Here is a 55111-nt window from a genome sequence, read left to right as displayed (position 1 = left end):
CGGTTTTGGTGGTATCCTTGGGCATATCATTTCCTTTCGGGTGCATCTGGCGGCGTCAGGCGCGGCAACTGTAGAAGCCGCGATAGCCAGCGGTCAGACCAGCTTGCAGTTCCAGCACCAGGGTCGCCTCGACCGGCTCACTGCCGACATCCGCGAGGCTATCGGAGTCATCCGCCGCGCTCAGTTTCATCGTGATGCCCTCCGCGCTCAGCGTCTGGCCGCTGGCATCGGCCTCAAGGCGCACCAGATCGCCGCTTAGTTTGACAAGGCCAGCGACCGCGCCGTCCACCTCGCCGATGGCCAGCGATGCGGGGCTTTCGGTGGTGTAGTAGAAGGTGCAGGCCGCCCCGCCGGGGAAAAGCCGCGCGATCTCCTCCTCCTTGAGGAATTCCGCATCGACCCCCGCCACTTTCGCGGTAGAGAGCGCTTCTTCCAGACTGACAATCTGAGCCGGGGCATCGCCACCTTCCTGAGTGGTCACGCCCGCAGTCTCTATCTCATTGATGAGATAACGCATCTCGGCGATTTCCTTGTCCTGCGCAAAGATGATGCCGTCGGCCAGCTTGCGCACCCGGGCATCCTCGATATTGGCACGGCCCGAGGTCATGATGGCGATGGAGTGGTGCGGGATCATGGCGCGCATGTAGCTGGTATCGCCCACCGTTGCCTGACTGCGCACCAACCAGAGCGCGCCCACGACCGCGATGGCGGCCCCGACGAAAAACGCGGCATTGATCGCCTTGCTGGAATACATCGACAGCATGAAGGACAGCATGATGATCGCCATCACGCCGCCCATCAGGATCGCCATGTAAGCGCGCGTTTCGGACCAGAAGACGTGGGTCCAGAGGAACGTGTTGAGATACATGAGGATGAACATCACGACCGTCGAGGTCGCGATCATGGCGGCAAATCTCCAATAGGACATGATGTTTCTCCCTCTCAATCTGGTGCTGGAACCCTGCGGACCGGCGCCTTTGACAATGATAAAACCACGCTCCAGCGCTGGAGGGTTCCATTTTTGCCGGGATAAAGTCGCGTTTTTGAGGGCGATTTGACAGGCGACGCGCCGGGCCGGGCTACGTGCCGGCGTCTTCCGACGCCAAATCTGCCAAGATGGGGCAATCGGGGCGGTGATCGCCAGCGCAGGCATCGACAAGAGACGCAAGGGTGGCGCGCATCTGCGACAACTCGGCGATCTTCTCGTCGATATGCGCCAGATGCTCCTGCGCGATCTGCTTGACCTCGGCGCTCTCGCGGCCCCGGTCCTCGTAGAGCTTCATCAGGCTGCGGCAATCCTCGATGCTGAACCCCAGCGCGCGGGCGCGGCCCAGGAAGGCCAGCTTGTGCACATCCGTCTCGCGGAAGCTGCGATAGCCATTGGCGCTGCGCTGCGGTTTGACGAGGCCGATATCCTCGTAATAGCGGATCGTCTTGGCGGGCAGGCCCGAGCGGGCGGCGACATCTCCGATATTCATCACCTACCCTCCTTATTCCGCCGGGGCCGGTGCGAAATTGGTGGCTGGGCGCGGCGGCGCGACCTCCCGCAATGCGGGCCGCAGACGGCGCAAGCGCAGCGCGTTCGACAAAACAAAGACCGAGCTGAGCGCCATCGCACCCGCTGCCAGAACTGGCGAGAGTTGCAGGCCAAAAGCCGGGTAGAGCGCGCCGGCCGCCACCGGGATCAGCGCCACGTTGTAACCGAAGGCCCAGAAGAGGTTTTGCCGGATGTTGCGCATCGTGCGGGTGGATACCGTGATCGCGTTGACCACGCCGCGCAGATCGCCGGACATCAGCACGACATCGGCGGATTCGATGGCCACATCCGTGCCGGTGCCAATGGCAATGCCGATATCCGCATGGGCCAGCGCGGGCGCATCATTGATGCCATCGCCGACAAAGGCGATCTGCCCGCCTGTGCGCAATTCGTCCAGCGCGGCGACCTTGCCCTCGGGCAGAACGCCCGCGATGACATGGTCGATGCCGGTCTCACGCGCGATGGCCTCCGCCGTCTCGCGCTTGTCGCCGGTGATCATCGCCACCTTCAGCCCCAGATCATGCAGGGCGCGGATCGCCGCCGCGCTGGCGGGCTTGACCGGATCGGCCACGGCGACGACCGCCGCGACTTGCCCGTCGATCGCAGCATAAAGCGCCGTGCGACCCTGCCGGGCCAGATCCGTCTCAGCCTCGGTCAGCGCGCCCGGCTGCAGCCCTTCGCGGGCCATCAGGCGCTCGGCCCCGATCAGGATGTCGCGGCCCGCGACCTGTGCGCGCACGCCATGGCCGGTGATCGACTCGAACCCCTCTGCCCGGTGGCGGGGCGCCCCTTCGGCCTCGGCGGCAGCGACAATCGCCTCGGCGATGGGATGCTCGGACTGCGCCTCGACAGCGCCGGTGAGGCCTAGGACCTCGGCCCGGTCGAACCCGTCCGCCAGCACCAGATCGGTCAGCGCCGGGCGCCCCTCAGTCACCGTTCCGGTCTTGTCCAGCGCCACGATACGCACGCCGGACAGCTGCTGCAAAGCATCGCCTTTGCGAAAAAGCACGCCCATTTCCGCCGCGCGGCCCGTGCCCACCATGATCGAGGTCGGCGTTGCCAGCCCCATCGCGCAGGGGCAGGCGATGATCAGCACCGACACGCCCGCGACCAGCGCATAGGACAGCGCCGGGGAGGGGCCGAAGACCAGCCAGACCAGCACGGTCAGCACGGCCAGCGCCATGACGGCGGGCACGAACCAAAGGGTGATGCGGTCAACCATGCCCTGCACGGGCAGCTTGGCGCCCTGCGCCTCTTCGACCATGCGGATAATCTGCGCCAGCGTGGTATCCGCGCCAACGCGCGTCGCGCGAAACTGAAAGCTGCCCGAGCCATTGACCGTCCCGCCGGTGACCGGATCGCCCTCGGTTTTCGCCACGGGAAGAGGCTCGCCGGTGATCATACTCTCGTCGATGCGGGCGCTGCCTTGGGTGATTTCGCCATCCACCGCGATGCGCTCGCCCGGGCGGACCAGCAGAGTCGCGCCTGCGCTGATCTGCTCTATCGGCAGGTCCTGCGGTTCGCCATCTACCAGAACGCGCGCGGTGCGGGCCTGGAGCCCGATCAGCTTCTGGATCGCGGCCCCGGTGCGGCCCTTGGCCCGCGCTTCCATCCAGCGACCCAGCAGGATCAGCACGACGATGACCGCCGCCGCCTCGAAATAGACGGCGCGCGATGCCTCGGGCAGAAGCGCCGGGGCGAAAAGCGCGACGAGCGAATAGAGATAGGCCGCAGAGGTGCCGACCGCGACAAGGCTGTTCATGTCGGGCGCGCCTTTCAGCAGAGCCGGGAACCCCTTGGTGTAGAAACTGTGTCCCGGCCCGGCCAGAACTGCGGTCGTCAGCACGAACTGGATCAGCCAGCTGGTGTGATGCCCGATGGTCTGCCCGATCAGCGCGTGCATGCCGGGGATCACATGCGCGCCCATCTCCAGCAGGAAGACGGGCAGCGCCAATGCGGCCGCCAGCATCGTCTTGCGCGCCATCGTGCGGGCCTCTTCAACCTTGCGAGCGCCGGGCTCCCCCTCCGCGGCGGCGGCCACCGCCAGTTTTGCCGGATACCCTGCCTCCTCAGCGGCGCGCAGCAGGTCCTCGAGTTGCACCGCGCCTTCGGCATAGGTCACCGTCGCGGTCTCGGAGGCGAGATTTACCGCGACGTCTAGGACTCCCGGAACAGCGGCCAACGCCTTGTCGACGCGCCCGACGCAGGAGGCGCAGGACATCGACGCCACGTTCAGCCGGACCGTCAGCTCGCGAGGAGGATAGCCGGCCTCTTGCAGGGCCGCCACGATATCGCCCGCGCGCTCCGGCGCGTCAATTTGCGCCTGAACCGTTTCGGCCGCGAGGTTCACGGTGACCTCGGATACGCCCGGCAGGCCCGTCAACGCGCGCTCGACACGGCCTACGCAGGAGCCGCAGGACATATTCTGAACGGTAAACCGGAGAGGGTGCGCGTGTGGCATGGGGGTGCTCCTGCAAGTATTCGAGCTTCACATAAGGGTTCCATTGGCTGGAAGGTCAAGGGACAGTTGCGAACTTACTCGACGTGCCCCGCCGGCCCAGATGCCGGACAGCGCGTTGCCGCCCCAGATCAGGATCAAAACGCCGCTTTCCGCATGTCCTAAAGAGCTGTCCACCCCGCTCCGACCTGGCGAAGGGCTCTTGCCCTCGACGCTGATCAATCGCCGGAGCAAAGGGCCAGACTGGCCCGCAGGACCCTACTTGCCCGCGCCGCCATCCCCATTTCTTTTTGCCAAAAATATCCACGGGTCCGGGGCAGAGCCCCGGCGACCTCTCAGGCCGAGCAACTCGCTCCGCCCAAAACGCAGAACTTCGCGCAATGGGGATGGTTGAGCGATACGTCCCGCTCGGCCTCGGCCAGAGTCTCGCCCAGCTCGAACTCGGACGCGTAGGGCAGGAGGGTGCAGGCCAGCACGGCGGGGCGCGCCGCGCCCTTGCGCTTGACCACCATGCGAGACGAGGCGCACATCACGGTCTCCGGCGATTTGCCCAGGATATCCCAGCAGCCGGTGGTGATCTCGGGCACCTCGACCGCTTCGTCCATCTCGGGAAAGAGGACAGTGGCGCCCGGATCGACGGCGTCGATGTCATAGCCGCGCGCCGCATAGAGGCGGGCATAGCCGGCGCGGCCTTCGGCCTCGCTCTCGCCCCAGACGGTGCGGCCAGCGACGGCCATCGGCACGCCTGCGCCCTTCAGCCAGTCCATGCCCTCCAATGTGCGGGCAAATGCGCCTGCACCGCGCTCCTTGTCGTGCAATTCTTCGGACCAGTGATCGACCGAGATGCGGAAGGTCATCTTGCCGGGCCAGGCGGCGTTCAACTCTTCGATGCCCGCGCGCATTTTCTTGCGCATCATGGGGCGCATGGCATTGGTCAGGATCAGCACCTCATAGCCGCGCTCAAGGGCCGCGCGCGCCATCCCGATCATCTCGGGGTTCATGAAAGGCTCGCCGCCGGTGAAGGCGATTTCGCGCACGGGCCAGCCGCGCGCCTCGATCTGGTCCAGATACTCGGCCACCTCGGCCTCGGTGATATAGACCAGCGCGTCATTGGTAGGCGAGCTGAGGATATAGCAATTCTCGCACTCGATATTGCAGAGCGTTCCGGTGTTGAACCACAGCGTATCGGGCCGGGTCAGCGCGACATGGGCGCGCGGCTCGCCCTTGGCGGTCACCTTTGGGTCGCGAAACTTGCCTGCATTGGGGGTCTCGATTGCGTCTTTCATGCGGTCCTTCCCGAAGTGCCTGACTCGCTTGCCTGACTTGCGTGCCCGTCATCCGTGCCTATCCCGGCTGCCCGCTGCTGGAAAGCGGCGCGCCGGGATCTGACAGAGTTGTGAACGCGGCGCAGAGTGCTAAGGTGCGCGGCGAAGAGGAGCCCTGTTCATGGTATCGCGCGTCATTCCAGTCCAGCCATTCGATCTGGTGATTTTCGGTGGCACCGGCGACCTGGCCCGGCGCAAGATCCTGCCGGCCCTTTTTCGCCGCTATTGCGCGGGCCAGATGGGCGAGGAGGCGCGCGTGATCGGTGCGGCCCGCGCTGAGATGGACGATGCAGGTTACCGCGATTTCGCCCGTGCGGCGATCACGGAATTTGGCGCCGATACCGCCTGCGGCTCGGACCGTCTGGACGCGTTCCTAGCCCAGCTTGGCTATGTCACGCTGGACGCGCGCGGCGAGGATGGCTGGGGCGCTCTGAAAGAGCGTTTGACCGGTGAGGGGCGCATACGGGCCTTCTACTTCTCGGTCGGGCCAGGCCTTTTCGGCGATCTCGCCGAGCGGATCGAGGCGCATGGGCTGATCTGCGCGGATACGCGCGTGGTGGTCGAAAAACCCTTCGGCCGCGATTTGGCGTCGGCGCGCAAGCTGAACGCGGCGCTGGCGCAGCATTTCGACGAGACGCAGATCTACCGGATAGACCACTACCTGGGCAAGGAGACGGTGCAGAACCTGATGGCCATCCGCTTTGGCAACACCCTGTTCGAGCCGCTTTGGAACAGCCAGTATGTCGATCATATCCAGATCACGGTGGCCGAATCCGGTGGGGTCGGCAGCCGGGGCGAGTATTACGACAAGTCGGGCGCGATGCGGGACATGATGCAGAACCATATCATGCAGCTGCTGTGCCTGACCGCGATGGAGCCGCCCGCGAAGTACGATCCGCACGCCGTGCGCGACGAAAAGCTCAAGGTGATCCGCGCGCTTGAGGACGTTCAGCCCGCTGACGTGGTGCGCGGCCAGTATGAAAGCACCGATACCCTGCCCAGCTATGCCGAGGAGGTCGGCAACCCCGACACCCAGACCGAAAGCTTTGTCGCGCTGAAGGCGCGGATCGGCAACTGGCGATGGGCGGGCACGCCTTTCTACTTGCGCACGGGCAAGCGGCTGCGCGCCCGCGCCAGCGAAATCGCCGTGGTCTTCAAGGACGCGCCCCATTCCATCTTTGGCGCCGATGCGGGGCGACACCGCAATATCCTGACGATCCGGCTGCAACCCAATGAAGGGATCGAGATGGGTGTGACCATCAAGGAGCCGGGACCGGGCGGGATGAGACTGGTCGACGTGCCGCTGGACATGACGTTTTCCGATGCACTCGGCCCCGAGGCCGATGATATCCCCGACGCCTACGAGCGGCTGATCATGGACGTGATCCGCGGCGATCAGACCCTCTTCATGCGCGGGGACGAGGTGGAGGCGGCCTGGGAATGGACTGACCCCATCATCGATGAGTGGGAGGCGTCCAGCCGCCCGCCCTGCACATACGCGACAGGAAGCTCGGGGCCGGACGACGCGCTGGCCCTCATGCACCGCGACGGACGCCGCTGGCGGGAGATACGCACATGAATCTGATCGAATACCCGGATGCCGAATTCATGGCGATGGGCCTTGCCGATGTGATGGCCGCTCAGCTGAACGCCGCGCTGCGCCAGCGCGATCGCGCCCTGCTGGTTGTGCCGGGTGGGACAACGCCGGGCCCGGTCTTTGACACGCTGTGCGGCGCGCGCGTCGACTGGGGCCATATCGACATCATGCCCAGCGACGAGCGTTGGCGCCCGCAGGCGCATCTGCGCTCGAACGCGGGCCAGATCGCGCAGCGCCTCATCTGCGAGCGGGCGGCGGCGGCCACCCTCCTGCCGCTCTATGTCGAAGATGCCTCGCCGGAAGAGGCCGCGCCGGGGCTGGCCGAAGGCCTGACGCCGCGCCTGCCGATCGACGTGGCGCTGGTCGGCATGGGCGGTGACATGCACACCGCCTCGATGTTTCCGCGCGCCCCCGGCCTCGAGGCGGCACTGGCGCATGATGCACCCGCCGTGCTGCCCGTGCGGATCGAGGGCGAGCCGGAGCCGCGTGTCACGATGACGGCGCGGGTGCTGCGCGGCGCCATGCACCTGCATGTGGTCATCACCGGCGACGGTAAGCGCAACGCGCTGGAGCGGGCGCGCACGATGGATGCCGCCGATGCGCCGATCACCGCGCTTCTGGACGATGCCACGGTTCACTGGGCCCCCTGACATGTGGCGCGACATCAAATCCATGGCGGGCAACGCGCGCAGTCGCGGCATTGCGCCGCTCTTCGGGGCAGGGCGGGCCGCCGAATTCTCGGCCCGGTTCGACGGGATGCTGCTGGACTATTCCAAGACCTCGATGGACGAGGCGGCGCGCGCCGCGCTGCTGGCGCTGGCGAGCGCGCAGGGCCTGCCCGAGCGGCGCGAGGCCATGTTCACCGGCCAGCCCATCAATGAAACCGAGGGCCGCGCGGTGCTGCATACGGCGCTGCGCAATTTCTCGGGCGGGTCCATCATGGTGGATGGCAATGATGTGATGCCCGGCGTGCGCGATACGCTGGCGCGGATGCGCAGCTTTGCCGGGGCCGTGCGCAGCGGCGCCTTCAAAGGGCCAGGCGGCCCGATCACCGATGTGGTCAATATCGGGATCGGCGGCTCGCATCTGGGCCCTGAGATGGCAGTGCGCGCGCTGGCGCCCTACCATGACGGGCCGCGCTGTCACTTCGTCTCAAACGTGGATGGCGCGGACATTACCACCGCCTTGGGCAGATTGGACCCGGCGACGACGCTGATCCTTGTGGCGTCCAAGACCTTCACCACGACCGAGACGATGACCAATGCCGCCACCGCCCGCGCCTGGATGGCCGGGGGCGTTGACGATCCCGGCGCGCAATTTGCCGCGCTCTCTTCGGCAACGGAGGAGGCGGCGGAATGGGGCATCCCGGCCGAACGCGTCTTCGGCTTTGAAGATTGGGTCGGCGGGCGCTATTCGATCTGGGGACCGATCGGTCTTTCGCTGATGATTGCCATCGGGACTGAGAATTTCACCGATTTCCTGCGCGGCGCCGAGGCGATGGATGGCCATTTCCGGGACGCCCCGCCGCAGCAGAACATGCCTCTCATGCTCGCGCTGACCGGGCTCTGGCATCATCAGGCCTGCGGATATCAGACGCGCGCCGTGCTGCCTTATGACCAACGTCTGGCGCGGCTGCCGGCCTATCTGCAGCAGCTCGAGATGGAATCGAACGGCAAGGGCGTCGGCATGGATGGCCGCCCCCTGGCGCATGGCGGCGGCCCTGTTGTCTGGGGCGAACCCGGCACGAATGGCCAGCACGCCTTCTACCAGTTGATCCACCAAGGCACGCAGGTGGTGCCGTGTGAATTCCTGCTGGCCGCCGAGGGACACGAGCCGGAACTTGCCCACCAGCACCGGCTGCTGGTGGCAAATTGCCTCGCTCAATCCGAGGCGCTCATGCTGGGCCGGAGCCTCGACGAGGCGCGCGCGCTGATGAAAGAGCGTGGCTTTACCGGGGCGGAGCTGGATCGGCAGGCGCGGCACCGCGTCTTTCCCGGCAACCGTCCCTCGACCACGCTGATCTATGATCGTCTGACGCCGCGCCGCCTGGGCCAGATCATCGCGCTCTACGAGCACCGCGTCTTCGCTGAGGGGGTGGTCCTCGGGCTCAACTCATTCGATCAGTGGGGGGTCGAACTGGGCAAGAAGCTGGCCCAAGAACTTGGCCCGGTCCTGACGGGCGAGGCGTCTGGAGAGGGCAAGGACGGATCAACCCGGCAACTGATACACTACGTTCACTCTATAACAGGCTGATCCGCCCTCTGGCCACGCGCCCTCCAGGGGAGATCACGCAGCGTCCTTTTGGCGCCGCACGGCGTGCGGCGCGATTCTGGCAGGAATCCGCCGGCGCTTCGCAATCGGAAATTCGCCATACCGTTCCGCCCAATCGCCTAGATTCACGCGGAAACCCGCAAATAGTTTCATCGGATAAGCATTTTTTCGCTGAATTCTTGAAAACGGCAGTTCGCGTTGGAACCTTCCGGCGCGACATGTGTTGATGCGTCAGCGCCGGGTGCTTTGCGTATTGCATGGCCCGGGTGACGGACACGAGAGACATATTAAGGAGAAGTAAATGAAACCTTGGATTTCCGCAGTCGCCCTTACCGCGGTTCTGGGCCTTGGAGCCTGTGAGAACCTCACGTCCAACCAGCGCACCGTGGCCGGTGTTGCCGGCGGCGCAGCCGCAGGCCTGCTGACAGCCGAAGCGCTGGGGGCCGACGACGACTGGAAGCTGATTTCCGCCCTGGGCGGCGCAGCAGCCGGTACGGTCGTGGCGCAGAACCAGAACCAGCGGGTCTGTGCATATTCGCGCGGCGACGGCACCTATTACGAGGCGCCTTGCCCGTAAGTATTGCGGCATAGCACATGAGAAAGGCGCGGCAATTTTGCCGCGCCTTTTTTATTCCACGATGATCCCGCTCAGCCGCGCAGGATGCTGCGCCCCGCATATTCCGCCGTCTCGCCCAGCAGCTCCTCGATGCGGATCAACTGGTTGTACTTCGCCAGCCGGTCCGAGCGTGCGAGGCTGCCGGTCTTGATCTGCCCGCAATTCGTGGCAACGGCGAGGTCTGCGATGGTCGCATCCTCCGTCTCGCCCGAGCGGTGGGACATGACGTTGGTATAGCCCGCGCGATGCGCCATATCGACGGCGCGCAGCGTTTCCGTGAGGGTGCCAATCTGGTTGACCTTCACCAGCATCGAATTGGCGCAACCGCGCGCGATGCCATCGGCCAGACGCTCGGGATTGGTGACAAACAGGTCATCGCCCACCAGCTGCACCTTGCCGCCCAGCGTGTCGGTCAGCGCCTTCCAGCCGTCCCAGTCATCCTCGGCCATGCCATCCTCGATCGAGATGATGGGGTAATCGGCGACAAGCGCGGCGAGGTAGTCCGCATTCTCCTGGGAGGTCAGCGATTTACCCTCGCCCGTCATCTCATATTTGCCGTCTTTGTAATACTCCGTCGCGGCGCAATCGAGGGCAAGATGGATATCCACGCCCGGCTTGTAACCGGCCTTTTCGATGCTTTTCAGGATGAAATCGAGCGCCTCGCGGGCGCTGGCGATATTGGGGGCAAAGCCACCCTCATCGCCGATCCCGGTGGAAAGGCCCGCTGCCGACAGCTCTTTCTTCAGCGTATGGAACACTTCAGCGCCCATGCGCACGGCCTCGCGGATGTTGTCCGCAGCAACCGGCATGATCATGAATTCCTGAATGTCGATCGGATTGTCCGCATGCTCTCCGCCATTGATGATATTCATCATCGGCACCGGCAGAACATGGGCCGAGGTGCCGCCGACATAGCGATAGAGCGGCTGGCCGGTGTAATCCGCCGCCGCCTTGGCCACGGCCAGCGAAACGCCGAGGATGGCATTGGCGCCGAGGCGCGACTTGTTGTCGGTGCCGTCCATCTCGATCATCGCCATGTCGATGGCCACCTGCTCGGTCGCGTCGAATCCGTCGAGCGCATCGGCGATCTCGCCGTTGACGGCCTCTACCGCCTCCAGCACGCCCTTACCCATGTAGCGAGCCTTGTCGCCATCGCGCCGCTCGACCGCCTCATGCGCGCCGGTGGAGGCGCCCGAGGGCACGGCGGCGCGGCCCATCGTGCCATCCTCGAGGGTGACGTCCACCTCGATCGTGGGGTTGCCCCGGCTGTCGAGGATCTCGCGGGCGTGGATGTCGATGATGCTGCTCATGGGGCGGGTGTCCTGATCATTGAAATTGGCTTTGACGCCGCCTTTAGCAAAGGCGCGCGGCAAAGGGAATTCTGGTAGCGCTAGAGGGGACCTTTGGGTTTGGCTTGCCGAAACGCCCGGCGCGCAATCCGCTGCTCGCGGATGAGGGTGTAAAGGCCCGAGGCGATGATGATCGCGGCACCCAGCAGGGTCCAAAGGTCCGGCCGCTCGCCCAAGAGGGACATGCCGAGGATCAGTGCAAAGAGCAGGCGGGCATAGCGGAATGACGTGACAGCGGCGATTTCCCCGATGCGCATCGCGCCGACGATGAAGTAGTAGCCCAGCACGCCAAAGATGAGCGCGCCCAGAAGGTACGCCCAGGCGGTGGGGTTTGGCATCGCGGCGCCGCCACTGAACGCCAGCAGGACCGCGCCGGTGGGCACCATCGTGCCGAAAGCATAACAGCTAAGCTGCATGGACGAGATGTTGGACGGGATCGTGCGCGTCGCCAGATCGCGGATCGCGAGGCCGAAGACCGACACGACCGCGAAAACCGACGAGATGTCGAACCCCTCCAGCCCCGGCCGCACGATCATCAGCACGCCGCCAAAGCCCACGAGGATCGCGGACCAGCGCCGCCACCCCACCTGCGCCCCCATGAAGAGCGCGGCACCCAGCGTGACCGCCAGCGGCGTGGCCTGAAGGATGGCCGATACGGTTGAAAGATCTGCCATGGCCAGCGCGGTGACATAGCTGACCGCCGCGATGATCTCACCCAGATTGCGCAGCATGACGGGCCGCGTCAGCAGGATAGGGCTGATCAGGCGCGCGCCCTGAGCGCGGGCGGCGATGGCAAAGACGGCGCAACCCCCTGCGCCCAGCATCATCAACATCTGCCCTACCGGCAGATCCTCGGACAGGAGTTTGACGAAGAGATCCTCAGCGGCAAAGCCCGCCATTGCCACCACCATCAGGAGGCTGCCACGCAGATTGTCCATTGCAGGTCCTTTCAGGGACGGATCAGGCGCTGAGGCGCACCCAGACAGGCACATGATCCGACGGTTTTTCCCGCGCGCGGACCTCGCGATCGATCTGGCAGTCTTCCAGCAGATCGGCGCAGGCCGGGCTGAGCAGGAAATGGTCGATGCGGATGCCGTCATCGCGGTTCCAGGCGCCGGCCTGATAATCCCAGAAACTGTAATGACCGGGGCCGAATGTGCGGGCGCGGAACGCCTCGGTGAAGCCGAGGTTCATCAGGCGGCGGAAGGCGGCCCGCGTCTCATAGCGGGCCAGCGCGTCATCCTTCCACGCCTCGGGGCGCTTGGCATCCTCGTCCTGCGGGATGACGTTATAGTCCCCGGCCATCAGAAACGGCTCTTCCAGCGCCAGCAACTCGGTTGCCCGGGTCTGCATCCGCTCCATCCAGGCCAGCTTGTAGTCGTATTTCGGACCCGGCGCGGGGTTGCCGTTGGGCAGGTAGAGCCCGCAGACGCGGATGGCGGTGTCGCCCATCACCGTGGCCTCGATCCAGCGGGCCTGCTCGTCGCTATCATCGCCGGGCAGGCCGCGCGTGACATCCTCCAAGGGAAGTTTCGACAGGATCGCAACCCCGTTAAAGCCCTTTTGCCCATGCGTTTCGACGGTATAGCCGCGATCCTCGAAAATCTCGCGCGGAAAGGCCTCATCGACCGATTTGATCTCTTGCAGCAGCACGACGTCGGCCTCCGCCTCGTCCAGCCAATCCGGCAGTGCGGTGATGCGGGCCTTGATGCCGTTGATGTTGAATGTCGCCACTTTCATCGGTCGGTCCTCGCGCGGTCTGGATGCTGATCCCACCTATTACGCAGCGGGGCGGCAGGGGCAAGGGAGGGCCGGAGGCCCAAGGGCGAATCGCGGTGCTGATTCCGGTCACGATAGGCATGGTCTGAAAACGTAAAACACGCTTGGGTTGTATCTTGACTTGGAAATTTTCTGCTGAAACAGGCTCTAAAACGCCTCGCAAACTCCCCTGTGGATAAGTTTTTTTGCCATTCGGATTCTTTCAAGAGTCCGTGAAACTTAGGCGATGTTCTTGAGATCGCGCGACAGTGATGGCTCGCCTTTAGGTTGAAATTTTCCTTGGCAGCTTTGCGTCAAGCTGCAAGCCTTTGAGTGTCTGCAACTTCAATCTGGGGATTATGAAAATGACAGCACAACGCAAAGTTGAAACCACCTTCGGCGCAACCAACACCGTTCGCACGGCCAGCCTGCATGACGGTATCGGGGCCGAGATGTTCACCTCGTCCATGGGCCCGATCATGTCGGCAGATGCCGGTCTGGGCGAAGGCCTCGAGATGTTCACCTCCTCAATGGCGCCCAGCGTGACCGCCGATGCCGCCGCCGGTGACGCGGTGCAAATGTTCACCTCGTCCATGGCACCTTCGGCCCGCACCGACACGGCCGCCGGCGACAATGTCGAGATGTTCACCTCCTCGATGTGCCCCTCGGCCCGTTCGGATGCCAGCCTTGGCGACAACGTTCAGATGTTCACCTCCTCGATGGCACCGTCCGCACGCGCAGACGCGTCCGCCGGTGACAACGTCGAAATGTTCACGTCGTCGATGAGCCCCTCGGTCACCGCCGACGCCGCCGCAGGTGACAACGTTCAGATGTTCACATCGTCCATGGCACCGGTTGCCGCAGGCGAGGCCGTTGGCGCCTTCACCTCCTCGATGGCCCCGGTGACCGCCGCACGCGAAGGCGACGCGGTCGAGATGTTCACCTCGAGCATGTAAGCGCACACCCGAACGGGGCGACCGGCCCGGACCAATCTAGAAAATGGAGTTCACCAAAATGACCACCATCGTCCAGCTCGACGTCCCGTTCCGGCAGCACAGCAAGGCCGCACGCCAGGCGGCCTTGCTCAAAACCTTCGCCCAGACGCGCCGCACGCAAGAGGATGTTTTCTGGCTCAAGGAAAACGCCGAGATGCTGAACATCCTTGAATGCACCGGGGCGGATATCGCGCCGGGCGCCTTGGCGCCTTATGAAAAATTCTACGATGACATCGAAGAGCGGATGGAATTCTTTCCGCAATATTACCGCTTCCTGCTATCGCTTTGCCTGGATCTGGAGGATCTTGGCATGACGGGTGACAAGGGCGCTGCACTGGCCGCCTGGGTCGCCGATCAAGGGCTGGCCGATGCTGAGCTGTCGGATCTGCAACGCGCCGAGGCCCGCCGCCTCTGCGCACGGCGGGGCATCGATCCGCTGCCCGCGGATGACGGCCTCGACACGCGCCTGCGCGGTTTCGCGGGGCGCTCGCACACATTCGCCATGCCGAACAAGAAAGCGGCCTACGAGCTGACACATATTGTCTTCTACCTGTCCGAATACGGGCGCAAGGATCCGCAGCTGGACGCTCAGGCGCAGCGCAGCTTGATGTTTGCGGGCACGCTTGCCTTCCTCGATTTCAACGCCGACCTTCTGGCCGAGATCTGCCTTGCCATGCGGTTTGCCGGGATGGAGGCTCCCGAAGTGTGGGCGATCTGGCTGACCCAGCAGATCCGCACCTTCTCGCTCGAGGATAGCGACGGGCTGCAGGACGATTACCACGAATACCTGATGCTCAATTGGTTCATGACGCGCGCTGGCCAAGGCGGCTTTGGCGATCATGTGCCGGAGGGACGCGTCACCTTTGCCCGCACGCGGCCCTCCTCGGCGCCGCTGCGTGAGTTGTCGCATTGCATCTATTCCATGGGTCGCGCCCGCTCCTCCGACTGGGAGGTGATGCGCGACGAGGTCGCGGCGCAGGTATCGGACGAGGCGCAGGCCGCGCTGATCGCAGCCGAGGCGTCGACCGACCAGTTTGGAGCGTTCTTCGAAGATTTCGCGAGGGTGGGTCTGAGGGGCGGCATGGCGCGGGGGGCAGCGCTGTGATCGCCGCGCGCACCGCAGGGGCGGCAATTGCGGCGGGCGTTGGCCTGACGGTCATCTATACGGCTTTGATCTCCAGCGCGGACGCGATCACCAAGATGTTCGCCGCGAGCTATGCGGCGCCGCAGCTTTTTGCCCTGTCGGGCGGTATCGTGGCCCTTCTGGCGGTGCTGGTCAACCGCGCCGGGCCCAGCCCGCGCGGCGTTGGCACGCGCTGCCCGCGCGCCATGGCGGTGCGCAGCGTTGCCACCGTCCTAGGCGCGGGGGCGTTTTTCTACGCGTTCCGCCTGCTGCCCTTTGCCGAGGTGTTTCTCTTCATCGCGATGATCCCGCTCTTTACCGCGCTTCTCTCTGGCCCCGTGTTGGGGGAGGCCGTGCGACCGCAAGCCTGGGGCGCGCTGACGCTGGGTATGATCGGTCTGCTCTGCCTCGCGCCGGGCGGCTTTGAAAGTTTTGGGGCTGGGCATGCGGTGGCGCTGGCCGCGGTATTGCTGGGAACGGTGTCGATGATGGCCTCGCGCTATATTGGGATGCGGGACGGCAACCTCTTGGCGCAGGTCTTTTGGCCCAATCTTGCGCTGGCGGCTGTCAGTGCCTGTGCGCTGCCTTTCGTCTGGGCGCCCATGGGGACGGCCGATCTGGGCTGGGCCGTGCTCTATGCCGGGCTTCTCTTCGGGGCGCGCTGGGTGCTTGTGGCGGCGTTCAAGATGTTGCCGGCGTATGTGATCACGCCCCTGATGAACCTGCAGTTCCTGTGGATGGTCGTCATCGGTGCGGCAGTGTTCGGGGAGGTGCCCGGCGCCGCGATCTACCTCGGGGCGGCGCTTGTGATCACGGCGGGCGCATGGCTGATCTACGATCAGGCCTATCCCGGCGCCGCTGCGCGCAAGGTGGTCCCGGCGGAGTAAAGGTGATGCGCGAGCTGCGTCGCGCAATCATCTAATTTACATGGAAAAAGACGTGCCGCAGCCACAGCTGCTGCTGGCATTCGGGTTCTCGATCACAAAGCGCGCGCCGATCAGCTCTTCGCTGAAATCGATTACCGCGCCGGTCAGAAACGGCAGCGAGACGGAATCGACGACCACCTTCTGTCCTTGGCCTTCCAGTACCAGATCATCCTCGGCGGGGGTGTCCAGTTTGATGTCATACTGAAAGCCCGAGCACCCGCCGCCTTCGACCGCGATGCGCAGGGCCTGCCCCTGATCTCCAGCGCCGATTTCGCTCAGGCGCTCGAACGCGCGGGGGGTGACTTTGGGCGGCAGGTTCATAAGGGCCTCCACTGGGGGACGTGCGATGGGTTTGGACAGTTTCACTGTCGATACGTTTGCAATATATGGGGCGCAGCATCACCCGGCAAGGAGGCCGCCCATATGACCGCTCCTACTAGGCCCGATATCGCCGCGCATCCCGGCCAGTCCCGCGGGCGCCTGGTGGCCGAGGAGGAAAGCGCGTTCCGCTCCTGCTTTCAACGTGACCGCGACAGGATCATCCATTCCAGCGCCTTTCGCAGGCTTAAGCACAAGACGCAGGTCTTTGTCGCGCATGAGGGAGATTATTTTCGCACCCGCCTGTCCCATTCGATTGAGGTGGCGCAGGTAGCGCGGACGATTTCCGGCGCGCTTGGTCTCAATGCCGAACTGACCGAGGCGGTGGCCCTGGCGCATGATCTGGGTCACACGCCCTTTGGCCACACCGGCGAGGATGCGCTGCACGCGCTGATGGCGCCCTATGGCGGGTTCGATCACAACGCGCAGGCCATCCGCATCGTCACCCGGCTGGAGCGGCATTATGCCGAATTCGATGGGCTGAACCTGACATGGGAGACGCTGGAGGGGCTGGCCAAGCATAACGGCCCCGTCACGCCCAGCGGGGGACAGGGCACCGGCAATCTGCCCTACGCGCTGGCCGAGTATAACGCGCGTCACGATCTGGAACTGCACACCCATGCCAGCGCCGAGGCGCAGGTGGCCGCGCTGGCCGATGACATCGCCTATAACAATCACGACCTGCATGACGGCCTGCGCGCAGGGCTGTTCACCGAGGACGAGGTTTCCGAGCTGCCGATCCTCAAGGACTGCTATGGCGGGGTTGATCGCCTCTATCCCGGCCTCGACTCCTATCGCCGCCGCCACGAGGCGCTCAGGCGTGTCTTCGGCGTCATGGTCGGGGACGTGATAGAAGCGTCCCGCGCGATCATTGCCGAGGCCAGACCGGCCGGCAGCGAGGCGGTGCGCCATCTGGGGCGCCCCGTGATCCGGTTTTCGGACGCGCTCTGGCGCGATCTGCAGGGGGTGCGCAAATTCCTCTTTACCCGCATGTACCGCGCCCCGATGGTGATGGTGCAACGAGCCCAGGCAACCAATGTGGTCGAAGGGTTGTTTCCATTCTACATGGAGAAGCCCGAGCACCTCCCGCGCCGCTGGCAAAGCGATGTGAAGGCGGCGAAGGATACGACCGAACTGGCCCGGCTGGTCAGCGACTATATTGCCGGAATGACCGACCGATACGCGCTGGCGCAGCACGCCACGCATCTGGGCGGCCCCGGCGGCGCAGGGTCCTGGCCCAGCACAGCAGGAGAGATGATGAATGGCAGTTGAAAGCGCGGGCGCGATGAGCCCGGTCATGGCCTTTGCGCTGGTAGGGGCCATCGGCGTCGGCTCGCAATGGATCGCGTGGAAGCTGCGCCTGCCGGCCATCGTGCTGATGCTGATGGCGGGCCTCGCCATCGGGCCGGGTCTGGGCATCTTCAATCCCGAGCGGGATATCGGCCCCTTGATGACCCCGATGATCTCAATCGCGGTGGCGATCATCCTCTTCGAGGGGGGGATGACGCTTAATTTGCATGGGTTGCGTGAGGCCGCAAGCGGCGTCAAACGCCTTGTTTTCATTGGCGCGCCCGTGGGCTGGGCCGGATCGGCAGCGGCGCTGCACTACATTGCAGGGCTCAGCTGGCCCAGCGCGGCGGTCTTCGGCGGTATCATGATCGTCACCGGCCCTACGGTCATCGCGCCCCTCCTACGGACCGCGCGGCTCAGCAAGCGTCCCGCGCAACTCCTGCAATGGGAGGCGATCGTCAACGATCCCATCGGCGCGCTGGCGGCGGTTCTGGCCTTCGAGGTGGTTCTGGTTCTCTTTGCCAGCGAAACATTCGGCGCCGCGATCTGGGATATGGGCATCGGCATCGTGGTGGCGACCGCGATGGGCGTTGCCGCCGGTTGGGCCTTGTCCGAAGGGTTCCGGCGGGGCCGGGTGCCCGAATACATGAAGGTTCCGGTGCTTTTCGCGTCGCTCTTGCTTGTCTTTGCGCTGTCCGACGGGCTGCTGCATGAAAGCGGCCTTCTGGCCGTGACGATCATGGGGTTTTACATCGCGAATGCGGGCCTGCCCAGCTATACCGAGCTGCGCCGCTTCAAGGAGCATGCGACGGTCTTGCTGGTTTCGGGCGTGTTTATCCTGCTGGCGGCCTCGATGAATATCGAGCGGCTCAGCCTTCTGGGCTGGCCTTCGGTGATCTTTGTCCTCGCCGTGATCCTGATCGTGCGCCCGGTTACGGTGATGACCTCGCTCGCCTTCAGCAACGTGCCCATGCGCGAGCGGATCCTCGTCGCCTTCACCGGCCCGCGCGGCGTGGTTCTGGTGGCGGTTGCGGGGCTCTTTTCGGACAGGCTGGTCGATGCGGGCATCGAGGATGCGGCGCTGCTGACGCCTCTGGCCTTCGCGCTGGTGGCGGCCACGGTGGTCCTGCACGGCTTTACCTTGCGCCCGCTGGGCCGGGCGCTGGGTCTGGCCGGCGCGCATGTGCCGGGCGTGATCTTCGTTGGCGGATCGCGTTTCTCGTCCGCCTTTGCCGAGGCGCTGAAGGACGAGGAAATCCCGGTCCTGATCGCCGATGCCAACCGCGCCCGCCTGCGCAGCGCGCGCGAATTGGGCCTGCCGATCTACGTGGGCGACATCCTGTCGGATGGGGCCGAGCATGGGGTCGAGTTCATCAGCTTTGGCCGGGTTGTCGCCACCTCCGACAACGACGCTTACAACACGCTTGTGGCCACGGACCTCGCCCCCGAATTCGGGCGCGAGCATGTCTACCAGCTCAAGCGCGCCAAGCAGGAGCAGACGCGCCACGCGCTGCCTGCCACGCTGGGCGGGCGCAGTATCGCGGGTGGGTTGCGCTATCTGGAACTGGCGCAATACATGCAGCAGGGCTGGGAGGTGCGCGCCACCAACCTGACCGAGGAATACGGGCTGGACGCGTGGCGCAACGACAACCCCGAGTCGATCCCGCTGGCCGAGGTGACGCCGGGGCGCGCCCTGCGGATCCTTGCCGCCGATGCCGAGCTCAAGGCCGGGGCGGGCATGCGCATGTTGGCCCTGTCGCCCGGGCGCGACCGCACCGGTGAGGCCGCCGAGCGCAATGGCGAGAACGACGCACAAGAGGCCGCCAAGGATGAAGCTGTGGAGAAGGGCAGCGCGAAGGTGAGCGATCAGCGCAGCGATTGACGCGGCCCGCATCGGTGCTAAGACGGGCGGCGATAATTGGGGCGGAAGTCAAGGAATGATGCGATGAACCTCTTTACCGATATCCGCGCCGCCGTTCTGGAGGCGCTCGGCGCTCTGGAGACCGCGGGAACTCTGCCTGCCGGCCTCGACATGGGCAATGTCACGGTCGAGCCGCCGCGCGATCCCCTGCATGGCGACATGGCGACCAATGCCGCGATGGTGCTGGCCAAGCCTGCAGGTCTCAAGCCGCGTGATATCGCGGATGCGCTGGCCGCCGAGCTGGCCAAGGATGCGCGCATCGACAGCGCAGAGGTGGCCGGCCCCGGCTTTCTCAACCTGCGGCTTTCGCCCGATTGCTGGCGCGGCGTCCTGCGCGCGGTGTTGACCGAGGGCGATGATTTCGGCCGCTCCGCGATGGGGCGGGGCGTGCGCGTCAATGTCGAATATGTCAGCGCCAACCCCACCGGCCCCTTGCATGTGGGCCACACCCGCGGCGCGGTCTTTGGCGATGCGCTGGCGAGCCTGCTGGATTTCTGCGGCTACGACGTTACGCGCGAGTATTACATCAACGACGGCGGCGGGCAGGTCGATACACTCGCGCGGTCCGTCTACCTGCGCTATCTTGAGGCGCATGGCCGCGCCGTCGATTTCCCCGATGGCACCTATCCCGGCGACTACCTGATCGAGACGGGTGAACAGCTTAAGGCCAAGGTCGGCGATGCCTGGGTCGATCAGCCCGAAGAGGTCTGGCTGGCCGAGCTGCGCGAATTTGCGACAGACGCGATGATGGATCTGATCCGCGCCGATCTGAAATCGCTCGGTGTCGAGATGGACAAGTTCAGCTCCGAAAAATCCTTCTACGGTACTGGCCTGATCGAGAAGGCAATTGCGTCGCTCGACGAAAAGGGCCTGATCTATGAGGGCGTTCTGGAGCCGCCCAAGGGCAAGATGCCCGAGGATTGGGAGCCGCGCGAACAAACGCTCTTCCGCTCGACCGCGCATGGCGACGATGTGGACCGGCCCGTCAAGAAGTCTGACGGCGCCTGGACCTATTTTGCGCCCGATATCGCCTATCACTACGACAAGGTCACGCGCGGCTTTGACATGCTGATCGACGTCTTCGGCGCCGATCATGGGGGCTATGTCAAACGCATGAAGGCGGCCGTCTCGGCGCTTTCGGATGGCCGCGTGCCGCTCGACATCAAGCTGACGCAGCTGGTCAAGCTCTACAAGAACGGCGAGCCTTTCAAGATGTCCAAGCGGGCAGGGACGTTCGTCACCCTGCGCGACGTGGTCGAACTGGTCGGCGCGGACGTGACCCGCTTTGTCATGCTGACGCGCAAGAACGATGCGCCGCTCGATTTCGATTTTGACAAGGTGCTCGAGCAGTCCAAGGACAATCCGGTCTTTTACGTGCAATACGCCCATGCGCGCGTTTGCTCGGTTCTGCGCAAGGCCGAGGCGGCGGGCATCGACGTGTCGGATGCGGCCCTGAACGGCGCGGATCTGAACCTGATCGCCCACGAGGCCGAACTGGCGCTGGCGCGCAAGATCGCCGAGTGGCCGCGCCTGGTCGAGATCGCAGGTCGCACCGGCGAGCCGCACCGCGTGGCCTTCTACCTCTATGATCTGGCGTCCGATCTGCATGCGCTCTGGAACCGGGGCCATGACGTGCCTGAGCTGCGATTCATCCAGGAGGGCGATCCAGCCACAAGTCAGGCGAAAATCGCGCTGGCCAAGGCCGCAAGCGTTGTCATTTCCGCAGGTTTGGGTATCTTGGGCGTCACTCCGGCAGAAGAGATGCGATAAAAATCGCGCGCCGCCGGGGGCAATGAGGCAGAATTCATTCCCTCGGCTGGCCATGTCCCGCCGGGCGGGCAAGAGGCGGAACATGGCAGATCATAATGCACACGAGACCCCGCGCGGCCATAATGGCAATGCGTCTGACGGCGCGTATCACAATGCGCAGACCGCGCCCCGCTGGGAGGATGAGCCGCAAGCGCCCGGCGCGCTGACACGCGCGACCTACGCGGTTGGGTCCATAGTCTCGGTCGCGCTGGTCATCGGCCTTGGGGTCTGGGGCTACAAGCTGCTCGTGCGCGACGTCAGCGGCGTGCCGGTCATCCGCGCCGCCGAAGGGCCGATCCGCGTGCAGCCCGAGGATCCGGGCGGACGCCAGGCGCAGAACCAAGGGCTTTCCGTCAACGACGTTGCTGCCGTGGGCACGGCGGGCAAGGCCCCGGACGAGCTGATCCTCGCCCCCGCGCCGCTGGACCTGACCGAGGATGACGCGCCCGCACGGGTGCAGCAAGCCGAGGTCCAGACACCCGAGCCGAAGGCCGAAGAAGCACCCGAGGCGACAGCGGAACCGGCTGAGTCCACACCCGAGGCGACGGACGAGGGCGGCACGGATGAAATGCTGGCGCTGGCCGAAGCGATCAGCGAGGGCATCACCCCGATGGAGCCGCTGAGCGAGGCCGAGCCCGCCGAAGCCGAAGTGGCCGAAGAGGCTGGCGAAGAGCAGAATACTGGCGCCACGACCGCATCGCTGCGCCCGAAGGCCCGCCCGGCCGATCTGAGCAATATCCGCCAGGTCGTCGCCGCATCGGCCCCCGATGCCGAGGCCCGCGATATCGACCCCGAGAGCATCACCATCGGCACAAGGCTGGCGCAACTCGGCGCATTTTCCAGCGAAGAGATCGCCCGCGAAGAGTGGCAGAGGCTCGATGCGCGCTTCGAGGAATATCTTGAGGGCAAGGACCGCGTCATTCAGCGCGCGACAAGCGGCGGGCGGACCTTCTACCGCCTGCGCGCCATGGGCTTCGAGGATCTGGCCGATGCGCGCCGGTTTTGCTCGGCTCTGGTTGCGGAAAAGGCCGAGTGTATCCCGGTGGTTACCCGCTAAACTTAAATTCAGGCAATTCGCATGACCCATTTTGGCGCCACCATCCTTGATGCGACGGGCACACGTCTCAGCGCAGAGGAAAAACGCTTCTTCGCAAAGGCGGACCCGTTCGGCTTCATCCTTTTCCGCCGCAATATAGAGAGCGCGGATCAGGTGCGCGCCCTTTGCGCCGAGATGCGCGATGCGGTGGGACGGGACGCGCCGATCACCATCGATCAGGAGGGCGGGCGTGTGCAGCGTCTGCGCGCGCCGCTCTGGCGTGACTGGCCCGCACCGCTGCCTCAGGTTGAGGCGGCGGGCGAAGACGCGCGTGAGGTCATGTATCTGCGCTATCGCCTGATCGCGCACGAGTTGCATGCGCTTGGCATTGACAGCAATTGCGCACCCCTCGTCGATGTGGCCGGCCCGCAAACCCATGATTTCTTGCGCGATCGCTGCTATGGCACTGATCCCGCGCGCGTGGCTGAGCTGGGCCGCGCGGTGGCCGACGGCCTTTTGGATGGCGGCGTGCTGCCGGTGCTCAAGCACATCCCCGGTCATGGCCGCGCACAGGCCGACAGCCATCTGGACCTGCCTGTTGTCGAGGCGGGTCTCGACGCGCTAAAGGCCTCCGATTTCGCTCCTTTCAAGGCGCTGAACGACTTGCCGATGGGTATGACCGCGCATCTGGTCTACGCGGCCATTGACGACCTGCCCGCCACCATTTCGCCCCGCATGATGCACCTCATCCGCGAGGAGATCGGCTTTGATGGGCTGATCATGACCGACGATATCTCGATGAAGGCGCTCAGCGGCAGCCTGACCGAGATCACCCGCGCCTCGCTCAACGCAGGCTGCGATGTCGTGCTTTTGTGCAATGCCTCGCTGGAGGACCGCCGCGCCGTGGCGGAGGCCGCGGGGCGCCTTGATGACGCCGGACAGGCCCGTGCCGAGGCGGCGCTAACCGCGCGCCGTACGCCCACGGAGGTTGACATTTCCGCGCTGGAGGCAAAGCTGTCCGCCATGAGCGGCGGCGTTGCATATGGCGGATGACGATTGGGAGGCGCAGCGCGACAGCGTTGCCGAACGGCAGGCTGCCGAGGCACTGATCGTCGATGTCGACGGCTTCGAAGGGCCGCTCGACCTGCTGCTGACGCTCAGCCGTACGCAGAAGGTGGACTTGCGCAAGATTTCAGTTCTCCAACTCGCGCGCCAATATCTTGAATTTGTCGAGAAGGCCCGCCAGCTGCGGTTGGAGCTGGCCGCCGATTACCTTGTCATGGCCGCATGGCTCGCCTTTCTGAAGTCCCGGCTGCTGCTGCCGCCAGATCCCGAAGAAGATGGCCCCTCGGGCGAGGATCTGGCCGCTCATCTGGCATTCCAACTGGAGCGTTTGCAGGCGATGCGCGATGTCGCTGCCCGGCTTATGGCGCGAGGCCAGTTGGGACGCGATTTCTTTGCGCGCGGCCGGCCCGAAGAGGTCACGCGCAGACGTAGCGTGCGCTACACAGCGACGCTTTTGGACCTGATGCAGGGCTATGCCCGCACTCGCACCCGCGATGAATTCCGCCCCTATGCGATGGACCGGGAGGCGATCTTTTCGCTTGAACAGGCGCTGGACCGCATGCGCGGGCTGATCGGGTTTGGGGGTGACTGGACTGACATCTCGACCTATCTGCCCGAAGGGTTCGGCACCGATCCCGCTCGGCGCCGCTCGGCCATGGCCTCTACCTTTGCGGCGTCGCTGGAGCTGGCCAAGGAGGGCCGTGTCGAGCTGCGGCAGGGCGAGGTCTTCGGGCCTATCGAGTTGCGAAAACGGGATGAGAAGCGTGGCTGAAGATATTGATGACACCGGCGAAAGCCTTTTTGCCGCCCCGCCCATGGGTGAGCAGGAGCGCATGGTCGAGGCGATCCTCTTTGCCGCGTCCGACCCTGTCGGCGTTCGCGAGCTGGAGGCGCGTCTGCCCCATGGCAGCGATCCCGCCGAGGCGCTGGTGCATCTGCGCAAGCGCTACGAGGGGCGCGGGGTTCAGCTGATGCGGGTGGGCGACGGCTATGTCATGCGTACGGCGCCCGATCTGGGCTTCCTGATGGAACGCGAGACGGTGGAGACCCGCAAGCTGAGCCGCGCCGCGATCGAGACGCTGGCGATCATCGCCTACCAGCAGCCCGTCACCCGTGCCGAGATCGAGGAAATTCGCGGCGTCTCGGTCAGTCGCGGGACCGTCGATCAACTGCTCGAGCTGGAGTGGATCCGGTTTGGCCGGCGCCGCATGACGCCGGGCCGGCCGGTGACTTTCGTGGTGACAGATACCTTTCTGGGCCATTTCGGGTTGGAAAGCGCCCGCGATCTGCCCGGCCTCAAGGAGTTGCGGGCCGCAGGCCTATTGGATAGCCGCCTGCCACCCATGTCGATGCCGGGCGCATCCGCCGGTGAGGGCGAGGACGAGGATGAAGGCCCGCTGGACGAGGGCGATCAGAGCGAGCTTTTTGAAGAATAAGCGCCCGGTGCCCTGAAATCTGCACTATTCGATGCTATGTTGCTATCACGAGGAAAAGCAGGAGGGCGCCATGAACGCCAATCAACTGATCTCCATGGCGATGCGCATGATCATGCGCCGCCTGATGCGGTCCGGCATGGACGCCGGTATCGGCGCGATGGGCAAACGGATGTCCAAGGGCAAGGATGCCGGGCGATCACCCAATGCGTCAGAGACGCAGAAACGTGCCCGCAGCACGATGAAGATTGCGCGCCGCATGGGGCGGATGTAGTTCATTCACTGCATTTAGTAGGATCTATACGGCCTTGAAATGTTTGGATAGCTTAAGGCCTTGGCCTTGGTAATTGGACTTGAGTCCGGCGCCGTAGAGTGTGGCAGGCCTTTGGCTCATCCGCTCATAGATCAGGCGGCCAACGATCTGGCCATGCTCCAGAACAAACGGCGCCTCGTGGCAGCGTACCTCAAGCACTCCGCGTGAGCCTGTGCCGCCCGCCGCATCGTGGCCAAAGCCGGGGTCGAAGAACCCGGCATAATGCACGCGAAACTCCCCAACCATGGCAAGGTAGGGCGCCATCTCGGCGGCGTAGTCGGGCGGGATGTGCACCGCCTCGCGGCTGACGAGGATATAGAACGCGCCGGGATCGAGAATGATCTGGCCGTGACCCGAATGGATTTCCTCCCAGAACTCGTCGGGCGGGTAATGGCCGATATTGTCGAGGTCGATCACACCCGTATGCGGCTTGGCCCGGTAGCCGACCAGCGTGCCGGCGGCAGGCCGCAAGTCGACCGAAAACCCGAGGCCGTCATCAATGACCGGATCGCTATCGACCAGCTTGTCCGACGCATGGAGCGCCGTCAGCTCTGCATCCGTCAGCGCGGCGCCGCCATCGCTGAAGCGGATCTGGTTGAGGCGCATCCCAGGCCGCACCAGCACGGAAAAAGAGCGTGGGCAGATCTCGGCATAAAGAGGCCCGGTATAGCCCGCCGGGATCCGATCGAATTCTGCGCCGCCATCCGTGATGGCCCGCGTTAGCAGGTCCAGCCGGCCCGTTGAGGATTTGGCATTGGCGGTGGCCTGAACGCCCTCGGGCAGAGCCAGCGATTCCATCAGCGGCACCACGTAGACGCAGCCCTTTTCCAGCACGGCGCCGGCAGTCAGATCGATGCGGTGCATTTCAAACTCGGCAAGCCGATCCGCGACGCGGCGGCCGTGACCGGCCAGAAACGAGGCCCTGACGCGATAGGCCACGGTGCCAAGGCGCAGGTCAATGCTGGCGGGCTGAATCTGCTCGGGGCGCACGGGCGGTGTGGCGGTAATGGCGCCGTCCGCGATCAGACCTTCTAATTCCTGGCTGGAGAGAACCCCGGTCATCGCTATGCCCCTATCACACTTGGGCTTAACTACCCGCGTTGGCGGCCCGATGCAATTGTTTGGAAAAACGATCTGGCAGTGCGTGAAAGGATGCTGGGGAAGGGTGGTAATGGTCGGGCTAGCAGGACTCGAACCTGCGACCTTCCGTCCCCCAGACGGACGCGCTACCAGGCTGCGCCATAGCCCGACGATGGCGCTTTCTTACCTGTTTTGGCGGCGGCGACAAGGGCTAAATCCGATTTTTCGTTATCGCCTCAGGATGAACTGCGCCCATCGCCCATGCGCTGCCGCAGATCGGCGAGCCGGTTGGCGATATCGGCATATTCAACGACCTCCGCAGCGGTGACGCGGCCACGCCCGGCGAGCTGTCCGATGATCGAGGCCGGCGCAGGCATGGTGTCGGGCGGATCATCGGGCGTGTCGACGGGGGGGATGCTCTGGCGCTCGGGCGCGGGCGCAGGAGCGGATTGGCCCGCCTCTGCCTCGGGCGTCGGGTCACCCGAATCGGCAGTCTCGTCCGCGGCCATCTCCGCCGGTGCAGGGCTGTCCGTGGCAGTTTGGTCGGGCGGCGCGGCCTGCGAAGCGGAGCTGTCCTCCGGCGTGGTCTCATCGATTACGCTTTCGGTCTGGTCCGCCTCGGCAGTATCGGCACCCGCCTCAACGGCCTTGCCATCCGCGGCGGCCTCTGCTTCAGCGATATCCTCGGCTGACGCTTCCACGCTGGTCACCTCGGCAGCGTCTTCGTCTGCAGGCGTCTCGTCCTGCGGCTGGCTACCGGCGGGCCGTTCAAAGCTCACAACCTGACCGCGCGGCTCTTCTTCGGCCTCGGGCACGTCGAGCGCGATATCGGCAACGGTGCCTTCCAGATCGGCGTCGAGTGGCGGCGAGAGAGACGCCACGTGGCGCACGCCCTGATCGCGCATCACCTTTTGCACGCCCTTGATGGTCATGCCGTCGTCATGCAGCAATTTACGAATGCCGCCAAGCAGTTGCATGTCGGCAGGGCGGTAATAGCGCCGCCCGCCGGCGCGCTTGACCGGCTTCACCTGGGTGAACTTGCTCTCCCAGAAGCGCAGCACATGAGCGGGAATGCCCAGCCAGTCTGCGACTTCGCTGATGGTGCGAAAGGCGTCCGCGGATTTGGACATGATCAGCGCTTGTTCCCGGCCGCCACGCGATCCTTCATCAGATGCGAAGGACGAAAGCTGAGGACGCGGCGCGGATTGATCGGGACTTCTTCTCCGGTCTTCGGATTGCGCCCGACGCGGGCCGATTTTTCGCGTACGGAAAATGTGCCGAAGGACGAGATTTTCACCTGTTCGCCGCGCACCAGCGCATCCGACATATGTTCGAGCACGCTTTCAACTAATTGAGATGAATCGTTTCGGGACAGGCCGACCTCACGGAAAATCGCTTCGCTCAGGTCCATCCGCGTCAAAGTCTTGTCACTCATCGCCATCCCCCATACGCAATTTCAGCAACAATAGGGGCGAAGAAATTTGCGAGTCAATTACAATGGCTTGCAAGGGGCTGTTTAAGCGGGATTTGTGCCGCCGAAGACCGCCGGGGGCAGATCTACCAGCGCAGAGCCACCGCGCCCCATGCCAGACCGCCACCGATGGCCTCGCTGAGAATCAGATCACCGCGCTTTAGCCGGCCATCCGCGACGCCGACCGACAGGGCCAACGGGATAGATGCGGCGGAGGTATTGCCGTGGTCCTGGACCGTCAGGATCACATGATCCATCGGCACGCCCATCTTCTTGGCGGTGCCCTGGATGATGCGGATATTGGCCTGATGCGGCACGATCCAATCGACATCTGCGGCCGTAACCCCGGTCTTGGTCAGGGCCGCCTCGGCGGTCGAGGCCAACTTGTCCACCGCCTGGCGGAACAGGGGATTGCCCTGCATGCGCACCTTGCCCGACGTGCCGGTGCTCGAGACGCCGCCATCGACATAGAGCATGTCGCGATAGCGCCCGTCGGAATTGAGGTCGGTCGCCAGAATGCCGCGATCATCCGAGGTGCCCGCTCCGTCCTCGGCCCCGAGGATCAGCGCGCCGGCGCCGTCGCCGAAAAGCACGCAGGTGCTGCGGTCGGTCCAGTCCATGATACGGCTGAATGTCTCGGCGCCGATCACCAGAAGGCGGTCGGCCTGGCCCGAGACGATCATCGCATTGGCATTGCAAAGCGCATAAATGAAACCCGCGCAGACAGCCTGCACGTCGAAGGCAAACCCGTGCGTCATGCCCAACTCGGCCTGCACCATGGTGCCGACCGAGGGAAAGGTGAGGTCAGGGGTCGAGGTGGCGACGATGATGCCGTCGATCTCGTCAATGCCGATGCCTGCATTTTCCAGCGCCGCCCGCGCCGCGCGCACGGCAAGGTCAGAGGTGGTCTGGCCCTCGGCGGCGAAATGGCGCCGCTCGATCCCCGAGCGCGTGCGGATCCACTCGTCGCTGGTGTCCACCAGCTTCTCGAAATGAGAGTTCGGCACGATGCGGTCAGGCAGGTAATGCCCGATCCCGAGAGCGACAGCGCGGCGGGTCATTGGGATTTCTCCGTTGTGGCTTCGTCATCGGAATCGTCTTGGGCGGGCAGGGCGGCCGAGGCAACGCGCGAGGCCAGCTTCTCTGAAAAGCCGGTTTGCGCCAGTTGAAAGGCCAGCTTGACCGCGGCCGAAACGCCGGTGGCATCGGCAGCGCCGTGGGATTTGACGACCGTCCCGTTGAGGCCCAGGAAAACGCCCCCATTGACGCGCCGCGGGTCGATACGCTTTTTCAGGCGGCGCAGCGACGGGTAGGCAAGGACCGAGGCGATGCGTGACAGCCAAGAATACCGGAAAGCCTCGCGCAGCTCGTCGGCGATCAGCGTGGCGGTACCCTCGCCTGTTTTCAGGGCGACGTTGCCGGTAAACCCATCGGTCACGATGACATCGCAGATATCGCCGGGCAGATCGCGCCCCTCGACAAAACCGACAAAGTCGAAATCGGCACCGCGTGCGTGGGCGCGGATCAACTCGTGCGCCTCGCGCAGCTCGGACCGGCCCTTATGCTCCTCGGTGCCGACATTCAGCAGGCCGATGCGCGGACGCGCCACGTTAAGGCCATTGCGCGCATAAGACGCGCCCATCAGCGCATATTGCATGAGATCCTTGGCATCGGCGCTGATATCGGCGCCGCCATCCATCAGCAGGTTGAAACCCTGCGGATTGCGCGAGGGCCACATGACGGCGATGGCGGGGCGATAGATGCCGGGCAGGCGGCGCAGGCGCAGCACCGACATCAGCATCAGCGCGCCGGTATTGCCGCAGCTGACACAGACCGTCGCCTCGCCCGCGCGCACCGATTCCAGCGCGGACCACATCGAGGTATCCTTGCCGTGACGGGCCACATGGCCGGGCTTGTCCTCCATCGTGACGACGCCGGTGGCGTCGCGGATGATGCAGCAATCGGCAAGGCCGCGATGCTTGGCCACAAGCGGCTCAAGCTCGCCGGCGGGGCCGTGCAGGATGAACGCGATGTCGGGGTTCTTGCGCGCGCTGGCGGCGATGCCCGCGACAACCGTCGCAGGGCCCATATCGCCGCCCATTGCGTCTACGGAGATGACCGTCTTGCCCTTGAAGGGCGCTTTGCCGCGTTTCAACGCCCCGGCATCAGGTTCGGCGGTCACATCCGGCGCTGAGCCTGATGATGCGCCGGTCTGCGATGCGCCGGCCTGACCGGCATGGGCCGGCCCAGTGTCTGGACGCGCAGTCATTCAGGCGGTTCGTCCTCAATAATGATCAGGCGCGGCAGGGTCGGGAGCAGGCGCAGCTCAGGCCGCGTCTTCGTCCAGATCGACCTCGTCCGCCAGCGCGACGACTTCACGGTCTGCATAATGGCCACAGGCCGAGCAGACGTGATGCGGGCGCTTCAGCTCGCCGCAATTGGGGCATTCATTGGGGTTGGCGCCCGAGAGGGCGTCATGTGCGCGGCGATTGTTGCGGCGCGATTTCGATACTTTGTTCTGCTGGACGGCCATGTCGCGATCCCGATTCCTGTGGGCCGGTTCGGCCCTGTTTCCATGAGGTTCCGCGGCACATAGTCCGCCTTGGGGCGCCGGTTCAACCCCCAAATCCTGTGAGAGCGCGAAAATACAGCGAATTGCAACATCTGCAAGCGAATTCTCGCACGTCAGACGCGGCTACTTGTCATCCTTCATCTGGGCCCGAAGCGCGGCCAGACCGGCAAAGGGTTTGACCGCATCATCGTCCAGCGGCGCCTGGCCCGGAGGGGCGGCGATGGCGGCCGTGGGCTCGATGCCGTCCTTGCGCGGATAATCGGGCAGGGCCAGCGCCACCGCCTCGATCAGCACGCGCGCGAGGTCGATCACGTCGCCCAGCGGCTCTTCGGTATCGTCCTCGGGCATCTCCACGCCGTCATCCGGTGTCGGGGCCAGCTCTTCGGGGTGCGGCATATCGGTGAGAAAGCGGCGCTCTACCTTGGAATCGACGCGGGTCGTCACCGGCTCCAGCGTGGCCACGCATTCCTGCTGCGCGGTCGCACCCAGATCCGCCTTCAGTTGCCAGTCGCGCCGGCCCAGCGGCGCCAGCGTGCCCCGAAAGGTCAGCTTGCGCAGGGCAATCACGCCCAGTTCCTCGGCCATCGCGGCGCGCATCTGTGCATCCGGCACGATATCGAAGCTGAGCGTGGTGCCCTTGGGCAGTTCGGCCACGCGCAGCGCGACGGGATCTTTCAGCAGCTTTGCCATGGCGCGAAACGCTTCCTTTCTTGAACCTCGGGTATGGAGTGTTGTAAGCGGGATAAAAGGCCCGGCGGGCCGGGATGCAAGAGGGCAGTCATGTTCGGAACCCATTTTTCGCTGAAAGCCTGCGCCATGGTGCTTGCCCTTGTCGGCTTTGGTGCCGTTGCGGGCTGCACCGCGACTTATCAGAATCATGGCTATGTGCCCCCTGACGAGGATCTGGCGCAACTGGCGCCCGGCGTCGACACGCGCGCAACCGTCGATGACGTGATCGGTGCGCCCTCGGCCTCGGGGATGCTGTCGGGCGGCGACTATTACTATGTACGCAGCCGCGTCAAACATTACGGCATGCTGCGCCCCGAGGTGATCGACCGTCAGGTTCTGGCGATCAGCTTTGATCAGCAGGGAGTGGTTTCGAATATCGAGCGCTTCGATTTGCGTGACGGCAGTATCGTGCCGCTCTCGCGCCGCGTTACGGATTCGAGCGTGCAGGGCAAAGGCTTCCTGCAGCAGATGCTGGGCAATATCGGCAACATCAACCCGGCTGACTTCTTCTAGGGCGACGGGGCCGGGGGTGCGCCTGTGATCGCCCCTTCATCCGGGCGCCGCTACATCGCGCGGCCCGCCGCAGGGCCGGGCGATCTGGCGGCGGTGCAGGCATTGCGCACGCGGGCTTTCGGCCTCACCCGCGCCGATAGCGATGCGTTCGACGCGCAGTGCACGCATATCGTGGTCGAGGATCGGCGCGAGGGGCGGCTTGTCGCGGGTTTCCGCCTCATGCCGCTGGCGGGCGCCGACATCACCCGCAGCTATGCCGCTCAGTTCTATGATCTAACTGCGCTGGCCGGCTATCCAGGACGCATCACCGAGCTTGGCCGGTTCTGCGTCGATCCCGCCGCGCGCGATCCCGACATCCTGCGCGCCGCCTGGGGCCAGATCACCGCCCATGTCGATGACAAGGGTGTTGCGCTGCTGATCGGTTGCACCTCCTTTCTCGGCACCGATCCCGCCCCCTATCGCCAGGCCTTTGCCGCGCTGGCCGCGCATCACCTTGCCCCGCCCGCATGGAGGCCGCAGCGCCGCACCGCAAACGCCGTGCCGCTGGCGGGCGAGGTCACGGATCCCGCTGCCGCGCGGGCGATGATGCCGCCGCTCTTGCGCAGTTATCTGGGCATGGGCGGCTGGGTCAGCGACCACGCGGTGATCGATCCGGCAATGAACACGATCCACGTCTTTACGGGGCTCGAGATCGCCCGCATCCCCGAGGCGCGCAAGCGCCGCCTGCGCAGCACGCTTGACGGCGACCGCGCGGCACGGTAGCGGGCGCCATGGCAGCACGTCCCCCTCTTTTACAGCTTTCCGATATCTCCCTCACCTTCGGGGGCGATCCCGTCTTTGCCGACCTCTCGCTTGTCGTCCAGCCGGGTGACCGGGTGGCGCTGGTCGGCCGCAACGGATCGGGCAAATCCACCCTGATGAAGGTGATGGCGGGCCTGGTCGAGCCGGACGCGGGCACGCGCGTCGTCGCCCCCGCCGCCTCGGTCGGCTACATGGAGCAGGACCCGGACATGTCCGGCTTTGCCACGCTGGGCGATTTCGCCGCCAGTCAGTTGGACCCGGCCGAGCATTACCGCGTGGAGATGGCCGGTGAGGGCCTGAAATTCGATCCCGCCCGCCCGGTCGAGACCGCCTCGGGCGGCGAACGGCGCCGCGCCGCGCTGGCCAAGCTGATGGCCGAAGCGCCCGAGCTGATGCTGCTGGACGAGCCGACGAATCATCTGGATATCGAGGCGATCGCCTGGTTGGAGAATACGCTGAAAGAGACGCGCACCGGCTATGTCCTGATCAGCCACGACCGCGCATTTCTGCGTGAGCTGACGCGCGCAACCCTCTGGATCGACAGGGGAATGGTGCGCCGGCAGGAAAAGGGGTTTACCCATTTCGAGGAATGGCGCGACAAGGTTTGGGAAGACGAGGATCAGCAGCGCCACAAGCTGAACCGCAAGATCAAGTCGGAGGCCCGTTGGGCCGTCGAGGGCATCAGCGCCCGGCGCAAGCGCAACCAGGGCCGCGTGCGTGCGTTGCAGGATTTGCGGGCCGAGCGCAGCAGTCAGATCAAGCGTCAGGGCGCCGCCGCCATGGCGCTGGAGGCCGGGCCGAAATCCGGCAAGAAGGTGATTGAGGCGGAAGGAATATCAAAGGCTTACGACGACAAGGTGATCCTGCAGGACTTCTCGCTGAGGGTGCTGCGGGGCGACCGGATCGCGCTGGTTGGGCCGAACGGCGTGGGCAAGACGACGTTGCTGAACATGCTTTTGGGGCAGGAGGCGCCCGATAGCGGCACCGTCAGCCTTGGGACCAACCTCATGCCCGCCGTGTTCGACCAGGCCCGCGCGCAGCTCGACCCCGAGATGAGCCTGTGGGATTCGTTGACCGGCGATCCCGAGATGCGCGTATCGGGCAAGGCCGATCAGATCCTCGTGCGCGGATCGCCGCGCCATGTGATCGGCTATCTCAAGGAATTCCTCTTTGACGAGGCGCAGGCGCGCGCGCCGGTGCGCTCACTCTCGGGCGGGGAGAAGGCACGGCTGCTGCTGGCCAAGCTGATGGCCCGCGAATCGAACCTTCTGGTGCTGGACGAGCCGACGAACGATCTGGATATCGAGACGCTGGACCTGCTTCAGGAGCTCTTGGACGACTACGATGGCACGATCATTCTCGTCAGCCACGACCGCGATTTTCTGGACCGCATCGCCACAACCACCATTGCGATGGAAGGCAATGGCCGCGCCACCGCCTATGCGGGCGGCTGGTCCGATTATCAGGCTCAGCGCCAGCCCGAATGGGCGGCCTCGGCCAGCCCTGCACCCAAGGACACATCAAAAGACAAGGGTAATACCCCGACGCCAAAGGAAAATCCCACCAAGCTCAGCTTTACCGAGAAGCACCGGCTGGCCGAATTGCCTGACGTGATCACGCGGCTCGAAGCCGAGATCGGCAAGCTCGAAGGGCTGATGGCCGACCCCGATTTGTTCACGCGCGAGCCGGTGAAATTCCGCAAGGCGACCGAGGCGCTGACCGCGCGGCAAAAGGCGCTGGCCAAGGCCGAGGAAGAGTGGCTGACGCTGGAAGAAAAGGCCGGCTGACGCGCGCGCTTCAGCTCTTGGCGCGCAGCCGCGGACCCAACGCGGTCACCGCGACGACCGTGATCAGGATGCGCAGAATGTGATGCATCGTGACGAAAGCGGGGTTCGCGGCCATGCTGAGCGCGATCAGGCCCATTTCGGTCACGCCGCCCGGGGCGAAGCTGATCAAAAGCGTGTCGAACGCCTCGCCCAAGAAGGGCCTGAGCAGCGCGGCGATCCCCGCCGCGAGTAGCAGCATACCGCCCACCGATACGACGGCCAGCCCCGCGCCGCGCAGGATCAGGCCGCGCCCGATGCCCGCGAACCGGGTGCCGAGCGCGGTTCCGATCACGACCTGCGCAACATTCACCAGCCAGGGCGGCACATCCAGATGCACCAGCCCCGTCAGGTTCAGCACCGCCGCGACAACCAGCGGACCGGTCAGCTGCGGCGCGGGCAGCCGCGCGGCGCGCCCCAGGGCCCAGCCGACCAGACCGGCGAGGGCCAGCAGGGGCAGGGCGCTCCACGGCACGGGGCCCTGGGCCATGCTGACGCCTGCCGCACTGCCCACCGGCGCGCCCAGATACAGAGACATGCCAAAGGGCAGGACGGTGACGACAACGATGATGCGCAGGAATTGCTGGGTCATCAGTCGCGGCAGATCCGCGCCCGCAGCCTCCCCCAGTGCGATGCTCTCGTAAAGGCCGCCGGGGGCCGCGGCGAAGAAGGCGGTGGGGCGGTCAAACCCGCCGATGCGGCGAAAAAGAAGGTAGTTGCTCCCCAGTGCCAGAAGAACAAACGCGGTCAGCGCGCCGATGCTGAGCATGAGGCCAGGCGCGTTACGGAACAGATCGGGCGCGACCTGCGCACCGATCATCAGCCCGATCATCGCGATGAAACTTTCGCGCAAAGGCTGCGGAAATCGATAACCCGTCGGCAAAAATCGCGCGGCTCGGCTGCAGGCGATAGCGCCAACTGCAATGAGGGGGCCAAGCATGAAGGGCAGCGGCGTCGACAGCGCCTTTGCCACGAATGCAGCAAGGGTGCCAAGCGCGAGAAGGACGAGGGTGGTCGCGGCGCGTGCGGTCCGGCTCATGAGGATCGCCGTGTCATGTCCATCGCTGCATCGGATGCGCCTGCGCGTCAGTGGCCGGGATGGAGCGGGTAACGGGAATCGAACCCGTAACTAAAGCTTGGGAAGCTGCCGTGATACCTTTTCACCATACCCGCCACACCTGATCTGGTAGCACCGGACGCGGGCGAGATTCAAGGTGAAAACGCGGAACCTGAGGACTGAGCGAGGGGGCGTATCAGCCGCCCCAGCTGCGCACCGTACCGCAATCCATATGCACGAAATTCGAGCGCGAGTAGCGGCCCACACCGCCTGCGCGGCAGGCCATGGCCGCCTTGCTCATCTGGCCGACCGAGCGCGAGCCGAGCCGCAGATCGGCGGCCTGACCCTTGAGATGGAGCGAGTTCTTGGCGACCCCGCCGGAGCGGCTGCGCAACATCGCGTTCGTCTTGGGGCTGCGGTAACCCGACAGGAGCGTGTAGGGCTCGGACGTGTCCAGCAGATTGTGCGCGGCGGCCATGATATCTACCGTGCGTACATCGATGCCCTTGATGTCGTTCGTGCGCCAGTCGCGCATGAAGGCCGAGATTTCGTTCACGGCGTCACGAATGTATTCGCCTTCGATCCAATAGATCGTGTCTATCTTCTCGCCCGTGCGGGGCGAGGACATGCGCAGGCGGCGAATATCGCCGGCGCCGCGCAGAAGTCCGAAAGCGTTGCCATAAGATGGGGCCGCAACGAGTGCGGATGCCGCGAACGCGCCCAAAAGCGCACGCCGCGACAGGCTGGTCGTTCTGGAATCGGTCATTGATTTGCCTGTCCGTCGCTTCAAATTATACCCCGCTTGGCGCGGGCGTTTCATCTTCCCCCAGATGCATTTGTAGCTATGGCATATTAAGAATCGCTAACCAAGATGAAGGTTCCCGATTTTTATTTTGGCAATGTATTTCGGCACATTTCCGCGCATTTCCACGTGGGCGTCACCCGGTTGCAATGGGCTGATGCGTTTGCGCCGCAAACAGCCAAGCTTTGGCACGATCACGGAAAAATGGGTAGACAATCGCCCGGCGGCCCGGCTGATTGGGGGATGCTGCTGTAATTACCGAGTGTCGGGGGACTACATGACCATTGCCGCCTTTTTCCAGATCACGCCCCGCAGGGATTCGCGCCGCGTGCCGGGCGCGCGGCGTGCGATGCTGCCGACAATCGCGGCGCTGATGATCCTTGCCGCGCCGCCCGCGGCGATGGCGGGCGTGACCGCGTTCAAGCAGGCGGTGGCGGAAGGCGCCGCGCGCGAGGACGGATTGGCAGCGCATTACCGCGCCAGCGGATTCGAGGCGATCTGGACCCTCCAGGACGAGACCGGCCGCGCGCGCCGTCAGGCGCTGCTGCAGGCAATTGACGAAGCGTCCGCGCATGGTCTGCCGGCCAGCCGTTATGATGCGCCGGGCCTTCTTGCGATGATGCGTGCCGCGCGCACTCCGCGCGATCTGGGCGCGGTCGAGGTCGAAATGTCGCGCGTCTTCCTGCGCCTTGCCCATGACATGCACACTGGCATTCTGACCCCCTCGCGCGTCGTCAGCGATATCGTGCGCGACGTGCCCCTGCGCAGCGACGAAGAACTTCTGACCGGCTTTGCCGCTAGCGCACCTGCCGGGTTCTTTCGCAATCTGGCGCCGAAATCAGGCGAATACGCGCGACTTCTGCGCGAAAAAACCCGGCTTGAGGGAATGTTGGCGACCGGCGGTTGGGGCCCTGCAGTGCCTGCGACGTCCCTGGCGCCCGGCCAATCCGGCCCCGAGGTGGTCGTGCTGCGCAACCGTTTGATGCGGATGGGATATCTGGATCGGACCGCGACGGGCACCTATGACATCCCGATCATGCAGGCCGTGCAGAAATTCCAGGCGGCGCACGGCCTTGTGGCCGACGGCACCGCGGGCGCCTCGACCATGGCCGAGATCAACAAGCCGATTTCCGAGCGTCTGCCCATGCTGCATGTCGCGATGGAGCGCGAGCGCTGGCTGAACAAGCCGCGCGGACAGCGCCACATCCTGGTCAACCTTGCTGATTTTACCGCGCGCATCATGGATGACGACAGCCTGACCTTCGAGACCCGCGCCGTGATCGGTAAGGATACCTCGGGCCAGCGCAGCCCCGAGTTTTCGGACGAGATGGAGTATCTCGAGATCAATCCGGTCTGGAACGTCCCGCGCTCGATCACGGTCAAGGAATACCTGCCGCAAATGCAGCGCAATCGTGGCGCGGCTGGGCACCTCAAGCTCTATAATTCGCGTGGGCAGGAGGTCAGCCGGGCCAATGTCAATTTCAACGCCTACTCGGCCCGGACCTTTCCTTTCGCACTGAAGCAGCCGCCCTCGAACCGCAATGCGTTGGGGCTGGTCAAGTTCATGTTTCCGAACAAGTATAACATCTACCTGCATGACACGCCGTCCAAGGATCTCTTCAACCGCAATGTGCGCGCGTTCAGCCATGGCTGCATCCGCCTGCAGCGGCCCTTCGATTTCGCCTATGAAATCCTGTCCCGGCAGGAGGCCGACCCCAAGACCTATTTCGACCGCATCCTGAATTCCGGCCGCCAGACGCAGGTGCCGCTGAAACAGAAGATTCCCGTGCATATCATCTACCGCACCGCCACCGTGCCTGCCAAAGGTCCGGTACAATATCGCGACGATATCTATGGCCGCGACGGCAAGATCTGGGACGCGCTGCAAAAGGCGGGGGTTTCACTGCCCGCCGTTCAGGGATAGATATCGCACCGCCAAGCCAAGGGGTGCGCCATGTCCTACACCATTGATGAAATCGCCAAATCGCTCGGGGCCACGGTCCTTGGCGACGGGTCCATCCAAGTCGGTGCCTTGGCCGAGCCTGCGGATGCCGGCCCGGATGATCTGGCCCTCGCGACCAAGCCCGAATATGCCGAAGGCCTGCCCAAGGGCCGCGCGCGCGCCGCGCTGATCTGGGAGGGCGCGGATTGGCAGGCGCTGGGGCTGAAGGCGGCCATCGTCGCGCCGCGCCCGCGCTATGCCATGTCGGGCCTCACCGCCATGATGGATTTGGGCGAGGGTTGGGGCGAGGGTATCCACCCCTCGGCCATCATCGATGGCAGTGCCGAACTGGGCGAGGGCGTGCATGTCGGGCCGCTCACGGTCATCGGACGCGGCGCGCGCATCGGCGCGGGCACCCGCATCGGCCCGCAAGTCACGATTGGCGCGGATGCGGTCATTGGCGAGGGTGGCCTCATTCGCGAGGGTGTGCGCGTTGCCGCCCGGGTACGCATCGGGGCACGCGTCATCATCAATCCCGGCGCGGTTGTCGGCGGCGACGGCTTCAGCTTTGTCACGCCTGAGAAATCGGGCGTCGAGTCCGTGCGCGAGACACTGGGCGATCAGGGCGATACCGCCGCGCAATCCTATGTGCGTATTCACAGCCTCGGCTCGGTCCGCCTGGGCGATGATGTCGAGGTGGGCGCGAATGCGGCCATCGACCGGGGCACCATCCGCGACACGGTCATCGGCGATCGCACCAAGATCGATACCCTGGTCATGGTGGCCCACAACGTGGTGGTCGGCACCGATACGCTGCTTTGCGGACTGGTCGGCATCGCAGGCTCGTCGCGGATCGGCAATAACGTAGTGCTGGCCGGGCAGGTGGGCGTCGGCGACAACCTTTTCGTCGGCGATAACGTCATCGCGGGCGGCGGCACCAAGATCCTTTCGAACGTGCCTGCGGGCCGCGTCATCCTGGGCTACCCTGCGATGAAGATGGATGCGCATATCGACATGTACAAACATCTGCGGCGTCTGGGCCGGCTGGTGGCTGACGTCGCGCAGCTGAAGAAATCGGTTTCCAAGGCCGAACAGAGCGACTAAATCGGGGCCACTCGTCCAAGGAGACATGGCATGAGCATACCGGACCGCGTGATCGCCATCATCGCCGAGCAGGCCATGCTGGAGCCGTCCGACGTCACGCTGGACAGTTCGCTCGAGGATCTGGGCGTCGACAGTCTGGGTCTTGTCGAGAGCATATTTGCCATTGAGGAAGAGTTCGACATCAACGTGCCCTTCAACGCGAACGAGCCGACGGCAGGGGATTTCGATATCTCGACGGTCGGCGCCATCGCGGCTGGGGTGCAGCGGCTGATCGCAGAGCAGACGTGAAACGTGTCGTCATCACCGGCGCAGGTACGATCAACGCGCTGGGGAAGGATGTCCCTGAAACGCTGGAGGCCATGCGCGAGGGCCGCTGCGGCATCAGCGAGCTGGAGTTCCGCGATGTCGAGCGCCTGGCCATCCGCATCGGCGGGCAGGTCAAGGATTACGACCCCGAGGTGGATTTCACCCGCCAGCAGCTGGCCCTCTATGACCGCTTCACCCAGTTCACCCTGATCGCCGCGCGCGAGGCGGTCCAGCAATCGGGCCTCGATTTTACCGAAGAGTTATCGCTGCGCTCGGGCGTCGTTCTGGGCAATTCGGGGGGCGGCATGACCACCCTCGACGAGAATTACCGCTCGGTCTACGAGGACGGCAAGAACCGCGTGCATCCCTTCGTCGTGCCCAAGCTGATGAACAATGCGGCGGCCAGCCATGTCTCGATGGCCTGGGGCCTGCGCGGGCCCAGCTTTACCGTCTCGACCGCCTGCGCGTCCTCTAATCACGCGATGGCGCAGGCGTTTCAGATGGTGCATGGCGGGCTTTGCCCCGTGATGCTGACCGGCGGGTCCGAGTCCATGCTGTGCTTTGGCGGGGTCAAGGCCTGGGAGGGCTTGCGCGTCATGTCGAAGGACGGATGCCGCCCCTTCTCAGCCAACCGCAACGGCATGGTGCAGGGTGAGGGTGCGGGGATCTTCGTCTTCGAGGAATACGAGCACGCACGCGCCCGCTGCGCCGAGATCCTGGCCGAAGTAGTCGGATACGCCATGTCCTCGGACGCCTCGGACATTGTCATGCCCTCCAAGGACGGCGCGGCCCGCACCATATCGGGCGCGATGTGCGACGCGCGGGTGAACCCCGAGGAGGTCGGCTACATCAACGCGCATGGCACCGGAACGGCGGCCAATGACAAGACCGAATGCGCCGCCGTCGCGGATGTCTTTGGCCGGCACGCGGACAAGTTGATGATTTCCTCGACCAAATCCATGCACGGCCACCTGATCGGCGGCACCGGCGCGGTCGAGCTTCTGGCCTGCATCATGGCCCTGCGCGACGGCGTGATCGCGCCCACAATCAACTACGACGAGCCGGACCCGGAATGCGCCCTCGATGTCGTCCCCAACGAGGCCCGCGAGGCTAAGGTCGAAGTGGCACTGAACAATGCCTTCGCATTTGGCGGACTGAATGCGGTTTTGGCGCTGAGGCGGGCCGGGTAGAGGCGCTGGTTGGTCTGCGAGGTGGGCTCGACTGTGATCGACGATGCGTGGCAGGTACTGATATCCGCTGGGCGGACGAAGCTGCAATTCGTAGCGTTCACCGAAGGCTTGGTCTACTCGGACAAACTCAGACACGTGTGTCTGAACAGTCAAAGATTTGCTACTTTGCCTCCACCGTATTGTAAAAGATGCAACTCCCTCAAGAGGTGGGTGCAGTGGCATGGTGCGGCAGGTGCGGCATGTCGTCGATGATGCCAGCTGTGGGGTTTCCGAAGACCTCGAGATCGACTTTCCCCTCACCCTTAGCAACGATCGTGGTGACGACTGCGTCACCGGTGATGTTGACCGCCGTGCGGATCATGTCCATCAGCCTGTCCACCCCGAGGATGATCGCGATGCCCTCGATGGGCAGCCCCACTTGGCTTAGAACCATCGTCAACATCACAAGACCTACGCCGGGCACGCCCGCCGTCCCGATAGACGCCAGTATGGCCATACCGATCACTGTGATGTAGCCGCCAAGCCCCAGATCAATGCCGTAGACATTCGCGAGAAACACCGTGGCAACCCCTTGCATAATCGCGGTGCCATCCATGTTGATTGTGGCCCCAAACGGAATACAGAATGAGGCGACACCCTTGTCGACGCCCACACGCTGGGTCACCGAACGATATGTCACCGGGATCGTCGCATTCGAGCTTGCCGTAGAGAACGCAAAAACCTGTGCGGCTTGCATTTTCTTCATGAAAATGAACGGGTTCAGCCCACTTAGCAATTTGAGCAGTAGCGGCAGTGTCCCGAACAAGTGAAGCATTAGCGCCGCAACCAGCGTGATGACATAGCCGAGGACCGGAAGGAAAAGCCCCACGCCCTGTTCCGCGAAGGTCTTGGCGATCAGGCAGAATACGCCGTATGGCGCGAAGGCCATCACGATGCCGACGATCTTCATCATCAACTCGTTCATATAGGTGCAAGCCTCGATGAAGGGCTTGGACATATCGGCCAGCATCAGGACGGCCACGCCAAGCATCACCGTGTAGAAGATCACCTGCAACATATCGCCATTGGCAAACGCCGCAATCGGGTTGGTCGGCACGATGTTTGCGAATACATCCCAAACGGCAGGTGCGTCTTTGCCGGCGACGCCTGACGTGTCGATACCCTCCATCACGAAGCCTGAGCCGGGCCCGATGATGGTGGCAAGTACGATCGCCATCGCAATCGCACAGGCCGTTGTGAACAAGTAGAGGCCGAAAGACTTCCCCCCTACACGGCCCAGCACCCGAATGTCGCCGATGCCCGTGACCCCGCCGATCAGCGAGAAAAACACCAGCGGTACCACCAGCATTTTCAGCGCGTTGACGAACATCTTGCCCACCATCGCAAAGAAACCGCCAACGACATGCGTGTTTATGAAATCGGATTGTATTGAATTGAATATGACACCGACAACTATGCCAAGTCCCATGGCAATCATGATTTTCGCGGTCAGTGACATCTTGCCAGTGGGGCCGACCGTCTGAGTATCGCTCACGCTGTCTCTCCTACCACGATTTCAACTCGAGTGTGACACGAAAAGCAGGAATGTCAAAATTGGGCTGATTTCGTTGAAAAACTCGCCGCCTCGTCCCAACGGGTAGGATCAGCAGAATACTTTCCCTCGAAAAGGCCTTTCTGGAAACATGGTTTGCCAATGGCCACGTGATTAGAGCGATGTTCCAGATTCTAAGGCCGATCTTTGCGTGGCAGAGTTTTTCAACAGAATAGGCTCAAAGCGGACATCTGAGCCACTGGTTCCTGGTCCTGTGTTGGAAATGTCAGTGACAAGTTCAAATGCCAAAACGCAAACCGCCAAGACTGCGTTCACTTCAAGAAACAAAGGATCAGAGACCCTTGGCCTGCGCCTTGGCAGGAGCGCGGGCAAGCACGGTGCGGCCGGTGCGGGGACCCTCATCCTTGTCCTCCTTCTCGGTCATCAGCATGATCGCGACGCCGCATTGGACACCGGCATAGACGATCCCGTTGAGCACCCAGAAAACGATGACGGCCATGAGGCCGATGTCGGATGTGCTGACCAAGTGCCACAGGTTCGCGACGTTGAGCCACAGCAGCGTTGCCGTGAACGCGCCAGCGATGATGAAACCGATCACGCAATGGGTAATGTAGAAACGGACGATGGTGGGCATGGCGTCCTCCCTTTTGCTACCTTTATGATAGACTTTCGTCGCGCGCATTCAAGCGGAATAGCTGGTATCGGCGGAGCCGGGCCGTCGGACCGCAGCGTCCAAACGCAAAGGGGCGCGCCTTTCGGCACGCCCCTCAAAATACTATGTATCGTCGATGCTTACTCGGTGAATTCGCCGACAGCCTCGTAGCCTGCGGTGAAGCCCGCCAGCGACACATCGATGCGCACTTTTTGGTCGGGCGCTTGGGCGGGGACCAGCGTGATCTGCGCGGTGGCGCCGCGCTTGAACGTGTCGACATCCTCCTGGGTCAGACCCATCTGCGCAACGCAGCCCGCTTCGGTGCAGACGCGGTAGGGATAGCTCTTGGCGGTGGCGCCATCGACCGACAGCTTTAGCTCTTCGGTCAGCAGCGTGACCAGCGGAACGATTGCGGTAGCACCGGCAACGGCGGGCGCCTGACCTTCGATGCGAAAGACGCTGAACTCGGCGATGGGATTGCCGCCTGCCTCGCGCAGCAACTGGTAAAGCTGGCAGGGATCTTCGCCCTCGTCATTGCGGAAGCAGCGCAGGCTCCAATCGCCGAACTTCTCCTTGACGTAGACGGCGGGCTGCTCGTCGGTGACCTGCGTGCCAGTCGAAAAGGCGTTGCCGGTGCCGTCTGCTGCCCCTTCTGCCGGCGCAGCGGCATCGGTATCCGCATCGGCATCCGTATCGGCCTCGGTGGCCGTGCCGGTCTCGGTGGCCGTATCGGCCGCGGCGTCGGTGGAGGTCTCAGTGGAGGTCTCCGCGGTGCTCTCGGCTGCAGGCTCCTCGGTGGTGTCCTGTGCAAAGGCCGCGCCGGTGAGGCCGAGGGCCGCTGCTGCTGCGAAAGACAGAATGGAAATCGACTTGGGCATGACGTCCCCTTATTTCATTGAAGTTTCCAGCCGCATCTAACATGACGTGCGCGCGCTGTCAGGGGCAAAATGTCAGCTTGCGCGAACGAAGGGGCGGATTTCCGCGCGATGCAAGGGTAGGGGACGCATATCCGGCCTTTGCCGCGGCCATAGAAAAAGGGGCCGAATGGCCCCTTTCCCCGATATCTCCCTGCCGGACTTGGCCGACTTAATCATTGGGCGTGACGCTACGATACAAGGGAATCATCGTCAACAGTCAAAATGAGCCTTCCGTGCGCCGGAAGATCATGACGTAGCGCTTTGATAAAAAGGGCCGCACCCGAGGGCGCGGCCAGTCTGACAGGGAGGAATTTACCCCGGCACCCAGAGGACATGTGCGCCGGAATGAAAATGATACTGGCACCGATAGGTTAAGATTGTATGGTCTCGCGGCGCGCTGTGGCGCGGCAGTCTATCGGGGGCGTAAATATGAGTGACGGAATCTTCATCGGTGGGGGCGGACCGGACTATGGCGAGGCGCAGATGCTGGGCCTGAAATACGCCAACCGTCACGGCCTGATCGCGGGCGCAACGGGCACGGGCAAGACCGTCACCTTGCAGATCCTGGCCGAAGGATTCTCCGCTGCGGGCGTTCCGGTCTTCCTCTCGGACGTCAAGGGCGACCTTTCTGGCCTCGCCGAGGCCGGGAGCGCCGATTTCAAGCTGCATGAGGCCTTTGCCAGCCGTGCGCAGACGATTGGCCTGACCGACTACGCCTACACCGCCTTTCCCGTCACCTTCTGGGATCTTTTCGGCCAGCAGGGGCATCCAGTGCGCACCACCTTGGCCGAGATGGGCCCACTGCTGCTGAGCCGCCTGATGGAGCTGAGCGAGGCGCAGGAGGGCATCATGAACATCGCCTTCCGCGTCGCGGACGAGGAGGGGATGCCGCTGCTCGATCTCAAGGACTTGCAGGCGCTGCTGGTCTGGGTCGGCGAGAACCGCGATGCGCTGTCGCTGCGCTATGGCAATGTCTCGACCCAGTCGGTGGGCGCGATCCAGCGCCAGTTGATGGTGCTGGAGAACCAGGGCGGCGCGCAGCTTTTTGGCGAGCCCGCGCTGGAACTGGCCGACCTTATGCATGTCGGCGCCGACGGGCGCGGGCAGATCAACATCCTTGCCGCCGACAAACTGATGGGCGCGCCGCGCCTTTACGCCACCTTCCTGCTCTGGTTGCTCTCCGAGCTGTTCGAGACGCTGCCCGAGGTGGGCGATCCGGACAAACCCAAGCTGGTCTTCTTCTTTGACGAGGCGCATCTACTGTTCGATGACGCGCCCAAGGCGCTGGTCGACAAGGTCGAGCAGGTGGCGCGCCTCATCCGGTCGAAGGGCGTCGGCGTCTATTTCATCACCCAGAATCCTGATGACGTGCCCGAGGATATCCTGGGCCAGCTGGGCAACCGGTTCCAGCACGCGCTGCGGGCCTTCACCGCGCGCGACCGCAAGGCGCTCAGCCGGGCCGCCGAGACGTATCGCCCGAACGAGCGGTTCTCGACGGTCGATGCCATCCGCGATGTGGGCGTAGGCGAGGCGGTGACCTCTATGCTGCAGAAAAAAGGCGTGCCCGGCATTGTCGAGCGCACGCTGATCCGCCCGCCATCCTCGCGGCTGGGGCCGATTGATGAGACCGCCCGCCAAGCCGCGCTGAAAGCCTCTCCTGTGGTGGGCAAGTATGAGGCCAGCATCGACCGCAAATCCGCCTATGAAATCCTCAAATCCCGCGCCGATGAGGCCGCCGCCGAGGCCGCCCGCGCCGAAGAGGCTGCAGAAGAGCAGTCGATGGCCGAGCGCGAATTCAACGCGGGCCGCCGATATTCCGGAAACCGGGTGGATCGCTCGACCGCGCAGCGGCGCTCGGGCAGCACCGCAGGCAGCTTTGGCGAGGCGATTACCGGCGCTGTTCTGAAAGAGCTGAAGGGCACCACGGGCCGCCGCATCGTGCGCGGTATTCTGGGCGGCCTTTTCAAGGGCCGCTGAGGCCCGGCCGGCACGAAACACTGGTATAAAGCCTTGAGGGGCGTTATTCTGTTGCTGAGCAGGAAACAATAACAACCGACAAGGGGGCCGCCTCATGGCAAGCCGCAAACCAACAGGCAGCAAGACGAAATCCAAGACGCAAAAGCCCCGCAGGGCCAGTGCCGTGCCGCCCAATACACCTGCGCCCCTGCGCGAGCAGGCGGGAGCGACCACGATGGTTCCGGCACCCCCGCTGCCCGGCAAACCCGGCCCCGCCAAAGCAGCGAAACCTGCCGCCGCCAAGGCCCAGGACGCAGCGCAGAAGCGAGATGGCGAGGCCGCTCCACTCAAGAAGCAGGAATTGATGGCGCAGGTCGTCGCGCGCTCGGAAGTGGCCAAGAAACACGCGAAGCCGGTGATCGAAGCCATGCTGGACGTGCTGGGCGAGGCGCTGGCCGAGGGCCGCGATCTCAACCTGCAGCCCATGGGCAAGATCAAGCGCAAGCGCATGAACGAGACCGATACGGCCCGGATCGTGGTTGCCAATATCCGCCAGAAAAAATCCTCGGGCGAGTCGGAAGGGCGCGGCGCGCCGCCCTTGCCCGGAAGCACGCCCGGCAGCATCCCCGGAAACCTGCCCGGGACCGCCCCCACGGGGGCAGGCGCGCCGCTGCGCCACCCCCTGAAAGAAGCGGTTGCAGAGAGCGACGACTGACGCTAGAAAACGGCCCACGGGTGATTAGCTCAGTGGTAGAGCGCTTCGTTCACATCGAAGATGTCAGGAGTTCAAATCTCTTATCACCCACCATTTTCCTATTTCTGACGCGCGGATGACTGCTAAATAGAGCAGTCCCGACGCCAAAATGCACATACGGCACTTCTCATGCGGCACCTCTTTCGAGGTGCCGTTTTTGCATCTGAGTTGCCCTGATGCCCCCATGCTGATGCAGTGATCCGCAGCGGCAAAATGCCTGGCGCGGCGCCCGTAGTATTCACCTACTACCTCTTGCCCGATCTTTCGGCTTACCGTCGTATATTCTGTTCACGACTGTTTGGAAGGTATCATGGCCAAAGCACTACATTCGATGATTCGCGTTCTGGAGGAGGAGCGTTCGGTCGAATTCTATCAGAAGGCATTCGGGCTGAGCGTGGCTCAGCGGCTGGATTTCGACAGCTTCACGCTGGTTTACCTGTCGAATGACGAGGCGGCGTTCGAGCTGGAGTTGACGATCAACAAGGAGCGCACGGAGCCCTACGATCTGGGCGACGGCTATGGGCATCTGGCCTTCTGCGTCGACGATCTGGATCCCGAGCATGCCCGTTTTGAGGAGGCGGGTTGGGCACCGCGCAAATTGGTCGATTTCGAGCGCGAGGGGGCGCTCTTGGCGCGGTTCTTTTTCGTCAAGGACCCGGACGGCTACGAGATCGAGGTGATGCAGAAGCACGGAAGATATCAGTAAGGCAAAGTTCTAGGGAGGAACGACATGACACTGGAATTGAGGAAATTGACCCGGCGACAGCTTTTGTCGCGCGGGGTTGCAGCGGGGGCCGCGATCGTCGTCGGGCCGGGCTCCATCGCTGGCAGCAACGGCGCCTGGGCGTCGACGATGGACGCGCTCAAGCCCGAGACGATGGCGACGCTGGTGCAGATGGCGCGGGACATCTACCCGCATGATCAACTCGCGGATGAATTCTACGTCATCGCCGTCAAGGGATACGACGTGCCCGAGGCCGTGGACGAGACCGAGGCCGGGATTGCCGCTCTGGACGAGGCGGCGCGCAGCGCGGGCTTTGACAGCTACCTCAAGACCGGATGGGAAAAGGACCGCGTCGCGATCCTGACCAGCATGGAGGATACCGCGTTTTTCCAGAAGGTGCGCGGCGGGCTTGTGACCGGGCTTTATAATCAAAAAGCAGTCTGGCCGATCTTCGGTTACGAGGGCGAGAGCTATAGCCAGGGCGGCTATATCAATCGCGGCTTCGATGACATCGCTTGGATCTAAGGAAGGGTTGGCACCATGACGGCACCATTTGACCTCACCGACGACAGCGTTGTCGTCATCATCGGAACCGGCGCCGGGGGCGGGGTTCTGGCAAACGAGCTGGCCCAGAAGGGCGTCAGCGTCGTCGCTCTCGAGGCGGGCGGTATCTGCCCGAGGATTACATCAACGACGAATGGGACAGCTTCGGCCAACTGGCCTGGCTCGACGGACGCACGACCTCGGGCGACTGGCGCGTGGCCAATGATTTCTCGGGTCTGCCCGCCTGGATCGTCAAGGCCGTGGGCGGCACGACCACCCACTGGGCGGGCGCGTCCCTGCGCTTTCAGGATCACGAGTGGAAGGCCCGGACGCATTACGGCGCGGTCGAGGGCGCGAACCTTCTGGACTGGCCGATCGACGGGGCCGAGATGGCGCCCTATTACGACAAGGCCGAGAAAAAGCTGAACGTGACCCGCACCAATGGCAATGCGGGTCTGCCGGGCAACAACAATTACAAGGTCTTCGAGGCCGGCGCGCAAAAGCTGGGCTACAAGGAGGTCAGCACCGGCCGCATGGCGATCAACTCGGCCCCGACCGAAGACCGCCTGGCCTGCCAGCAGACGGGGTTCTGCTTTCAGGGCTGCAAATGGGGCGCCAAGTGGTCCTCGGCCTATACAGACATCCCGGCAGGCGAGGCGACCGGCAATCTGGAGGTGCGCGAGAAGGCCCACGCGCTACGGATCGAGCATGATGACAGCGGCAAGGTCACCGGCGTTGTCTATATTGATGCGGATGGCAATGAACAGATGCAAAAGGCACGCATCGTCTGCGTGGCCGGCAATTCCATCGAAAGCCCGCGCCTTTTGCTCAACTCGGCCAGCGCAATGTTCCCCGATGGCCTCGCCAACAGCTCGGGGCAGGTGGGGCGCAACTACATGCGTCACCTCACCGGCTCGGTCTATGGCATCTTCGACAAGCCGGTGAAGATGTGGCGCGGCACGACCATGGCGGGCATCGTTCAGGACGAGGCGCGGCACGATCCCGGCCGCGGGTTTGTCGGCGGGTATGAGCTGGAAACGCTGGCCCTCGGCATTCCCTTCATGGCCGCCTTCCTCGATCCCGGCGCATGGGGCCGCGAGTTCACCTCCGCGCTCGATCAGTACGAGAACATGGCGGGCATGTGGATCGTGGGCGAGGACATGCCGCAGGAGACGAACCGCGTGACGCTCAATACCGACGTGACCGACCAGTTCGGCCAGCCGGTGCCGAATGTGCATTACTCGGATCATGCCAATGACGTGGCGATGCGCAACCATGCCTATGAGAGGGGTCAGGCCATCTATGATGCGATGGGCGCCGACGCCGCCTTACCCCTCGACGCATAACCTCGGGACCAACCGCATGTCGGAGAAGGCCGAGGATGGCGTCGTAAACCGCTGGGGGCAGAGCCACGATATCGCCAACCTTTTCGTCTCGGACGGCTCGCAATTCACGACCGGTGCGGCAGAGAACCCGACGCTGACCATCGTGGCGCTGGCGATCCGGCAGGCGGACCACATCGCGGATGAGATGGGCAAGGGCAACCTCTAAATTCTGAAACCGCGCAAGCCCGGTACGTTCTCAACGTGCCGGGCTTTTGCTTGTCTGCCGCTCGAGTGCGCTGGCGTCAGTGCTGTTTCGAATTCGTCGCGCGGCGCTGGCCCGCTGCAACGTTGCGTTTGCGTTCTTCGCTCAGGATCTCTTCGACGGGCAGGGCCTCGAAATCGACGGAACTGTCGCTGGCGATCAGGCCGTTCAACTGCAGGTCGATAAAGCGCATGCAGCAGACGCGCAGGAACGAGGTGAAATTCCCCAGATCATGCCCCTCATCGATTGATTCGTTGTAAAGCTGGTGCAGCAGTTGCGGCACGTTCAGATCCTGCCGCTGCGCGATATCCTCCAGTACGGACCAGAACATTTGCTCCAGCCGGACACTGGTGACCATGCCCTCCATGCGGAACGAGCGTGTCGCGCTTTCCCATAATGTCGGGTCGGCCCCGATGAACAGACGGCACATGGCATGATCTCCTTGAAAGCATCACGTTGATGCTAGCCGCGTGCCCGCGCCCGGCCAAGCGAAAGATTCTGCGGCGCTTGGCGGTGTGCGGGATTGGCGCCGCCTGCAGGGTGGATTAAGACGTGCCTGCAAGCGGATGATTTCGGGATGGTTCTGAATATGGTTCAAGTGACATGGCCCGAGATTTGGTTTCTCCGCCACGGCCAGACCGAGTGGAATCTGGCGGGCCGCATCCAGGGGCGACTGGATTCGCCGCTGACGGCGCTGGGGCGTGCGCAGGCGCTGCAGCAGGCCGGGCTGATCACCGATATTGCAGCGCGCGTCGCCGGAGGGGCGGGCGGCATCTATGTCTCGCCGCTGGGCCGGGCGCGTGAAACCGCCGCGCTGGCCATGCCCGCCCACACGCCCGTCATCGACCCGCGCCTTGCCGAGATCGACACCGGCGCCTGGGAGGGGCAGAGCAAGGCGGACCTTGCGCAGGGGGCCAATGACCTCGCAACCTATGCCAAGGCTCCGGGCGGCGAGGGACTGGAGGCGCTGATTGCCCGTGTGCGCAGCTTTGCCGAGGATCTGCGTGGCCCCAGCATCGTGGTGGCGCACGGTCTTTGGGGGCAGGTGCTGCGCGGCCTTGCCACCGGGCTGCCGCCCGAGGCGATGGGCGCGCAGGACAACGTGCAGGGCTGCGTCTATCATCTGTCGCAGGGCACCGAGCGGCGCATCGACCCGCCAAAGCTTTGATGAGTCACCGATTTCGCGGCGCTACGGCCCCGCGATGACAGCCGCGGGACAGATTGCTGCTGCATGGGTCTTGCGCGAGCCGCCAGATGGCGCTAATCCGGCGGCGCGGGTGGTTAGCTCAGTTGGTAGAGCGTTTCGTTTACACCGAAAATGTCGGGGGTTCGAGCCCCTCACCACCCACCATAATTCCACTATATTACAATGGCCTATCGCGCGCGGGTGATCCTGGTGTCGCGGTTGGCGGGCACCGCATCATTTCCAATTTGAATATTTTTCGTTTTTCCCCCTTTTCCAAAGGGGGTCTCTGCGCTAGGCAGATCCTACTTCGGTCCGGGCGTTAACAGCCCCCGGATAATAGGGAACGCGGTCAGGTGCCTTGCGCCGAATCCGCGACTGCCCCCGCAACTGTAGGCGGTGAGCGAAGCCGGAACAACGTCACTGCCGTGCCTTGCGGTGGGAAGACCCGGCCCAGCGTTGACCCGCAAGTCAGGAGACCTGCCGGAGTGTTCACCCTGTCCGGACGCGGGGCGCGTCATGGGCAACGGATCCTTCCGTTGTGGTGGCATTCTCGCCGCCTGCGGAAGCACACATTACCGCTTCTCCGCATGCATATCCAAGCACTGCAGCGTCCCCGCGTGGGGCGCGTCCGGAGACCCCGATATGAAAAACATTCTTCTTACATCCACCATCCTGACCGGCGCACTAGCCACGGCGGCGCAGGCCCAGCAGACCTATGATCTGGGCACGCTCGTCCTGTCCAGCAGCCTGACCCCGGTCGAGCTGGGCCGCACCGGTGCCACTGTCGAAGTGGTGGAAGGCGTTGAGGCCGGCGGCAATGACAGCTCGGTCATTGACCGGCTGACGCGCCTGCCGGGCGTCAGCTCCACCTCGAATGGCGGTCTGGGCGCTAATGGCTCAATCCAGATCCGCGGCCTGCCGTCGCGCTATGTGGGCGTGCGCATCAACGGGCTGGATGTAACAGACCCCTCGAACACGCAAAATCAGTTCAACTTCGGCGGCCTGACATCCTCGGGCATTTCCCGCGTCGAGGTGCTTAAGGGCGCGCAATCGGCGCTCTACGGCTCCGAGGCGATTGCCGGCATCATTGACGTGACCACCTACCGCCCCGAGTCCCTCGGGTTTTCCGGTGAGGCCCAGGTCGAGGGCGGCAGCTTTGGCACCTATTCCGGGACGCTCAGCACCGGCTACCGGTCGGACAAGGGTTTTGTCGCGCTCAGCTATGGCCGCATCCAGACGGACGGCATCTCGGCGCAGAGCTTCAACACCGAGGATGACGCGTTCGAGCAGACCACGATCGATCTGACCGGCGAATATGCCGCCACCGACACCCTGACCTTCGGCGGTGCCTTGCACTACCGCGACGGCGAGGTCGAGATCGACCGCAGCGCCTTCTCGAATGACGCGACGGGCAGCAACCTCTTTACCGAGCAAGGCGCACGCATCTTCGCCACGCTTGAGACCGGGTCCGTCACTCACACGCTGAGCTACAGCTATTTCGAGATGGAGCGTGACGATCCGCTCAGCCAGTTCACCATTAACTTCAAGGGCGACCGGAATACGCTGGATTATCTGGCCTCCGCGCGGCTCAGTGACGCGGCGACCCTCAACTTGGGCGCCGAATGGACCGAAGAGACCTTCAGCAGCACCCCCGGCGTATCGCCCTTCGCGAACCCGGCAACCAGCGGATCGGACGAAACGACGGCGATCAATGCCGAACTGCTCCTCAGCCCGAGCGCCGATATCGATCTTTCGGCGGCTTTGCGCTATGATGACAATTCGAATTTCGGGGGCAAGGTCACGGGGCGCGTGGCAGCCGCCTGGCGCGCCAGCGAGGATGTGACGTTTCGTGGCCTGATCGGCACCGGCTACCGCGCGCCGTCCCTATACGAGCGCTTTGGTTTCTACGGCCTGCCCACCCTGCAGCCCGAGGAAAGCACCAGCTACGAGATGGGCGTTGAAAAGACCTTCGGCACCGCTGGCTTTGTCAAGGCGACGCTGTTCTACACGGATGTCGAGGATTTGATCGATTACCAGTTCACGAATACGGCCTGCAACAATGGTGGCAACGGCTGCTACGTTCAGATCCCGGGCACGACCACGTCCAAGGGTCTGGAGCTGTCGGGTGAATATGCGCTGACCTCGCGCGTCACGGCCTTCGGTGCCTATACCTATGTCGATGCCGAAACCGATGGGGCGCGGCTGACGCGTACGCCTAAACATGACATCGTCATGGGCCTCAGCAGCGATTTCACCGACCGCCTGTCGGGCTATGTCGATCTGCGCCATGTCGCCGATATCGTGCCCCTTGATCCAGCCAATACCAAGGTGGATGACTACACCCTTGTCGGCGCCGGGATCAGCTATGATGTCACCGACACTGCACAGCTTTATCTGCGGATCGAGAACCTCACCGATGAGGATTACGAGACGGCGGGCGGGTTCAATCAGCCGGGCCGCGCGGCCTATGTCGGGCTTCGTGCCAGTTTCTGAGCGCATAAGACGCCTTCTCGCATCCGCCTGCCTGGCGGGTGCGGTGTTCTTTTGCGCGGCGCAGCCCGCGCAGGCGCAGGCAGCAAACCAGCCGCCACAGCGTGTCGTTTCCATCAATCTTTGCACGGATCAGCTGGCCATGCTGCTCGCGGGCGAGGATCAGCTGATCTCGGTCAGCCGGATCGCGCTGGACCCGCGCGTCTCGCCCATGGCGGAAGAGGCCGGGCAATATGCGATCAATGCGGGCCGGGCCGAAGAGGTGCATGTGATGCAGCCCGATCTGGTCGTCGCAGGCACCTATACCTCGCGCGACACCATCGCCATGCTGCGCCGCCTCGGCATCGAGGTGGTCCAGTTCGATATCGTTCACTCGCTGGATGACGTGCGCGCCCGGATCCTGGAAATGGGCGCGGCATTGGGCCGTGAGGCCGCCGCTCAGGAAATGGTCGCCCGCTTTGATACCGATCTGGCGGCGCTGCGGAGTGCCGCGCCAGACAAAGGCGCGATGCCGCGCGCGGCGCTTTACTATGCCAATGGCTATACCTCCGGCGCGAAATCACTGGCGACCGATATCCTGACGGCAGCCGGCCTGCGCAATGCGCCCGCCGAGGCAGGCTATGACTGGGGCAAGCTGCCGCTTGAGGTGCTGGCGCTGATCGACCCGGATCTGGTCATCACCGCGCGGCGCTATCCCGGCGGCAGCCGCGCCGAGGAGGTGATGGACCATCCCGTGGTCGGCGATCTGCGCGGGCAGGCGGGACGGGCGGCACTGACGGATCAGGACTGGGTCTGCGGCACGCCCTATGTGCTGCGCGCCATCGGCGATATGGCCCGTGCGCGCCGCACCTTCGAGGCTGGTGGATGAGCCGTGTGATGATCCCGCTGGCGTTGACGCTCGCGATGCTTTTCGCCGCCTCACTTCTGGTGGGGCCTGCCGAACTGGGCATCGGCGACAGCCTTGCCGCGCTGTGGCAGGGCGGGGACGGGCCGATCGCGACCGTGATGCGTCAGATCCGCCTGCCGCGCGCGATTCTGGCGGTCATGATAGGGGGCAGCCTTGGCCTCAGCGGGGCGGCGATGCAGGGCTATCTGCGCAATCCGCTGGCCGAGCCGGGACTGATCGGCGTCTCCAGCTCGGCGGCTCTGGGCGCTGTGCTGGCGATCCAGACGGGGCTCGCCGCGGCTTATACGCTGGGCCTGCCGCTCGCCGCGCTGGCGGGGGCGCTTGGCGGCGTGATTCTGGTGATGACTCTGGCGGGGCCGCGCGGCGGGGCGCTGACGCTGATCCTTGCGGGGATCGCCATCTCGGCCCTTGCCGGGGCGCTGACATCGCTGGTGCTGAACCTCTCGCCAAACCCCTTCGCTGCCAATGAAATCGTCTTCTGGATGATGGGCTCGCTCTCGGACCGCTCGATGGTCCACGTCTGGCTGGCGCTGCCGCTGATGGCTGTGGGCTGGATCCTGCTGGGCACGCTGGGCCGGGGGCTGGACGCGCTGACGCTGGGTGAGGACGCCGCGGGCGCGATGGGAATCAGCCTTGGCCGGATGCGCCTGGTGCTGGTCATTGGCACGGCCTGCGTCGTGGGGGCCGGGACCGCCGTCGCGGGGGCGATTGGCTTTATCGGGCTGGTGGTGCCGCATATCCTGCGCCCGCTGGTTGGGGCGCGGCCCTCGCTCCTGCTATGGGCCTCGGCGCTTGGCGGGGCGATCATGCTGCTCGCCGCCGATATCGCCGTCCGGCTGATCCTGCCGTCGCAGGATCTGAAGCTGGGCGTGCTGACCGCCATCGTCGGCGCGCCGGTCTTCCTCCACCTCATCTTCAAGACGCGAAAGGACGGGATATGAGCCTTTTGACGCTTGACCGCCTTGGCGTCACACTGCGGGGGCGCAGCATCCTCAAGGATGTGAGCCTCGACATCGCGCCGGGCGAGTTCGTCGGCCTGATCGGTCCCAATGGCGCGGGCAAGACCACGCTGATGCGCGCGGCGCTCGGCCTTATTCCCAGCACCGGTCATAGCAGCCTTGCCGCAATGGCCCCGCGCGCACGGGCCAAAGCCGCCGCCTGGATGCCGCAGGCGCGCGAAATCGCCTGGCCCGTTACGGTCGAGACGCTGGTGATGCTGGGCCGGGTGCCGCATCTGGGCGCCGGACAGCGCG

The 55111-nt window shown here is 64.3% G+C and carries 54 protein-coding genes, 4 tRNA genes, 1 pseudogene and 1 riboswitch (2 of these 60 only partly in view); of the genes and pseudogenes, 35 read left to right on the top strand and 24 right to left on the bottom strand.

Annotated features, from left to right (window positions below; translation table 11 throughout):
* From ACEWPL_RS03680 to ACEWPL_RS03660, 5 genes are all read right to left on the bottom strand, one after another.
* Window positions 1–25: the 5' end (the start) of a MauE/DoxX family redox-associated membrane protein gene (locus ACEWPL_RS03680; protein ID WP_393930015.1), read on the bottom strand. The gene continues 743 nt to the left of window position 1, outside the view; the window shows 25 of its 768 coding nt (coding positions 1–25); its start codon is at window positions 23–25; its stop codon lies off the left edge, out of view.
* Window positions 26–55: 30 nt separating this feature from the next.
* Window positions 56–928 (bottom strand): DUF305 domain-containing protein, encoded by an 873-nt coding sequence (locus ACEWPL_RS03675; RefSeq protein WP_393930017.1) that lies wholly within the window; start codon window positions 926–928, stop codon window positions 56–58.
* 151 nt (window positions 929–1079) lie between these two features.
* Window positions 1080–1478 carry a Cu(I)-responsive transcriptional regulator gene (cueR, locus tag ACEWPL_RS03670; RefSeq protein WP_393930019.1) on the bottom strand — a complete coding sequence of 133 codons (399 nt, stop codon included), beginning with the start codon at window positions 1476–1478 and terminating at the stop codon, window positions 1080–1082.
* Window positions 1479–1490: 12 nt separating this feature from the next.
* Window positions 1491–3998, bottom strand: coding sequence for a heavy metal translocating P-type ATPase (locus tag ACEWPL_RS03665; RefSeq protein WP_393930021.1), 2508 nt, complete (start codon window positions 3996–3998; stop codon window positions 1491–1493).
* Between the two features lie 332 nt (window positions 3999–4330).
* On the bottom strand, window positions 4331–5281 hold the full coding sequence (locus ACEWPL_RS03660; protein ID WP_393930023.1) for a radical SAM protein: 951 nt from the start codon (window positions 5279–5281) through the stop codon (window positions 4331–4333).
* A gap of 160 nt (window positions 5282–5441) precedes the next feature.
* Between ACEWPL_RS03660 and zwf the strand changes: the two genes are divergently transcribed.
* From zwf to ACEWPL_RS03640, 4 genes are all read left to right on the top strand, one after another.
* The gene (gene zwf / locus ACEWPL_RS03655; protein WP_393930025.1) at window positions 5442–6899 is read left to right on the top strand and encodes a glucose-6-phosphate dehydrogenase; all 1458 of its coding nucleotides are present in this window, start codon (window positions 5442–5444) and stop codon (window positions 6897–6899) included.
* A complete protein-coding gene (pgl, locus tag ACEWPL_RS03650; RefSeq protein WP_393930027.1) occupies window positions 6896–7567 on the top strand; it encodes a 6-phosphogluconolactonase in 672 nt (223 codons plus the stop codon). Before zwf ends, pgl begins: the two co-directional genes overlap by 4 nt.
* 1 nt (window position 7568) lies before the next feature.
* On the top strand, window positions 7569–9170 hold the full coding sequence (gene pgi / locus ACEWPL_RS03645; protein ID WP_393930029.1) for a glucose-6-phosphate isomerase: 1602 nt from the start codon (window positions 7569–7571) through the stop codon (window positions 9168–9170).
* 319 nt (window positions 9171–9489) lie between these two features.
* Window positions 9490–9765, top strand: a complete 276-nt coding sequence (locus ACEWPL_RS03640; RefSeq protein ID WP_393930031.1) for a glucose-6-phosphate isomerase — start codon at window positions 9490–9492, stop codon at window positions 9763–9765.
* Between the two features lie 71 nt (window positions 9766–9836).
* Here ACEWPL_RS03640 and eno read toward each other — a convergent pair whose 3' ends face one another.
* From eno to xth, 3 genes are all read right to left on the bottom strand, one after another.
* The gene (eno, locus tag ACEWPL_RS03635; RefSeq protein ID WP_393930033.1) at window positions 9837–11114 is read right to left on the bottom strand and encodes a phosphopyruvate hydratase; all 1278 of its coding nucleotides are present in this window, start codon (window positions 11112–11114) and stop codon (window positions 9837–9839) included.
* Between the two features lie 80 nt (window positions 11115–11194).
* On the bottom strand, window positions 11195–12091 hold the full coding sequence (locus tag ACEWPL_RS03630) for a DMT family transporter (protein WP_393930035.1): 897 nt from the start codon (window positions 12089–12091) through the stop codon (window positions 11195–11197).
* A 22-nt stretch (window positions 12092–12113) separates the two neighbouring features.
* Window positions 12114–12893, bottom strand: a complete 780-nt coding sequence (xth, locus tag ACEWPL_RS03625; protein WP_393930037.1) for an exodeoxyribonuclease III — start codon at window positions 12891–12893, stop codon at window positions 12114–12116.
* Window positions 12894–13276: 383 nt separating this feature from the next.
* On the opposite strand from xth, the gene ACEWPL_RS03620 reads away from it, so the two are divergent.
* Genes ACEWPL_RS03620 through ACEWPL_RS03610 form a run of 3 tightly spaced genes read left to right on the top strand, consistent with a single transcriptional unit; the run spans window position 13277 to window position 15916 of the window.
* Window positions 13277–13867, top strand: coding sequence for a hypothetical protein (locus tag ACEWPL_RS03620; protein ID WP_393930039.1), 591 nt, complete (start codon window positions 13277–13279; stop codon window positions 13865–13867).
* A gap of 58 nt (window positions 13868–13925) precedes the next feature.
* Window positions 13926–15011 carry a DUF6902 family protein gene (locus ACEWPL_RS03615; RefSeq protein WP_393930041.1) on the top strand — a complete coding sequence of 362 codons (1086 nt, stop codon included), beginning with the start codon at window positions 13926–13928 and terminating at the stop codon, window positions 15009–15011.
* Window positions 15008–15916, top strand: a complete 909-nt coding sequence (locus tag ACEWPL_RS03610; RefSeq protein WP_393930043.1) for a DMT family transporter — start codon at window positions 15008–15010, stop codon at window positions 15914–15916. The genes ACEWPL_RS03615 and ACEWPL_RS03610 overlap by 4 nt, the downstream gene beginning before the upstream one ends.
* A gap of 36 nt (window positions 15917–15952) precedes the next feature.
* On the opposite strand, the gene ACEWPL_RS03605 is transcribed toward ACEWPL_RS03610, so the two are convergent.
* Entirely contained in the window at window positions 15953–16276 is a 324-nt protein-coding gene (locus ACEWPL_RS03605; protein ID WP_393930045.1) for a HesB/IscA family protein, read from the bottom strand.
* Between the two features lie 102 nt (window positions 16277–16378).
* On the opposite strand from ACEWPL_RS03605, the gene ACEWPL_RS03600 reads away from it, so the two are divergent.
* The 8 genes from ACEWPL_RS03600 to ACEWPL_RS03565 all read left to right on the top strand — a co-directional run bounded on the left by ACEWPL_RS03600 (window position 16379) and on the right by ACEWPL_RS03565 (window position 25161).
* A complete protein-coding gene (locus ACEWPL_RS03600; RefSeq protein ID WP_393930047.1) occupies window positions 16379–17605 on the top strand; it encodes a deoxyguanosinetriphosphate triphosphohydrolase in 1227 nt (408 codons plus the stop codon).
* A complete protein-coding gene (locus tag ACEWPL_RS03595) occupies window positions 17595–19505 on the top strand; it encodes a cation:proton antiporter (RefSeq protein WP_393930049.1) in 1911 nt (636 codons plus the stop codon). Before ACEWPL_RS03600 ends, ACEWPL_RS03595 begins: the two co-directional genes overlap by 11 nt.
* Before the next feature lie 63 nt (window positions 19506–19568).
* Window positions 19569–21314 carry an arginine--tRNA ligase gene (argS, locus tag ACEWPL_RS03590; protein WP_393930050.1) on the top strand — a complete coding sequence of 582 codons (1746 nt, stop codon included), beginning with the start codon at window positions 19569–19571 and terminating at the stop codon, window positions 21312–21314.
* Between the two features lie 82 nt (window positions 21315–21396).
* A complete protein-coding gene (locus tag ACEWPL_RS03585; protein ID WP_393930051.1) occupies window positions 21397–22410 on the top strand; it encodes an SPOR domain-containing protein in 1014 nt (337 codons plus the stop codon).
* A gap of 21 nt (window positions 22411–22431) precedes the next feature.
* Entirely contained in the window at window positions 22432–23442 is a 1011-nt protein-coding gene (gene nagZ / locus ACEWPL_RS03580) for a beta-N-acetylhexosaminidase (RefSeq protein ID WP_393930053.1), read from the top strand.
* Window positions 23432–24226, top strand: coding sequence for a segregation and condensation protein A (locus ACEWPL_RS03575; RefSeq protein ID WP_393930055.1), 795 nt, complete (start codon window positions 23432–23434; stop codon window positions 24224–24226). The genes nagZ and ACEWPL_RS03575 overlap by 11 nt, the downstream gene beginning before the upstream one ends.
* A 43-nt stretch (window positions 24227–24269) precedes the next feature.
* Window positions 24270–24890, top strand: a complete 621-nt coding sequence (scpB, locus tag ACEWPL_RS03570; protein ID WP_420744327.1) for an SMC-Scp complex subunit ScpB — start codon at window positions 24270–24272, stop codon at window positions 24888–24890.
* Between the two features lie 70 nt (window positions 24891–24960).
* Window positions 24961–25161, top strand: a complete 201-nt coding sequence (locus ACEWPL_RS03565) for a hypothetical protein (protein ID WP_393930059.1) — start codon at window positions 24961–24963, stop codon at window positions 25159–25161.
* A gap of 24 nt (window positions 25162–25185) precedes the next feature.
* Here ACEWPL_RS03565 and ACEWPL_RS03560 read toward each other — a convergent pair whose 3' ends face one another.
* The 8 genes from ACEWPL_RS03560 to ACEWPL_RS03525 all read right to left on the bottom strand — a co-directional run bounded on the left by ACEWPL_RS03560 (window position 25186) and on the right by ACEWPL_RS03525 (window position 31013).
* The gene (locus ACEWPL_RS03560) at window positions 25186–26262 is read right to left on the bottom strand and encodes a 2'-deoxycytidine 5'-triphosphate deaminase (RefSeq protein ID WP_393930061.1); all 1077 of its coding nucleotides are present in this window, start codon (window positions 26260–26262) and stop codon (window positions 25186–25188) included.
* Window positions 26263–26372: 110 nt separating this feature from the next.
* A tRNA-Pro gene (locus tag ACEWPL_RS03555) sits at window positions 26373–26449 on the bottom strand.
* 67 nt (window positions 26450–26516) lie between these two features.
* On the bottom strand, window positions 26517–27410 hold the full coding sequence (locus tag ACEWPL_RS03550; protein WP_393930063.1) for a MerR family transcriptional regulator: 894 nt from the start codon (window positions 27408–27410) through the stop codon (window positions 26517–26519).
* Window positions 27411–27412: 2 nt separating this feature from the next.
* On the bottom strand, window positions 27413–27715 hold the full coding sequence (gene ihfA, locus ACEWPL_RS03545) for an integration host factor subunit alpha (protein ID WP_393930065.1): 303 nt from the start codon (window positions 27713–27715) through the stop codon (window positions 27413–27415).
* Between the two features lie 122 nt (window positions 27716–27837).
* Entirely contained in the window at window positions 27838–28812 is a 975-nt protein-coding gene (locus ACEWPL_RS03540; protein WP_393930067.1) for a beta-ketoacyl-ACP synthase III, read from the bottom strand.
* Window positions 28809–29933, bottom strand: a complete 1125-nt coding sequence (gene plsX, locus ACEWPL_RS03535) for a phosphate acyltransferase PlsX (protein WP_393930219.1) — start codon at window positions 29931–29933, stop codon at window positions 28809–28811. The genes ACEWPL_RS03540 and plsX overlap by 4 nt, the downstream gene beginning before the upstream one ends.
* A gap of 144 nt (window positions 29934–30077) precedes the next feature.
* The gene (gene rpmF / locus ACEWPL_RS03530; protein ID WP_393930069.1) at window positions 30078–30284 is read right to left on the bottom strand and encodes a 50S ribosomal protein L32; all 207 of its coding nucleotides are present in this window, start codon (window positions 30282–30284) and stop codon (window positions 30078–30080) included.
* A gap of 162 nt (window positions 30285–30446) precedes the next feature.
* On the bottom strand, window positions 30447–31013 hold the full coding sequence (locus ACEWPL_RS03525; protein WP_393930071.1) for a YceD family protein: 567 nt from the start codon (window positions 31011–31013) through the stop codon (window positions 30447–30449).
* Between the two features lie 90 nt (window positions 31014–31103).
* Here ACEWPL_RS03525 and ACEWPL_RS03520 point away from each other — a divergent pair, with 90 nt between their 5' ends.
* From ACEWPL_RS03520 to ACEWPL_RS03510, 3 genes are read left to right on the top strand one after another with little or no spacing between them, the layout of a single operon-like run.
* Window positions 31104–31565, top strand: a complete 462-nt coding sequence (locus ACEWPL_RS03520) for an outer membrane protein assembly factor BamE (protein ID WP_393930073.1) — start codon at window positions 31104–31106, stop codon at window positions 31563–31565.
* A gap of 24 nt (window positions 31566–31589) precedes the next feature.
* Complete coding sequence (locus ACEWPL_RS03515) at window positions 31590–32327, top strand: GNAT family N-acetyltransferase (protein ID WP_393930075.1); 738 nt, start codon at window positions 31590–31592, stop codon at window positions 32325–32327.
* Between the two features lie 8 nt (window positions 32328–32335).
* Window positions 32336–34153: an ABC-F family ATP-binding cassette domain-containing protein gene (locus ACEWPL_RS03510; protein WP_393930077.1), complete on the top strand. Its 1818-nt coding sequence runs from the start codon at window positions 32336–32338 to the stop codon at window positions 34151–34153.
* A 10-nt stretch (window positions 34154–34163) separates the two neighbouring features.
* Here ACEWPL_RS03510 and ACEWPL_RS03505 read toward each other — a convergent pair whose 3' ends face one another.
* From ACEWPL_RS03505 to mepK, 3 genes are all read right to left on the bottom strand, one after another.
* On the bottom strand, window positions 34164–35228 hold the full coding sequence (locus ACEWPL_RS03505; RefSeq protein ID WP_393930079.1) for an AbrB family transcriptional regulator: 1065 nt from the start codon (window positions 35226–35228) through the stop codon (window positions 34164–34166).
* A 60-nt stretch (window positions 35229–35288) separates the two neighbouring features.
* A tRNA-Gly gene (locus tag ACEWPL_RS03500) sits at window positions 35289–35362 on the bottom strand.
* Between the two features lie 80 nt (window positions 35363–35442).
* The gene (mepK, locus tag ACEWPL_RS03495; protein WP_393930081.1) at window positions 35443–36012 is read right to left on the bottom strand and encodes a peptidoglycan L,D-endopeptidase MepK; all 570 of its coding nucleotides are present in this window, start codon (window positions 36010–36012) and stop codon (window positions 35443–35445) included.
* Window positions 36013–36117: 105 nt separating this feature from the next.
* On the opposite strand from mepK, the gene ACEWPL_RS03490 reads away from it, so the two are divergent.
* From ACEWPL_RS03490 to ACEWPL_RS03470, 5 genes are read left to right on the top strand one after another with little or no spacing between them, the layout of a single operon-like run.
* A complete protein-coding gene (locus ACEWPL_RS03490) occupies window positions 36118–36303 on the top strand; it encodes a hypothetical protein (RefSeq protein ID WP_393930083.1) in 186 nt (61 codons plus the stop codon).
* Between the two features lie 22 nt (window positions 36304–36325).
* Entirely contained in the window at window positions 36326–37972 is a 1647-nt protein-coding gene (locus tag ACEWPL_RS03485) for a L,D-transpeptidase family protein (RefSeq protein ID WP_476454012.1), read from the top strand.
* Window positions 37973–38002: 30 nt separating this feature from the next.
* Window positions 38003–39094 (top strand): UDP-3-O-(3-hydroxymyristoyl)glucosamine N-acyltransferase, encoded by a 1092-nt coding sequence (gene lpxD, locus ACEWPL_RS03480; protein ID WP_393930085.1) that lies wholly within the window; start codon window positions 38003–38005, stop codon window positions 39092–39094.
* 30 nt (window positions 39095–39124) lie between these two features.
* The gene (locus ACEWPL_RS03475) at window positions 39125–39382 is read left to right on the top strand and encodes an acyl carrier protein (protein ID WP_393930088.1); all 258 of its coding nucleotides are present in this window, start codon (window positions 39125–39127) and stop codon (window positions 39380–39382) included.
* The gene (locus ACEWPL_RS03470) at window positions 39379–40590 is read left to right on the top strand and encodes a beta-ketoacyl-[acyl-carrier-protein] synthase family protein (RefSeq protein ID WP_393930091.1); all 1212 of its coding nucleotides are present in this window, start codon (window positions 39379–39381) and stop codon (window positions 40588–40590) included. Before ACEWPL_RS03475 ends, ACEWPL_RS03470 begins: the two co-directional genes overlap by 4 nt.
* 199 nt (window positions 40591–40789) lie before the next feature.
* Here ACEWPL_RS03470 and ACEWPL_RS03465 read toward each other — a convergent pair whose 3' ends face one another.
* The 3 genes from ACEWPL_RS03465 to ACEWPL_RS03455 all read right to left on the bottom strand — a co-directional run bounded on the left by ACEWPL_RS03465 (window position 40790) and on the right by ACEWPL_RS03455 (window position 43672).
* On the bottom strand, window positions 40790–42124 hold the full coding sequence (locus tag ACEWPL_RS03465; RefSeq protein WP_393930093.1) for a dicarboxylate/amino acid:cation symporter: 1335 nt from the start codon (window positions 42122–42124) through the stop codon (window positions 40790–40792).
* A 349-nt stretch (window positions 42125–42473) separates the two neighbouring features.
* Entirely contained in the window at window positions 42474–42776 is a 303-nt protein-coding gene (locus ACEWPL_RS03460) for a hypothetical protein (protein ID WP_393930095.1), read from the bottom strand.
* Between the two features lie 158 nt (window positions 42777–42934).
* Window positions 42935–43672: an invasion associated locus B family protein gene (locus ACEWPL_RS03455; RefSeq protein WP_393930097.1), complete on the bottom strand. Its 738-nt coding sequence runs from the start codon at window positions 43670–43672 to the stop codon at window positions 42935–42937.
* 468 nt (window positions 43673–44140) lie between these two features.
* Here ACEWPL_RS03455 and ACEWPL_RS03450 point away from each other — a divergent pair, with 468 nt between their 5' ends.
* From ACEWPL_RS03450 to ACEWPL_RS03425, 6 genes and pseudogenes are all read left to right on the top strand, one after another.
* Window positions 44141–45688: a helicase HerA-like domain-containing protein gene (locus ACEWPL_RS03450; protein ID WP_393930099.1), complete on the top strand. Its 1548-nt coding sequence runs from the start codon at window positions 44141–44143 to the stop codon at window positions 45686–45688.
* A gap of 94 nt (window positions 45689–45782) precedes the next feature.
* Entirely contained in the window at window positions 45783–46382 is a 600-nt protein-coding gene (locus tag ACEWPL_RS03445) for an HU family DNA-binding protein (protein WP_393930101.1), read from the top strand.
* A gap of 18 nt (window positions 46383–46400) precedes the next feature.
* Window positions 46401–46475, top strand: a tRNA-Val gene (locus ACEWPL_RS03440).
* Between the two features lie 256 nt (window positions 46476–46731).
* Entirely contained in the window at window positions 46732–47127 is a 396-nt protein-coding gene (locus ACEWPL_RS03435) for a VOC family protein (RefSeq protein WP_393930103.1), read from the top strand.
* Between the two features lie 24 nt (window positions 47128–47151).
* Window positions 47152–47670 (top strand): Twin-arginine translocation pathway signal, encoded by a 519-nt coding sequence (locus ACEWPL_RS03430; protein WP_393930105.1) that lies wholly within the window; start codon window positions 47152–47154, stop codon window positions 47668–47670.
* Between the two features lie 15 nt (window positions 47671–47685).
* Window positions 47686–49239, top strand: a pseudogene (locus ACEWPL_RS03425) (GMC family oxidoreductase).
* A gap of 76 nt (window positions 49240–49315) precedes the next feature.
* Here ACEWPL_RS03425 and ACEWPL_RS03420 read toward each other — a convergent pair.
* Window positions 49316–49705, bottom strand: a complete 390-nt coding sequence (locus ACEWPL_RS03420) for a ribbon-helix-helix domain-containing protein (protein WP_393930108.1) — start codon at window positions 49703–49705, stop codon at window positions 49316–49318.
* A 147-nt stretch (window positions 49706–49852) separates the two neighbouring features.
* On the opposite strand from ACEWPL_RS03420, the gene ACEWPL_RS03415 reads away from it, so the two are divergent.
* From ACEWPL_RS03415 to ACEWPL_RS03390, 6 genes are all read left to right on the top strand, one after another.
* Window positions 49853–50443, top strand: a complete 591-nt coding sequence (locus ACEWPL_RS03415; protein ID WP_393930111.1) for a histidine phosphatase family protein — start codon at window positions 49853–49855, stop codon at window positions 50441–50443.
* Window positions 50444–50550: 107 nt separating this feature from the next.
* A tRNA-Val gene (locus tag ACEWPL_RS03410) sits at window positions 50551–50626 on the top strand.
* Window positions 50627–50752: 126 nt separating this feature from the next.
* Window positions 50753–50960, top strand: a riboswitch (cobalamin riboswitch).
* A 143-nt stretch (window positions 50961–51103) separates the two neighbouring features.
* On the top strand, window positions 51104–52954 hold the full coding sequence (locus ACEWPL_RS03405; protein WP_393930114.1) for a TonB-dependent receptor plug domain-containing protein: 1851 nt from the start codon (window positions 51104–51106) through the stop codon (window positions 52952–52954).
* Window positions 52878–53819, top strand: a complete 942-nt coding sequence (locus ACEWPL_RS03400) for an ABC transporter substrate-binding protein (protein ID WP_420744325.1) — start codon at window positions 52878–52880, stop codon at window positions 53817–53819. The genes ACEWPL_RS03405 and ACEWPL_RS03400 overlap by 77 nt, the downstream gene beginning before the upstream one ends.
* Window positions 53816–54799, top strand: coding sequence for a FecCD family ABC transporter permease (locus ACEWPL_RS03395; protein ID WP_393930120.1), 984 nt, complete (start codon window positions 53816–53818; stop codon window positions 54797–54799). The genes ACEWPL_RS03400 and ACEWPL_RS03395 overlap by 4 nt, the downstream gene beginning before the upstream one ends.
* A protein-coding gene (locus ACEWPL_RS03390; RefSeq protein ID WP_393930123.1) for an ABC transporter ATP-binding protein crosses the window boundary here: on the top strand, window positions 54796–55111 show its 5' portion. Its footprint extends 446 nt past the window's final position; the window shows 316 of its 762 coding nt (coding positions 1–316); the start codon lies at window positions 54796–54798; its stop codon lies off the right edge, out of view. The genes ACEWPL_RS03395 and ACEWPL_RS03390 overlap by 4 nt, the downstream gene beginning before the upstream one ends.

The sequence above is a fragment of the Roseovarius roseus genome, from assembly GCF_043355935.2.
Lineage (GTDB): Bacteria > Pseudomonadota > Alphaproteobacteria > Rhodobacterales > Rhodobacteraceae > Roseovarius > Roseovarius roseus.
The sequence above is the reverse complement of the archived record's forward strand: the minus strand, read 5'-3'. Positions and strand labels throughout refer to the sequence as shown.

Excerpts from the sequence above, each read along its gene's own strand:
- ACEWPL_RS03675 (WP_393930017.1), bottom strand. The coding sequence starts at position 928 with ATGTCCTATTGGAGATTTGCCGCCATGATCGCGACCTCGACGGTCGTG.
- cueR (WP_393930019.1), bottom strand. The coding sequence starts at position 1,478 with ATGAATATCGGAGATGTCGCCGCCCGCTCGGGCCTGCCCGCCAAGACG.
- ACEWPL_RS03665 (WP_393930021.1), bottom strand. The coding sequence starts at position 3,998 with ATGCCACACGCGCACCCTCTCCGGTTTACCGTTCAGAATATGTCCTGC.
- ACEWPL_RS03660 (WP_393930023.1), bottom strand. The coding sequence starts at position 5,281 with ATGAAAGACGCAATCGAGACCCCCAATGCAGGCAAGTTTCGCGACCCA.
- zwf (WP_393930025.1), top strand. The coding sequence starts at position 5,442 with ATGGTATCGCGCGTCATTCCAGTCCAGCCATTCGATCTGGTGATTTTC.
- pgl (WP_393930027.1), top strand. The coding sequence starts at position 6,896 with ATGAATCTGATCGAATACCCGGATGCCGAATTCATGGCGATGGGCCTT.
- pgi (WP_393930029.1), top strand. The coding sequence starts at position 7,569 with ATGTGGCGCGACATCAAATCCATGGCGGGCAACGCGCGCAGTCGCGGC.
- ACEWPL_RS03640 (WP_393930031.1), top strand. The coding sequence starts at position 9,490 with ATGAAACCTTGGATTTCCGCAGTCGCCCTTACCGCGGTTCTGGGCCTT.
- eno (WP_393930033.1), bottom strand. The coding sequence starts at position 11,114 with ATGAGCAGCATCATCGACATCCACGCCCGCGAGATCCTCGACAGCCGG.
- ACEWPL_RS03630 (WP_393930035.1), bottom strand. The coding sequence starts at position 12,091 with ATGGACAATCTGCGTGGCAGCCTCCTGATGGTGGTGGCAATGGCGGGC.
- xth (WP_393930037.1), bottom strand. The coding sequence starts at position 12,893 with ATGAAAGTGGCGACATTCAACATCAACGGCATCAAGGCCCGCATCACC.
- ACEWPL_RS03620 (WP_393930039.1), top strand. The coding sequence starts at position 13,277 with ATGACAGCACAACGCAAAGTTGAAACCACCTTCGGCGCAACCAACACC.
- ACEWPL_RS03615 (WP_393930041.1), top strand. The coding sequence starts at position 13,926 with ATGACCACCATCGTCCAGCTCGACGTCCCGTTCCGGCAGCACAGCAAG.
- ACEWPL_RS03605 (WP_393930045.1), bottom strand. The coding sequence starts at position 16,276 with ATGAACCTGCCGCCCAAAGTCACCCCCCGCGCGTTCGAGCGCCTGAGC.
- ACEWPL_RS03600 (WP_393930047.1), top strand. The coding sequence starts at position 16,379 with ATGACCGCTCCTACTAGGCCCGATATCGCCGCGCATCCCGGCCAGTCC.
- ACEWPL_RS03595 (WP_393930049.1), top strand. The coding sequence starts at position 17,595 with ATGGCAGTTGAAAGCGCGGGCGCGATGAGCCCGGTCATGGCCTTTGCG.
- argS (WP_393930050.1), top strand. The coding sequence starts at position 19,569 with ATGAACCTCTTTACCGATATCCGCGCCGCCGTTCTGGAGGCGCTCGGC.
- ACEWPL_RS03585 (WP_393930051.1), top strand. The coding sequence starts at position 21,397 with ATGGCAGATCATAATGCACACGAGACCCCGCGCGGCCATAATGGCAAT.
- nagZ (WP_393930053.1), top strand. The coding sequence starts at position 22,432 with ATGACCCATTTTGGCGCCACCATCCTTGATGCGACGGGCACACGTCTC.
- ACEWPL_RS03575 (WP_393930055.1), top strand. The coding sequence starts at position 23,432 with ATGGCGGATGACGATTGGGAGGCGCAGCGCGACAGCGTTGCCGAACGG.
- scpB (WP_420744327.1), top strand. The coding sequence starts at position 24,270 with ATGGGTGAGCAGGAGCGCATGGTCGAGGCGATCCTCTTTGCCGCGTCC.
- ACEWPL_RS03565 (WP_393930059.1), top strand. The coding sequence starts at position 24,961 with ATGAACGCCAATCAACTGATCTCCATGGCGATGCGCATGATCATGCGC.
- ACEWPL_RS03560 (WP_393930061.1), bottom strand. The coding sequence starts at position 26,262 with ATGACCGGGGTTCTCTCCAGCCAGGAATTAGAAGGTCTGATCGCGGAC.
- ACEWPL_RS03550 (WP_393930063.1), bottom strand. The coding sequence starts at position 27,410 with ATGTCCAAATCCGCGGACGCCTTTCGCACCATCAGCGAAGTCGCAGAC.
- ihfA (WP_393930065.1), bottom strand. The coding sequence starts at position 27,715 with ATGAGTGACAAGACTTTGACGCGGATGGACCTGAGCGAAGCGATTTTC.
- ACEWPL_RS03540 (WP_393930067.1), bottom strand. The coding sequence starts at position 28,812 with ATGACCCGCCGCGCTGTCGCTCTCGGGATCGGGCATTACCTGCCTGAC.
- rpmF (WP_393930069.1), bottom strand. The coding sequence starts at position 30,284 with ATGGCCGTCCAGCAGAACAAAGTATCGAAATCGCGCCGCAACAATCGC.
- ACEWPL_RS03525 (WP_393930071.1), bottom strand. The coding sequence starts at position 31,013 with ATGGCAAAGCTGCTGAAAGATCCCGTCGCGCTGCGCGTGGCCGAACTG.
- ACEWPL_RS03520 (WP_393930073.1), top strand. The coding sequence starts at position 31,104 with ATGTTCGGAACCCATTTTTCGCTGAAAGCCTGCGCCATGGTGCTTGCC.
- ACEWPL_RS03510 (WP_393930077.1), top strand. The coding sequence starts at position 32,336 with ATGGCAGCACGTCCCCCTCTTTTACAGCTTTCCGATATCTCCCTCACC.
- ACEWPL_RS03505 (WP_393930079.1), bottom strand. The coding sequence starts at position 35,228 with ATGAGCCGGACCGCACGCGCCGCGACCACCCTCGTCCTTCTCGCGCTT.
- mepK (WP_393930081.1), bottom strand. The coding sequence starts at position 36,012 with ATGACCGATTCCAGAACGACCAGCCTGTCGCGGCGTGCGCTTTTGGGC.
- ACEWPL_RS03490 (WP_393930083.1), top strand. The coding sequence starts at position 36,118 with ATGAAGGTTCCCGATTTTTATTTTGGCAATGTATTTCGGCACATTTCC.
- ACEWPL_RS03485 (WP_476454012.1), top strand. The coding sequence starts at position 36,326 with ATGACCATTGCCGCCTTTTTCCAGATCACGCCCCGCAGGGATTCGCGC.
- lpxD (WP_393930085.1), top strand. The coding sequence starts at position 38,003 with ATGTCCTACACCATTGATGAAATCGCCAAATCGCTCGGGGCCACGGTC.
- ACEWPL_RS03475 (WP_393930088.1), top strand. The coding sequence starts at position 39,125 with ATGAGCATACCGGACCGCGTGATCGCCATCATCGCCGAGCAGGCCATG.
- ACEWPL_RS03460 (WP_393930095.1), bottom strand. The coding sequence starts at position 42,776 with ATGCCCACCATCGTCCGTTTCTACATTACCCATTGCGTGATCGGTTTC.
- ACEWPL_RS03455 (WP_393930097.1), bottom strand. The coding sequence starts at position 43,672 with ATGCCCAAGTCGATTTCCATTCTGTCTTTCGCAGCAGCAGCGGCCCTC.
- ACEWPL_RS03450 (WP_393930099.1), top strand. The coding sequence starts at position 44,141 with ATGAGTGACGGAATCTTCATCGGTGGGGGCGGACCGGACTATGGCGAG.
- ACEWPL_RS03445 (WP_393930101.1), top strand. The coding sequence starts at position 45,783 with ATGGCAAGCCGCAAACCAACAGGCAGCAAGACGAAATCCAAGACGCAA.
- ACEWPL_RS03435 (WP_393930103.1), top strand. The coding sequence starts at position 46,732 with ATGGCCAAAGCACTACATTCGATGATTCGCGTTCTGGAGGAGGAGCGT.
- ACEWPL_RS03430 (WP_393930105.1), top strand. The coding sequence starts at position 47,152 with ATGACACTGGAATTGAGGAAATTGACCCGGCGACAGCTTTTGTCGCGC.
- ACEWPL_RS03420 (WP_393930108.1), bottom strand. The coding sequence starts at position 49,705 with ATGTGCCGTCTGTTCATCGGGGCCGACCCGACATTATGGGAAAGCGCG.
- ACEWPL_RS03415 (WP_393930111.1), top strand. The coding sequence starts at position 49,853 with ATGGTTCTGAATATGGTTCAAGTGACATGGCCCGAGATTTGGTTTCTC.
- ACEWPL_RS03405 (WP_393930114.1), top strand. The coding sequence starts at position 51,104 with ATGAAAAACATTCTTCTTACATCCACCATCCTGACCGGCGCACTAGCC.
- ACEWPL_RS03400 (WP_420744325.1), top strand. The coding sequence starts at position 52,878 with ATGAGGATTACGAGACGGCGGGCGGGTTCAATCAGCCGGGCCGCGCGG.
- ACEWPL_RS03395 (WP_393930120.1), top strand. The coding sequence starts at position 53,816 with ATGAGCCGTGTGATGATCCCGCTGGCGTTGACGCTCGCGATGCTTTTC.